Annotated in this window: 54 protein-coding genes, 3 tRNA genes and 3 pseudogenes (1 of these 60 only partly in view); 28 read left to right on the top strand and 32 right to left on the bottom strand. The window is 72.1% G+C overall.

What is annotated here, in order from left to right; all coding sequences use genetic code 11:
* Both AC07AZ_RS04460 and AC07AZ_RS04455 read right to left on the bottom strand, forming a co-directional pair.
* Positions 1-108, bottom strand: the start of a protein-coding gene (locus AC07AZ_RS04460) for an aminopeptidase P family protein (protein WP_478843705.1). The gene continues 1,383 nt to the left of window position 1, outside the view; the window shows 108 of its 1,491 coding nt (coding positions 1-108); it begins with the start codon at positions 106-108; its stop codon lies off the left edge, out of view.
* A gap of 159 nt (positions 109-267) precedes the next feature.
* Positions 268-1,779 carry a PP2C family protein-serine/threonine phosphatase gene (locus AC07AZ_RS04455; RefSeq protein ID WP_478843703.1) on the bottom strand — a complete coding sequence of 504 codons (1,512 nt, stop codon included), beginning with the start codon at positions 1,777-1,779 and terminating at the stop codon, positions 268-270.
* A gap of 479 nt (positions 1,780-2,258) precedes the next feature.
* Here AC07AZ_RS04455 and AC07AZ_RS04450 point away from each other — a divergent pair, with 479 nt between their 5' ends.
* Complete coding sequence (locus AC07AZ_RS04450; protein WP_478843701.1) at positions 2,259-2,954, top strand: bifunctional DNA primase/polymerase; 696 nt, start codon at positions 2,259-2,261, stop codon at positions 2,952-2,954.
* A gap of 56 nt (positions 2,955-3,010) precedes the next feature.
* Positions 3,011-3,571 carry a hypothetical protein gene (locus tag AC07AZ_RS04445; protein ID WP_478843699.1) on the top strand — a complete coding sequence of 187 codons (561 nt, stop codon included), beginning with the start codon at positions 3,011-3,013 and terminating at the stop codon, positions 3,569-3,571.
* A 256-nt stretch (positions 3,572-3,827) separates the two neighbouring features.
* On the opposite strand, the gene AC07AZ_RS04440 is transcribed toward AC07AZ_RS04445, so the two are convergent.
* The 3 genes from AC07AZ_RS04440 to AC07AZ_RS04430 form a co-directional block, all read right to left on the bottom strand.
* On the bottom strand, positions 3,828-4,817 hold the full coding sequence (locus AC07AZ_RS04440) for a DUF5926 family protein (protein WP_478843697.1): 990 nt from the start codon (positions 4,815-4,817) through the stop codon (positions 3,828-3,830).
* Positions 4,818-5,213: 396 nt separating this feature from the next.
* The gene (locus tag AC07AZ_RS04435; RefSeq protein WP_478843695.1) at positions 5,214-5,849 is read right to left on the bottom strand and encodes an ATP-binding protein; all 636 of its coding nucleotides are present in this window, start codon (positions 5,847-5,849) and stop codon (positions 5,214-5,216) included.
* 137 nt (positions 5,850-5,986) lie between these two features.
* Complete coding sequence (locus AC07AZ_RS04430; RefSeq protein WP_478843693.1) at positions 5,987-6,811, bottom strand: glycerophosphodiester phosphodiesterase; 825 nt, start codon at positions 6,809-6,811, stop codon at positions 5,987-5,989.
* A gap of 268 nt (positions 6,812-7,079) precedes the next feature.
* On the opposite strand from AC07AZ_RS04430, the gene AC07AZ_RS04425 reads away from it, so the two are divergent.
* Positions 7,080-8,549: a S1C family serine protease gene (locus tag AC07AZ_RS04425; RefSeq protein WP_478843691.1), complete on the top strand. Its 1,470-nt coding sequence runs from the start codon at positions 7,080-7,082 to the stop codon at positions 8,547-8,549.
* 115 nt (positions 8,550-8,664) lie between these two features.
* A tRNA-Ser gene (locus AC07AZ_RS04420) sits at positions 8,665-8,751 on the top strand.
* A gap of 129 nt (positions 8,752-8,880) precedes the next feature.
* Here AC07AZ_RS04420 and AC07AZ_RS04415 read toward each other — a convergent pair.
* On the bottom strand, positions 8,881-9,030 hold the full coding sequence (locus AC07AZ_RS04415) for a hypothetical protein (RefSeq protein ID WP_478843689.1): 150 nt from the start codon (positions 9,028-9,030) through the stop codon (positions 8,881-8,883).
* 159 nt (positions 9,031-9,189) lie between these two features.
* Between AC07AZ_RS04415 and AC07AZ_RS04410 the strand changes: the two genes are divergently transcribed.
* Positions 9,190-9,483 (top strand): hypothetical protein, encoded by a 294-nt coding sequence (locus AC07AZ_RS04410; RefSeq protein WP_478843687.1) that lies wholly within the window; start codon positions 9,190-9,192, stop codon positions 9,481-9,483.
* Between the two features lie 78 nt (positions 9,484-9,561).
* Here AC07AZ_RS04410 and AC07AZ_RS04405 read toward each other — a convergent pair whose 3' ends face one another.
* The 3 genes from AC07AZ_RS04405 to AC07AZ_RS04395 form a co-directional block, all read right to left on the bottom strand.
* Positions 9,562-10,410, bottom strand: coding sequence for a hypothetical protein (locus AC07AZ_RS04405; RefSeq protein ID WP_478843685.1), 849 nt, complete (start codon positions 10,408-10,410; stop codon positions 9,562-9,564).
* Positions 10,411-10,707: 297 nt separating this feature from the next.
* Positions 10,708-11,139 carry a hypothetical protein gene (locus tag AC07AZ_RS04400; protein ID WP_478843683.1) on the bottom strand — a complete coding sequence of 144 codons (432 nt, stop codon included), beginning with the start codon at positions 11,137-11,139 and terminating at the stop codon, positions 10,708-10,710.
* Between the two features lie 43 nt (positions 11,140-11,182).
* Positions 11,183-12,049 (bottom strand): bifunctional DNA primase/polymerase, encoded by an 867-nt coding sequence (locus AC07AZ_RS04395; protein WP_478843681.1) that lies wholly within the window; start codon positions 12,047-12,049, stop codon positions 11,183-11,185.
* A gap of 340 nt (positions 12,050-12,389) precedes the next feature.
* Here AC07AZ_RS04395 and AC07AZ_RS04390 point away from each other — a divergent pair.
* The 8 genes and pseudogenes from AC07AZ_RS04390 to AC07AZ_RS04355 form a co-directional block, all read left to right on the top strand.
* Positions 12,390-12,677, top strand: a pseudogene (locus tag AC07AZ_RS04390) (hypothetical protein); the annotation flags it as partial.
* Between the two features lie 177 nt (positions 12,678-12,854).
* Positions 12,855-13,799: a bifunctional MaoC family dehydratase N-terminal/OB-fold nucleic acid binding domain-containing protein gene (locus AC07AZ_RS04385; protein WP_478843679.1), complete on the top strand. Its 945-nt coding sequence runs from the start codon at positions 12,855-12,857 to the stop codon at positions 13,797-13,799.
* On the top strand, positions 13,796-14,191 hold the full coding sequence (locus tag AC07AZ_RS04380; RefSeq protein ID WP_478843677.1) for a MaoC/PaaZ C-terminal domain-containing protein: 396 nt from the start codon (positions 13,796-13,798) through the stop codon (positions 14,189-14,191). The genes AC07AZ_RS04385 and AC07AZ_RS04380 overlap by 4 nt, the downstream gene beginning before the upstream one ends.
* Complete coding sequence (locus AC07AZ_RS04375; RefSeq protein ID WP_478843675.1) at positions 14,188-15,354, top strand: lipid-transfer protein; 1,167 nt, start codon at positions 14,188-14,190, stop codon at positions 15,352-15,354. Before AC07AZ_RS04380 ends, AC07AZ_RS04375 begins: the two co-directional genes overlap by 4 nt.
* A 247-nt stretch (positions 15,355-15,601) precedes the next feature.
* Complete coding sequence (locus AC07AZ_RS04370; protein WP_478843673.1) at positions 15,602-16,171, top strand: SigE family RNA polymerase sigma factor; 570 nt, start codon at positions 15,602-15,604, stop codon at positions 16,169-16,171.
* A 131-nt stretch (positions 16,172-16,302) separates the two neighbouring features.
* A complete protein-coding gene (locus tag AC07AZ_RS04365; protein WP_478843671.1) occupies positions 16,303-17,982 on the top strand; it encodes a long-chain fatty acid--CoA ligase in 1,680 nt (559 codons plus the stop codon).
* A 1-nt stretch (position 17,983) separates the two neighbouring features.
* Positions 17,984-18,127: pseudogene (locus tag AC07AZ_RS04360) on the top strand (DUF6228 family protein); the annotation flags it as partial.
* 41 nt (positions 18,128-18,168) lie between these two features.
* A pseudogene (locus AC07AZ_RS04355) lies at positions 18,169-18,345 on the top strand (transposase); the annotation flags it as partial.
* 16 nt (positions 18,346-18,361) lie between these two features.
* Here AC07AZ_RS04355 and AC07AZ_RS04350 read toward each other — a convergent pair.
* The 3 genes from AC07AZ_RS04350 to AC07AZ_RS04340 form a co-directional block, all read right to left on the bottom strand.
* A complete protein-coding gene (locus AC07AZ_RS04350) occupies positions 18,362-18,583 on the bottom strand; it encodes a hypothetical protein (RefSeq protein WP_478843669.1) in 222 nt (73 codons plus the stop codon).
* An 86-nt stretch (positions 18,584-18,669) separates the two neighbouring features.
* Positions 18,670-19,056 carry an SDR family NAD(P)-dependent oxidoreductase gene (locus tag AC07AZ_RS04345; protein ID WP_478843667.1) on the bottom strand — a complete coding sequence of 129 codons (387 nt, stop codon included), beginning with the start codon at positions 19,054-19,056 and terminating at the stop codon, positions 18,670-18,672.
* A 158-nt stretch (positions 19,057-19,214) separates the two neighbouring features.
* Entirely contained in the window at positions 19,215-20,423 is a 1,209-nt protein-coding gene (locus AC07AZ_RS04340) for an MFS transporter (protein WP_478843665.1), read from the bottom strand.
* A 253-nt stretch (positions 20,424-20,676) separates the two neighbouring features.
* Here AC07AZ_RS04340 and AC07AZ_RS04335 point away from each other — a divergent pair, with 253 nt between their 5' ends.
* Positions 20,677-21,258, top strand: coding sequence for a TetR/AcrR family transcriptional regulator (locus AC07AZ_RS04335; RefSeq protein WP_478843663.1), 582 nt, complete (start codon positions 20,677-20,679; stop codon positions 21,256-21,258).
* A 94-nt stretch (positions 21,259-21,352) separates the two neighbouring features.
* Here AC07AZ_RS04335 and AC07AZ_RS04330 read toward each other — a convergent pair whose 3' ends face one another.
* Entirely contained in the window at positions 21,353-25,993 is a 4,641-nt protein-coding gene (locus AC07AZ_RS04330; protein ID WP_478843661.1) for a hybrid sensor histidine kinase/response regulator, read from the bottom strand.
* A gap of 359 nt (positions 25,994-26,352) precedes the next feature.
* Positions 26,353-26,769 (bottom strand): SSI family serine proteinase inhibitor, encoded by a 417-nt coding sequence (locus AC07AZ_RS04325; RefSeq protein ID WP_478843658.1) that lies wholly within the window; start codon positions 26,767-26,769, stop codon positions 26,353-26,355.
* Between the two features lie 323 nt (positions 26,770-27,092).
* Between AC07AZ_RS04325 and AC07AZ_RS04320 the strand changes: the two genes are divergently transcribed.
* Both AC07AZ_RS04320 and AC07AZ_RS04315 read left to right on the top strand, forming a co-directional pair.
* A tRNA-Ser gene (locus AC07AZ_RS04320) sits at positions 27,093-27,183 on the top strand.
* A 190-nt stretch (positions 27,184-27,373) separates the two neighbouring features.
* Positions 27,374-27,446 (top strand) — tRNA-Arg (locus AC07AZ_RS04315).
* Positions 27,447-27,523: 77 nt separating this feature from the next.
* Here the strand turns inward: AC07AZ_RS04315 and AC07AZ_RS04310 are convergent.
* The 11 genes from AC07AZ_RS04310 to AC07AZ_RS04260 all read right to left on the bottom strand — a co-directional run bounded on the left by AC07AZ_RS04310 (position 27,524) and on the right by AC07AZ_RS04260 (position 34,677).
* Positions 27,524-28,759: a site-specific integrase gene (locus tag AC07AZ_RS04310; RefSeq protein WP_478843656.1), complete on the bottom strand. Its 1,236-nt coding sequence runs from the start codon at positions 28,757-28,759 to the stop codon at positions 27,524-27,526.
* Complete coding sequence (locus tag AC07AZ_RS04305; protein ID WP_478843654.1) at positions 28,747-28,956, bottom strand: helix-turn-helix domain-containing protein; 210 nt, start codon at positions 28,954-28,956, stop codon at positions 28,747-28,749. Before AC07AZ_RS04305 ends, AC07AZ_RS04310 begins: the two co-directional genes overlap by 13 nt.
* On the bottom strand, positions 28,953-30,332 hold the full coding sequence (gene repSA / locus AC07AZ_RS04300) for a replication initiator protein RepSA (RefSeq protein ID WP_478843652.1): 1,380 nt from the start codon (positions 30,330-30,332) through the stop codon (positions 28,953-28,955). Before repSA ends, AC07AZ_RS04305 begins: the two co-directional genes overlap by 4 nt.
* Positions 30,325-30,504 (bottom strand): hypothetical protein, encoded by a 180-nt coding sequence (locus AC07AZ_RS04295; protein ID WP_478843650.1) that lies wholly within the window; start codon positions 30,502-30,504, stop codon positions 30,325-30,327. The genes repSA and AC07AZ_RS04295 overlap by 8 nt, the downstream gene beginning before the upstream one ends.
* An 88-nt stretch (positions 30,505-30,592) precedes the next feature.
* The gene (locus tag AC07AZ_RS04290; protein ID WP_478843648.1) at positions 30,593-30,901 is read right to left on the bottom strand and encodes a SpdD-like protein; all 309 of its coding nucleotides are present in this window, start codon (positions 30,899-30,901) and stop codon (positions 30,593-30,595) included.
* Positions 30,902-30,924: 23 nt separating this feature from the next.
* Positions 30,925-31,080, bottom strand: a complete 156-nt coding sequence (locus tag AC07AZ_RS04285; protein ID WP_478843646.1) for a hypothetical protein — start codon at positions 31,078-31,080, stop codon at positions 30,925-30,927.
* Between the two features lie 11 nt (positions 31,081-31,091).
* On the bottom strand, positions 31,092-31,283 hold the full coding sequence (locus tag AC07AZ_RS04280; protein WP_143614700.1) for a mobile element transfer protein: 192 nt from the start codon (positions 31,281-31,283) through the stop codon (positions 31,092-31,094).
* A gap of 21 nt (positions 31,284-31,304) precedes the next feature.
* A complete protein-coding gene (locus tag AC07AZ_RS04275; protein WP_478843643.1) occupies positions 31,305-31,967 on the bottom strand; it encodes a DUF2637 domain-containing protein in 663 nt (220 codons plus the stop codon).
* A gap of 78 nt (positions 31,968-32,045) precedes the next feature.
* Entirely contained in the window at positions 32,046-33,401 is a 1,356-nt protein-coding gene (locus AC07AZ_RS04270; protein WP_478843641.1) for an FtsK/SpoIIIE domain-containing protein, read from the bottom strand.
* 2 nt (positions 33,402-33,403) lie between these two features.
* The gene (locus tag AC07AZ_RS04265; protein ID WP_478843639.1) at positions 33,404-33,757 is read right to left on the bottom strand and encodes an SCO3933 family regulatory protein; all 354 of its coding nucleotides are present in this window, start codon (positions 33,755-33,757) and stop codon (positions 33,404-33,406) included.
* A 140-nt stretch (positions 33,758-33,897) separates the two neighbouring features.
* Entirely contained in the window at positions 33,898-34,677 is a 780-nt protein-coding gene (locus tag AC07AZ_RS04260; RefSeq protein WP_478843637.1) for a GntR family transcriptional regulator, read from the bottom strand.
* 18 nt (positions 34,678-34,695) lie between these two features.
* Between AC07AZ_RS04260 and AC07AZ_RS04255 the strand changes: the two genes are divergently transcribed.
* From AC07AZ_RS04255 to AC07AZ_RS04245, 3 genes are all read left to right on the top strand, one after another.
* Entirely contained in the window at positions 34,696-35,160 is a 465-nt protein-coding gene (locus AC07AZ_RS04255) for an NUDIX hydrolase (protein ID WP_478843635.1), read from the top strand.
* A 1,251-nt stretch (positions 35,161-36,411) separates the two neighbouring features.
* Entirely contained in the window at positions 36,412-37,098 is a 687-nt protein-coding gene (locus AC07AZ_RS04250; protein ID WP_478843633.1) for a TNT domain-containing protein, read from the top strand.
* A gap of 74 nt (positions 37,099-37,172) precedes the next feature.
* The gene (locus tag AC07AZ_RS04245; protein WP_478843631.1) at positions 37,173-37,523 is read left to right on the top strand and encodes a hypothetical protein; all 351 of its coding nucleotides are present in this window, start codon (positions 37,173-37,175) and stop codon (positions 37,521-37,523) included.
* A gap of 160 nt (positions 37,524-37,683) precedes the next feature.
* Here AC07AZ_RS04245 and AC07AZ_RS04240 read toward each other — a convergent pair whose 3' ends face one another.
* The 3 genes from AC07AZ_RS04240 to AC07AZ_RS04230 form a co-directional block, all read right to left on the bottom strand.
* A complete protein-coding gene (locus tag AC07AZ_RS04240; RefSeq protein WP_478843629.1) occupies positions 37,684-39,363 on the bottom strand; it encodes a lysyl oxidase family protein in 1,680 nt (559 codons plus the stop codon).
* 430 nt (positions 39,364-39,793) lie between these two features.
* Positions 39,794-40,444 carry a GtrA domain-containing protein gene (locus AC07AZ_RS04235; RefSeq protein ID WP_478843627.1) on the bottom strand — a complete coding sequence of 217 codons (651 nt, stop codon included), beginning with the start codon at positions 40,442-40,444 and terminating at the stop codon, positions 39,794-39,796.
* 179 nt (positions 40,445-40,623) lie between these two features.
* Positions 40,624-41,118 (bottom strand): MarR family winged helix-turn-helix transcriptional regulator, encoded by a 495-nt coding sequence (locus AC07AZ_RS04230; protein WP_478843625.1) that lies wholly within the window; start codon positions 41,116-41,118, stop codon positions 40,624-40,626.
* Positions 41,119-41,237: 119 nt separating this feature from the next.
* Between AC07AZ_RS04230 and AC07AZ_RS04225 the strand changes: the two genes are divergently transcribed.
* The 7 genes from AC07AZ_RS04225 to AC07AZ_RS04195 all read left to right on the top strand — a co-directional run bounded on the left by AC07AZ_RS04225 (position 41,238) and on the right by AC07AZ_RS04195 (position 49,940).
* Entirely contained in the window at positions 41,238-41,600 is a 363-nt protein-coding gene (locus tag AC07AZ_RS04225; protein ID WP_478843623.1) for an HGxxPAAW family protein, read from the top strand.
* Positions 41,601-41,648: 48 nt separating this feature from the next.
* Positions 41,649-42,524: a DUF2797 domain-containing protein gene (locus tag AC07AZ_RS04220; RefSeq protein ID WP_478843621.1), complete on the top strand. Its 876-nt coding sequence runs from the start codon at positions 41,649-41,651 to the stop codon at positions 42,522-42,524.
* Positions 42,525-42,735: 211 nt separating this feature from the next.
* Complete coding sequence (locus tag AC07AZ_RS04215; RefSeq protein WP_478843619.1) at positions 42,736-43,476, top strand: response regulator transcription factor; 741 nt, start codon at positions 42,736-42,738, stop codon at positions 43,474-43,476.
* Positions 43,473-45,125 (top strand): sensor histidine kinase, encoded by a 1,653-nt coding sequence (locus tag AC07AZ_RS04210; RefSeq protein WP_478843617.1) that lies wholly within the window; start codon positions 43,473-43,475, stop codon positions 45,123-45,125. Before AC07AZ_RS04215 ends, AC07AZ_RS04210 begins: the two co-directional genes overlap by 4 nt.
* A gap of 14 nt (positions 45,126-45,139) precedes the next feature.
* The gene (locus AC07AZ_RS04205) at positions 45,140-46,645 is read left to right on the top strand and encodes a bifunctional glycosyltransferase family 2/GtrA family protein (protein ID WP_478843615.1); all 1,506 of its coding nucleotides are present in this window, start codon (positions 45,140-45,142) and stop codon (positions 46,643-46,645) included.
* Positions 46,642-48,885: an ArnT family glycosyltransferase gene (locus AC07AZ_RS04200; protein WP_478843613.1), complete on the top strand. Its 2,244-nt coding sequence runs from the start codon at positions 46,642-46,644 to the stop codon at positions 48,883-48,885. The genes AC07AZ_RS04205 and AC07AZ_RS04200 overlap by 4 nt, the downstream gene beginning before the upstream one ends.
* Positions 48,886-49,172: 287 nt before the next feature.
* On the top strand, positions 49,173-49,940 hold the full coding sequence (locus tag AC07AZ_RS04195) for a TetR/AcrR family transcriptional regulator (RefSeq protein WP_478843611.1): 768 nt from the start codon (positions 49,173-49,175) through the stop codon (positions 49,938-49,940).
* Here the strand turns inward: AC07AZ_RS04195 and AC07AZ_RS04190 are convergent.
* From AC07AZ_RS04190 to AC07AZ_RS04180, 3 genes are all read right to left on the bottom strand, one after another.
* A complete protein-coding gene (locus AC07AZ_RS04190; RefSeq protein WP_478843609.1) occupies positions 49,921-50,883 on the bottom strand; it encodes a LysR family transcriptional regulator in 963 nt (320 codons plus the stop codon). The genes AC07AZ_RS04195 and AC07AZ_RS04190 overlap by 20 nt on opposite strands.
* Before the next feature lie 64 nt (positions 50,884-50,947).
* Positions 50,948-51,421 carry a PPOX class F420-dependent oxidoreductase gene (locus AC07AZ_RS04185; RefSeq protein ID WP_478843607.1) on the bottom strand — a complete coding sequence of 158 codons (474 nt, stop codon included), beginning with the start codon at positions 51,419-51,421 and terminating at the stop codon, positions 50,948-50,950.
* 59 nt (positions 51,422-51,480) lie between these two features.
* Positions 51,481-51,831, bottom strand: coding sequence for an STAS domain-containing protein (locus AC07AZ_RS04180; protein ID WP_478843605.1), 351 nt, complete (start codon positions 51,829-51,831; stop codon positions 51,481-51,483).
* A 177-nt stretch (positions 51,832-52,008) separates the two neighbouring features.
* Between AC07AZ_RS04180 and AC07AZ_RS04175 the strand changes: the two genes are divergently transcribed.
* Together AC07AZ_RS04175 and AC07AZ_RS04170 are read left to right on the top strand one after the other, a co-directional pair.
* Positions 52,009-52,716: an ANTAR domain-containing protein gene (locus tag AC07AZ_RS04175; protein WP_478843603.1), complete on the top strand. Its 708-nt coding sequence runs from the start codon at positions 52,009-52,011 to the stop codon at positions 52,714-52,716.
* A gap of 42 nt (positions 52,717-52,758) precedes the next feature.
* A complete protein-coding gene (locus AC07AZ_RS04170; RefSeq protein ID WP_478843601.1) occupies positions 52,759-53,472 on the top strand; it encodes a GAF and ANTAR domain-containing protein in 714 nt (237 codons plus the stop codon).
* A gap of 151 nt (positions 53,473-53,623) precedes the next feature.
* On the opposite strand, the gene AC07AZ_RS04165 is transcribed toward AC07AZ_RS04170, so the two are convergent.
* Positions 53,624-54,445 (bottom strand): YceI family protein, encoded by an 822-nt coding sequence (locus tag AC07AZ_RS04165; protein WP_478843599.1) that lies wholly within the window; start codon positions 54,443-54,445, stop codon positions 53,624-53,626.
* Between the last annotated feature and the right edge of the window lie 201 nt (positions 54,446-54,646).

Genomic DNA, 54,646 nt, shown 5'->3' with positions numbered 1-54,646 from the left:
GTACAGGCCGTTCTTGCGCTGCTTGACGGGCTCTTCCTCGGCAGTCTCCTGACCGGCTGCGGTAGCAGCGTCATCAGATACTGCCGGGAGCTGTTCTGCCACGGTCATCCTCCTCGATACGGCACTGGACCCCCTCCATCGTACGGTCGTACGGAAGGGGGCCCAGGGGGTCAGGACCTGTTACCGATGGCTCACCGGCGCTCACTCGGCGCCGCCGCGGTGCTTACCCGCGCCGCCGCGGTGCGCACGCCGTTGCTCACTGGTCGCTCACTCGAAGTGTGCCGCCAGCAGGACCACGTCCTCCGCCGAGTCCGCCGTGTCCAGCCCGTCCGGCAGGACCGTCCGCAGGACGTGGTCGGCGAGCGCGGCCGGGTCCTGCCGCAGGGCCCTCGGGACGCCGGCCGCCGCCGCGTGCAGCCGGGCGAAGGCGCGGTCGGTGGGATCGCCGGTGCGGTGCAGCAGACCGTCGGTGTAGAGCAGGACCGTCTCCCCCGGCTCCGCCTGGATCTCCACGCTCGGCGCCTCCCAGCAGGCGAGCATGCCCAGCGGCGCGGACACGGAGGTCTCCACGAACTCGGTGCGCCGCTCGCCGATCAGCAGGGGCGGACTGTGTCCGGCACCGGCGAGGGTGATCTTGCGCAGGTCCGGCTCGCAGTAGGCGAACAGGGCGGTCGCTGACCGGGCGGGCTCGGTGAGCCGCAGCAGCAGCTCCAGGTCCGACAGCACCGCTACCGGGTCCTCGCCCTCCATCACGGCGTACGCCCGCAGGCTGGCCCGCAGCCGGCCCATCGCGGCGACCGCGCTCGGCCCCGAGCCGGTCACCGAGCCCACGGCCAGGCCGAGCGCCGCGTCGGGCAGCGGCAGCGCGTCGTACCAGTCGCCGCCGCCGCGCGGCCCGGTGCGGTGCCGGGCTGCGAGCCGGACACCGGCCACCCGGGGCAGCCGCGAGGGCAGCAGTTCCTCGGACATCGTCGCCATGGACGCGCGGGTGCGCTCCACCTCCACGAGCCGGGCCAGGTGCGCGGTGGCGTAGCGGGCGTAGAGGCCGACGAGATGGCGCTGGCGTTCGCCCGGTTCGGCGGGCTCGTCGTACAGCCACACGGCGGCGCCGAGCCGGCCGGCGCCGTCGGCGGACAGCGGGAGCGCGTAGCTGGCCGCGTAGCCGAGGCGGGCGGCGACCTGACGGTGCCGGGGATCGAGGGCGTCCCCGGCGAACAGGTCGGGCTCGGCGATCTCGCGGTCCGCGCCGGGCAGCCCGTCGAGGATCCGGCCGTACGACATCGAGCTGCGCGGCACGGTCTCGATGTGCCCGAGGTCCGAGCGGGCGAGACCCAGGCCGATGGTGGTGTCGGGGCCCAGTCCGTCGCCCGGTTCCAGCACCACCAGACCCCGCCGGGCCCCCACCAGGGCGGCCCCGGCGCGCAGCAGTTCCTGCAGGGCGTCGGTGAGTGTGTCCGTGCGGACCAGGCGTTCGGTGAGTTCGTGGAGTGTCGTGAGGTCCGAGACCCAGGCGGCGAGACGGTCCTGCAGCAGGGCGCCCGGCGCGTGCGGCGGTGGCACCGCGGCGGTGCCCGGGGCGGCGGGCGCGGGCGCGACAGTGTGTGCTGGTGCGGGAACCGTTGAATCGATTCCAGCCACTTTCGGAGGGTGAGGGGCGTTCATGGCGTCCGGCTTTCCGACCGGTGCGTTTTGCTCAAAAGCATCGCAAACCCCCATGTCATTCTGCGCCGCTAGCGGTGTCTCCACATGTACACGCACTCGTGAGGGGATGTCCAGCATTGTCCTGCCGGGATTCCTGGTGTCCATGAGCTACCGGGGCACTTCGTGCGGAATGGCAAAGTTGGCTTAAAACTGACTCGGGTTACGGCCTATTGCGGTCGACTGGGCTTGCTCGACGGAGCGTCACAGCGGTCGTGATGGGTACGTACTCGGAGAAGGCCAGGGGTGGTTGACAGTCGCCCGGAACCTGGTGACGGACCCGGGCGTCTTAGCCACCGACGACCGTGCCCCATCCTCCCGCGTCGGAGGCGAAGAGAAATACGCGCGACAGCAAAACGCCAGACTTCGCCACCCCGCGCCACGTCCATGCTTTTGATGGACGCACTATGGAAGCGGACACAGCCAGACGTTCGGCCATAGGGACCCCCTTGTCTCGGACAGGGGTGTGATGCGCCAACAGGTACGCACAGTGAAGTGATCGACACATGGTGTGATGGACCACGGTGTTGCCGGCGTGCAACGGAAAGGAACGAGCGCTCATGCGCGAGATCCTCGGAAGGCGACGCAGGCTCCTGTCCCAGCGCAGCGACGGGCGGCCTGAGTTGATCGGCGCGGCCCTGACCTTCGCGACGGAATGGCAGTGGCCCGTACTCCCCGGCGTGGCGGCGGATCCGCGGGGACGGGTCGGCTGCGCCTGCCCCGACCCGGACTGCTCGGTGCCCGGCGCCCACCCCTTCGACCCAGGCCTCCTCGCGGCCACCACCGACGAACGCATGGTGCGCTGGTGGTGGACCAACCGGCCCACCGCGCCGATCGTCATGGCCACCGGAGCGACCTCCCGCCCGGGCGCCGCCGAGGGCGGGGGAGCGCCCTGCGCGGTCAGCCTGCCCGCCGCCGCGGCCGCCCGGGCCCTCGCCGTGCTCGACCGCAGGGGCATGCGCCTCGGCCCGGTCGTCGCCGCGCCCACCCGCTGGGCGCTGCTGGTGAAGCCGTACTCGATGGAACAGCTGGGCGAACTGCTCTACGCCCAGGACTTCGTCCCCGGTTCCCTCCGCTTCCACGGCGAGGGCGGCTACCTCGCCCTGCCCCCCTCCGGGTCCGGCCAGGGACCGATCAGCTGGGAGCGCGCCCCGCTGCCCGGCTCGGCCGCCCCGTGGGTGCCCGACGTGGAGGCCGTGGTGGACGCGGTCGTCGAGGCCCTCACTCGTACGGGTGTGAGCGCGCCCGAGTTGTAAGGGTGTCGGGCGCGGGCGGAACGCCCCGGCCGTTCCCGGTCGTTATGTTCCCCACCATGAACCTCCGTCTGCTCGCCCTCGCGGGCGTCGTGGCGTGCGCGGTCGCGCTGCCGCTGGCCGTGGCGTCCGCGGGACCGGCGGGCCGGGAGGGTCGCTCGGCCGTACGCACCGCGCTGCCCGCCCCGCCCTCCCCGGCCCCGCTGCGCGCCGACGACAAGGCGTCCGCGGCCGCGCCCACCCGGTCCCCCCTGCTGCTCGGCGTGGGCCTGGCCACCGCGGCCCGCTGCGGCCCCGAACTGGCCTCCCCCGAAGGCATCGAGGCGCAGACCTGCGTCCTGACACAGGGCGGGGAGACCTGGGCGCGCACCTACTACCGCAACGCGACCGGCGGCGCACTGGACTCCGTGCTGAGCCTCATGGGGCCGGCCGGCCGCACCGTGCAGACGCGCTGCGCGGTGGGCGCCGAGGACGAGCCGGGAACCTGCGAGACGCCCCGGGAACGCCTGCGGGGGAGCCCCGACGGGTACACGGCGGTCACGGAGTTCGCCGCACGAGCGGGAGAAGGACCACTGCTGCTGCGGTCGGGCAGCAACTCCGGTACGCCGGAAGGCAATTGACACGCGCCGTCATTCCGTACAGGGAAGAGGCGCATGAAAAGACCCGGTTGCTGGCGACGGGGGATGCACCAGCAACCGGGCTACTCGAACGGTAACAAGAGATCGGCTGTTCGCAAATTCGATCCGAGGGATTCCTCGGCTATTCGGACACCGACTGGCTTGACTTCTACGGGAGTTGCCGCTGCGGCCCCGCGGCGCCGCACCTTCCCGTGCGGCTGACCGACCGGTCAGCCGCACGGGACGCGACACCTGTGCGTCAGCTGAGGGTGACCTGCCGGTTGGTCAGGCCGCCGCGCGCCCGGCGCTCCTCCGCGGTCAGCGGCGCCTCCGAGGCCAGCGCGCCGGCGAGACGCTCGGCGAACTCGGCGGCCGGCTTCTCGATGTCCTCCGCGGTCACCGTGCTCGGCAGGTCCCAGACCGGCACGGTCAGGCCGTGAGCACGGAAGGAACCGACCAGCCGGGTGCCCTCGCCGAGGGACGAGCGGCCCGCCGCGTGCAGCCGCGCGAGAGCGTCCAGAAGCTGCTCCTCCGGGTACGGCATGACCCAGCGCAGGTGGTTCTTGTCCGGGGTCTCGCACCAGTAGGCGGCGTCCACCCCGGTCAGCTTCGCGGTCGGGATGGCCGCGGCGTTGGCCCGCTCCAGGGAGGCGGCCACCTCCGGCGTGGAGTTCTCCGGGTCCGGCACCCAGAACTCGAAGCCCGGGTGCACAACTGGCTCGAAGGCGCCTTCGGGGTCCAGCAGGTCCTGCAGACGCGGGCCGTCGGCCGGGGCGCGGCGGCCCTGCACCGGCGTACCCGGCTCCGCGGTGAGCGCGCGCTGGAGGGTGTCGGCGAGGTCGCGGCTGATGTCGCCGGACGCCGTGTCGTTCTGCAGGCCGAGCAGCACCGAGCCGTCGTCACGGCGCAGGGCCGGCCAGGCCATCGGCAGGACCGTGGCGAGGGTGACCGACGGCACGCCCTCCGGCAGACCGCCCTTCAGCGGCAGCGCGACCGTGGCGGCCGGGACCAGCTCGCGCAGCGCCACCCAGTCGCACTCGCCCGGCAGCCCGTCGAACGGGCGGTGCACCAGCTCCGTCGCGGCCTGGGCGGCGGCCCGGCCGTGACACGCCTTGTAGCGGCGGCCGCTGCCGCACGGGCAGGGCTCGCGCGCGCCGACGACCGGAACCTCTCCACCGGCGCCGACGGCGCGGGCCGCGTCGCTGTGCTGCGGCCGCTTGGCCTTCGTCTGGGGTCGCTTCTTGGCCATCGTGGGTGTCTCCCGGTTACGGCTCGTCTCGTACGGGCGGGAGCCTAGCCGTTCGCGCCGTCAGGGACGGGACCCTGTGGACAACGTCCCGGCGCGACCGCGCTCCGCCCGGTCCGGCCGGGCGGTCCCACCCCGGTCGGCCTCAGCCGACGTCTGCCGACGTCTGGCGACTTCAGCCGCCGTCTGCCGCCTCAGCCGACGACTGACATCTGTCGCCTTAGCGGACGTCTGCCGACGTCTGTCGACCTCAGCCGACGTCTGTCGACCTCAGCCGACGTCTGTCGACCTCAGCCGACGTCTGTCGACCTCAGCCGACGTCTGTCGACCTCAGCCGACGGCTGCCGACGTCTGTCGCCTCAGCCGACGTCTGCCGACCTCAGTGGAACGCGGTCGGCCTCAGTCGAGGTCGTCGAAGGCGTCCGCGAAGTCCCGGCCCGGTAGTGCCACGGCGGGGGCGGTGACGCGCGTAGCGAAGTCGTCGCGCCGGTGCCCTGCCTGCGGATCATGAACGTCCTCGTGGACGATCACCCACACGGTGACCTCGCCGCGGGTGTCGTCCCGGACACCCCAGTCGTTGGCCAGCGCGGTGATGATGTTGAGCCCCCGGCCGCCGCGCGCGGTCACCGAGGGCGTGGACGGAGCGGGGCGCGTGGGTCCACCGCCGTCCGTGACCTCGACCGTCAGCCTGCCGCCGTTCTCCACACGCCACGCGGCGCGCACGTCACCGTCCCCGGCCATGGCGTCACCCAGGGGCCGTCCGTGCTTGCACGCGTTGCTCAGGAGTTCGGAAAGGATCAGTACGGCGTCGTCGATGACCGTCTCCGACACGCCTCCCCTGCGCAGCTGATCGCGCATGCAGTGTCGCGCCTTGCCCACGCCCGCAGGGCCATGGGGAACGGCCATGCTCGACGACGTGGGCACCTCCTGTGCCACCACCAACGCCACCCCCGAGACCTCCTTTGCCCCACGCCACGGTGTGGATGCCCCATCGACCTGTGCCGGAAACCGGCCAATCGACCCCCGACGACGCATTCGCCGCCCTCGAACACGGACCGAACGCGCCGGAGCACTCCCTGTGAGTGCGTGGCTGGAACTCGACGGTGTGGCCGAGATCGGAGGATGCTGCACGGGACCGGCCGGGTCAAGGCTCCGTCACAGGTCGTTACCAGTCAGCGACCGAGTTGACGCAGCACCGCGCGCGGGCGGTTGGTGATGAGGGCGTCGACGCCCAGGCCGACGCACAGCTCCACGTCCGCGGGCTCGTTCACGGTCCACACGTGCACCTGGTGGCCGACCCGCTTCAGGCGCTCGATGTAGGCGGGGTGGTTGCGCACGATCCGCATCGAGGGGCCCGCGATCCGGACACCCGCGGGCAGCCGCCCGTCGCGCAGCCGGGGCGAGACGAACTGCATCAGATAGACCGTCGGCAGGGTCGGTGAGGCCGCCCGCACGCGGTGCAGCGAACGCGCCGAGAAGCTCATCACCCGGACCGTGGACCCGGAGGGCGCCGGGGCGTCCAGCCCGAACCGCTTCAGCAGCGTCAGCAGCCGTTCCTCGACCTGTCCCGCCCAGCGCGTGGGGTGCTTGGTCTCGATCGCCAGCTCCACCGGGCGCCCCGCGTCCGCGACCAGCTCCAGCAGTCGCTCCAGGGTGAGGACGGAGGTGTCCTCCGCGTCCTCCGGGCGGTGCTCCCAGTCGGGCTCCTCGTCGCGGCCGCGCCAGGACTCCCGGGTCTTCCACGAGCCGAAGTCGAGGGTGGCGAGATCGGCGAGCTCCAGGGCCGACACCGCGCCCCGGCCGTTCGATGTACGGTTCACCCGCCGGTCGTGGACGCACACCAGGTGTCCGTCCGCGGTCAGCCGGACATCGCACTCGAGAGCGTCGGCGCCGTCCTCGATGGCCTTTCGGTACGCCGCCAGCGTGTGTTCGGGCGCGTCCTCGGAGGCTCCGCGGTGGGCGACGACTTGGGTTCGGTGCGGTCGTGCGTGGGTCACCGCGTCATGGTGCCACCGTGCCGGGGTATGCGTGGCACACGAGGGCCGCATAAACGCCACAGATTGCGGCCTTTTAGTCCTACAGGTCCTATATAAAGGATGGCCTCGGACGCACAGTATCCGCTTATGGTGCCCTGACGTCTTGTGGGAAAAGCTGGCGGCATACAAAAGCACATGCACAGCTGCATCGCGCCGGACCGTCGACGAGCGTGAACGGGCGTGGCCCAGTGCGAACCCGAACAACAGCCGTGGATCTAGGAGAAAAGCTGTGAACACCGAGAACGAGGGCACTGCGGTACCCCCGGCCCCGTCCGCACCTCCCGTGCCGGTGGACTCCCCCGCAGCCTCCCCGCAGGCCGCCGCGCACGGCAGCGGAGCACCGACGACCCCGCTGCCGCCGGTGCCGCCGGGCGCGCCCACCGCACCGGAGCCGGAACTGGTGCACGCCGGCCAGGCTCCCGCCTACGCCTCGGCGGGTTCCCAGGGCCCGGCCCCGTACGGCGGCCCCGGCCCGGAGGGCAGCTGGCCGCCCCCACCGCCCGCCACACCCTCGTACGCCGACGGCGGCGGAGCAGGTTCCGGCTGGGGCTCCTCCTATCAGCAGCAGCAGCCGAAGCCCCGCCGTGGGCGCGGCGGGCTCGCCGCCGCCGTCCTGGTGGCCGCGCTGGTCGCCGGCGGCCTCGGCGGCGGTCTCGGTTACACCCTGGCCAAGCACAACGACGACACCTCCTCCACCACGGTCTCCGCCTCCAACAGCGGCGGCTCCGTGAAGCGCGACCCGGGCACCGTCGCGGGCGTGGCCGCCAAGGCCCTGCCGAGCACCGTGACCATCACGGCCGAGAGCACCAGCGGCGAGGGCGGCACCGGCACCGGGTTCGTCTTCGACACCGAGGGCCACATCGTCACCAACAACCACGTGGTGGCGGACGCGGTCGACGGTGGCAAGCTCTCGGCCACCTTCCCCGACGGCAGGAAGTACGACGCCGAGGTCGTCGGCCACGCCCAGGGCTACGACGTGGCCGTCATCAAGCTCAAGAACGCCCCGTCGAACCTGAAGCCCCTCACCCTGGGCAACTCCGACAAGGTGGCCGTCGGCGACTCGACGATCGCGATCGGCGCCCCCTTCGGCCTGTCCAACACCGTCACGACCGGCATCATCAGCGCCAAGGACCGCCCGGTCGCGTCGAGCGACGGCAGCGGCAGCAACGCCTCGTACATGAGCGCGCTGCAGACCGACGCGTCGATCAACCCGGGCAACTCCGGCGGCCCCCTGCTGGACGCGCAGGGCAACGTCATCGGCATCAACTCCGCGATCCAGTCCTCCGGCAGCGGCGGCCTCGGCGGCACCGGCCAGTCCGGCTCGATCGGCCTGGGCTTCGCCATCCCGATCAACCAGGCCAGTTACGTGGCCCAGCAGCTGATCAAGACGGGCAAGCCGGTCTACGCGAAGATCGGCGCCTCCGTCTCCCTCGACGAGTCGACGAACGGCGCGAAGATCACCGAGCAGGGCGCGGGCGGCTCGTCGGCCGTCGAGTCGGGCGGCCCCGCGGACAAGGCCGGCCTCAAGCCCGGCGACGTCATCACCAAGCTCGACGACCACGTCATCGACTCCGGCCCCACCCTGATCGGCGAGATCTGGACCCACCAGCCCGGCGACAAGGTCACGATCACCTACGAGCGCGACGGCAAGACCCACACGGTCGACCTCACCCTGAGCTCCCGCCAGGGCGACAGCTGACACGAGCCTCCGCGTCCGCACCGGAGGCACAGGCGCCCCTCACGCGGCCCGTGCTCCCCGGGACTGCCCACGGCCGGTACGCTGTACCCGCTCCGCCCCTGGTGGGCGGTGGCGGGGTGGGTTGCCCGAGCGGCCTAAGGGAACGGTCTTGAAAACCGTCGTGGCAGCGATGTCACCGTGGGTTCAAATCCCACACCCACCGCAGGTGAACGGCTCCTGACCAGGTAAATCGGTCAGGGGCCGTTCGCGTAAGTGTTGTCCGCCGCAGAGCGTGGCTCCCCGCTGTTTCCCGACCGAACGGGCACGGGAGGGGCACGTCGTCCGGTGATCTCTAGACGGCGAGCAGCACGGCCGCCAGTGCGGAGAAGACCCGTGGCTTCCTCCGACCCGGTCCCGAAGCCTGGCGGCCCATCTCCCACGCGCCCACCAGACCGCCACCGAGGCCCAGCGCGCTCCGCAGCAGGAAAACGGTGGTGTGCACAGGGAACCTTCCGGAGACCTTCGAACGGACCGGAAGGCTCCCCCCTGGCAGCCGTCTGGGGTGCTGGTGGGGCGCTCATACGGGGCGCGGGGCTCACACGATCGGCTGGGCAATCCGCGGGGAGTGTGTCAGGATCCCGCTCCGAAGTGGAGGCCGATCATGGTTTTGGAATTCATCGAGGTGGTCGGCTCGCCGGTGCTGCTCGTCGGGGGAGTCGCCACCCTTGGTCGGGGCTGGATTCCGGCGTGGTTCCGGAGTGACGTCCGCCGCCCCGTCGCGTTCGGTTGGGCACAGTTGGCCGTGGCTGCCGGACTTGTCATCAACCTGGTCAGCGTCTCCATGACCAACACGCCACACCACCTCGGCTTGGCGGTGAAGGCTTTCGGCGGTGTCGTGATGCTGTTCGGCTTCTGGCTGTTCGACGTGGCTGACTGGGCACCGCGGCGACGCTGATCCTTCCCTGACTCTCCACCGCGCCGCCGGAGATCGCTGAGCACCTGACGGCACGGCGCGCTTCGGGCGCCAGCGGAATCACGGGTGTTCGCCGAGTTGCAGGAGACCGGCCACGGAGAAGCAGAGGGCGCCGGTCAGGGTGCCCCAGTTGGCGATTCCGGAGTTGATCAGGCTGCCGTCGGTCGGGCGGGTGAAGGCGGCGAGCGCCGAGACCATGAACAGAAGTGAGCCGAGCTGGTTGACGGCGACGATCCACCAGCCGAGGTCGCGCGGGTGGAAGCAGGGCCAGTGCCGGCCGTGGCAGATCTCCACGAAGGCCAGGTGGCCGGAGATCAGGAAGAGGACGCAGCCGATCACGTCGGGCGCCCAGACGAGCCGGTTGACCTGCTGGGCGGTCAGGCCGTGCAGGAAGGAGTCCAGCAGGTTGACGGCGAAGACGAGTGTGCCCGCGAAGAGGACGAACGTGCTCAGCCAGTCCACTCGCGTCGGCTCATAGCTCCACCACCGCCAGTGACGGGTGATCAGCCGCCCCTCGCCTCCCGGAACATGGCGCGGCGCGTTGATCACCTGGAGCAGCGAGACGTACCCGCCGGTGTTGAAGAACAGGCCGCCCGCGAAGTAGACCGAGGCGCACACGGTGGCGTCGCCGGAGGCGAACTGGGCGACGGACGCGCCGGCCGCGAAGAGCGCCCCGCCGAGGACGAAGGCGATGGCTGCGACGGCGTTGAGTCTGCGCAGCCGGGTGAGGGAGAGGTCGTCCGCACGGGTGTGCCGGCCGGCTGCCCCGCCGGGGGGACGGACGGCGAGCACACCGCGGCGCCGCGCGAGCCGGGAGTCCCACACAGCGGTACCGCCACCGGGAACGTGCCAGGTGAGGCGGGTGGTGAACGGTCCTGCGCCCTCGGCGCGCTGCTCGGGCTGACCCACGGGCCGAGCCTAGACCGCGGACCGGATCGGAAGACGGCCGAAACGCCGTCGCCCCAACCCGCCGCCGCGGGCCGCGGGCCGCGGGCCGAGGGAGCGGGACACTGCCCGGTGGCCCGGTGGCCCGGTGGCCCGGTGGCCCGGTGGCCCGGTGGCCCGGTGGCCCGGTGGCCCGGTGGCCCGGTGGCCCGGTGGCCCGGTGGCCCGGTGGGCGGCCCGCTCCCCCGGGCGGGGACGGCGGTGACACCGCCTCCCCCGGGCGGGGACGCCGGTGACACCGCGCCCACCGAGCACCGCGTCCTACAGCTCGTAGTCCGCCGCCAGTTCCTCCCAGGGGACGTCTCGCAGGGCGGTGTCGGCGTCGCAGGCCGTCGGGACGTGGGGGGTGGGCTGGAACCAGACGACGGTGAGGGACGAGCGGTACAGGTCCGGGTCGTGGGCGGGGTCCACCGGTGCGGAGCGGAACGCGCCCACGCAGGCCACGGGCGGCAGCAGTTCGACCGGGCCGAGGGCGCCCGCGTACTGGTCCGGGTTTTCGCGTGCGGGTGGGACGAGGTGGACCCGGGACAGCGGGAAGGCGCGTCGGGCGGTCGCCAGGAGGTCCGTGACGCGCCGGTCGTTGACGGGCCGGCAGGGATAGCCGTCCGGCAGGCCGCCGTAGGTCGAGGAGAGCCGCAGTTCGCGGAGTTCGACCGGGCGGCCGGAGGAGAGGACGACACCGGTCAGGGACATGGTCCGCATTCTGGGGCGCCGCTCCATAACGGTCCCCCGGACGTCACGGCCTGCGCCCTGTCATCCGTGCCGCCGAGGCGATCGTCGCGCGGGCCTCGCGTTCGGTGAGGCCGGTGCCCCGGGCCGCGTCGACGAGGGGTTCGACCAGGTCGGGGCCGATGCCGTTCTCGTAGGCACGGCAAGCCGCCCAGAACAGGCGGGTGTTGCGCTGGCCCTCGTGGGCGGCGAGGACGAACTGGACGAGGCCATGGCCGTGTCCGCCCGGCGACGACGCGGACGCGTGGTGCGCGCGGGGCGGGGGGAGCAGCAGGCGCAGCAGGGCCGGCGGGCAGGGTGCGGGGGCCAGGTGGGCGCAGCCGGGGGCGGTCGTGTAACTGCCGTGGTCGGTGCGGGAACCGGGGCCGACCAGGTAGCCGCCGGCGCCCCGGATGTCGATCCCGGGGGCCAGCCGGCCGGCCGAGTTGGGGACGACGGTGTCCGGCGGGCCGCTCAGCCAGAGGTGCCGGCCGCCGCCGGGGGTCAGGACGATCACCGTCGCGGGGATCGTGAACAGATGCCGCAGGGCGAGTTCGCGCAGGGCGGCGGAGGAGTCCGTGCCCGCCTTGGTGTCCAGGTCGACGCCGATCAGGTGGTACGGGGGCAGACCGCAGGCGATGCCGTAGCCGGTCGCCCAGGGGGCCGCGGCGAACAGCTGGCGGACGCGGGCCGGGTCGGTGGAGGCGTCGTGCACCCCGTGGCCCATGCGCCCGCATTCGCCGTGGCAGGGGGCGGGGTCCGGGGTGTCGCGGTGCGGGGAGCGCAGCGCCGGGAGCTTCGTCCGGGACAGGGGGATGACGGCCAGGCCGCGTTCGGCGGCGGACAGGGCGTGGGCGAGGGCCAGCGTCGTGGCCTGCCGGTCGGTGGTGGCCATACCCCTATGTTCGTACACGTGTTCGAAAATGGGAAGAGTGCGTGAGTGCCGACGCGGTCGAGTGGGCCGGGAAGCCGCCGTAACGCTTCCTCCCGTGCGGGGTCCGGGTCGAGGCCGCCCACGGTGTGCCGCCGTGCCCTGTCCTGTGGCTCGGGTGACGGACGGGGTTCATCGACCTGTCATCACGCTTGAGGGCGAAAAGCGGCTTCCGGGGTGGTTCGCCGGGGATTCGGTGGGCGACTCTGGAGTCGCGACCTCGTGCACAGCGCCGAGGCGGTCGGCCAACCGCCTTGCCATAAGCCGTACTTCACCCGCCCCGGCCATCCGGCCGGTGCGCAACGTGGTCTGGAGGAACCACAGGGCAAGCATCCGAACCGCCCGCGTCATCGCCGCCGTCTCCGCCCTTCCGCTCGCGGTCGCCCTTCGGCGGCGTCACGGCGGCTGACAACGGCGCCTTCGCGGACAACGGATCGAACGCGGGCGTGGCGACCGTCACCGGCAGCGGGGTCGGGCACGGCAACCGGGGCACTCGTCCACCACGCGGCAGCAGGCGGTGGGCTCCGGTGCCTCGAACCAGAGCGACACCACCCAGGCCAACGGCTCCGCGATCACGGCCTTCAAACCAGGGGAACGGCAACACGTCCGCCGTCCCGGCGGTGGCCCCCTGTTCGAACACACCGCCCACCTCCTGGGCCGGGTCGGCCCCACGCGCGCTCACGCCCACCGCCGAGCCGTATTGACACTCCACGTCATCTGACGGACAGTCAGAAACCTTGTGGCGTACCGGCATCCGGAGGGCTGGCCCGTGGAGCACGACGATCGTGACGCCCTTTTCGCGCGGCTGAAGATCTTTGAAGGGCAGCCGGCCGCCGTCGCCGGGCGGGGCCGGGACCCCGTCAACCTGCCGATGATCCGCCACTGGTGCGAGGCGATGGGCGACACGGACCCGGCGTACACCGGCCCGGACGCCGTCGCCCCGCCCACCATGCTCCAGGTGTGGACCATGGCCGGCCTCTCCGGGCACGCGGACCGGTCGGGGCCGTACGACGAACTGCTCGGTCTGCTCGACGCGGCCGGCTGCACCTCGGTCGTCGCCACCGACAGCGAGCAGGAGTACGCGCGACCCCTGCGGCCCGGGGACGAGATCACCTTCGACACGGTGATCGAGTCGGTGTCGCAGCGGAAGACGACCAGGCTCGGCACCGGGTACTTCGTCACCACCCGCACGGACGTCCGCGTCGGCCCCGACCTGGTGGGCACGCACCGCTTCCGCATCCTCAAGTACGCCCCGGCGAACCGGAGTCCGAAGACAGCCGCCCGCCGCCCCCGTCCCGTCGTCAACCGGGACAACGCCGGCTTCTGGGAGGGCGTCCGGCACCACCGGCTGCTCGTCCAGCGCTGCACCGGCTGCGGCACCCCGCGTCATCCCTGGCTGCCCGGCTGCAACACCTGCGGCTGCCCGGACTGGGACACCGTCGAGGCGGGCGGCGAGGGGACCGTCTACTCGTACGTCGTCATGCACCACCCGCCCTTCCCCGCCTTCGCGCCGGCCGCCGACCGGGAATCCGGCGCGGCGGGGCCGTACGCGGTCGGGCTGATCGAGCTGCCGGAAGGGGTGCGGATGATCAGCAACGTGATCGGAGTGCCGTACGACAAAGTGCGGATCGGCATGCCGGTGCGGCTCGAATTCCAGGCGTATGACGAGGAGTTGACGCTCCCCGTCTTCCGCGCCCGCGAGGAGTCGGCGTGAGGCCCGGCGAGCGGCTGCCCCCGCTGGAGATCCCGGTCACCCGCACGCTGATCGTCGCCGGTGCCCTCGCCTCGCGCGACTACCAGGACGTCCACCACGACGCGGAGGCCGCCCGGCGCAAGGGCTCTCCGGACGTCTTCATGAACATCCTCACGACGAACGGCCTCGTCGGCCGCTACGTCACCGACCACCTGGGGCCGGGCGCGACCCTGCGCCGGGTGGCGATCCGGCTGGGCGCGCCCAACTACCCGGGCGACACCATGGTGTTGCGGGGGACGGTCGAGGAGGCCGACGGCCGGACGGCGACGGTACGGGTTGTCGGCGCGAACGGCATCGGCACCCATGTGACCGGCACCGTGACGGTCACCCTCCCGGCGGGGGAGGCCCGGTGAGCGTGCGGGGCGGGGACGGCCTCGGCGGTCGCGCGGCCATCGTCGGTGTCGGGGCCACCGAGTTCTCCAAGGACTCGGGGCGCAGCGAGCTGCGGCTGGCGGCGGAGGCGGTGCGGGCCGCCCTGGACGACGCGGGGCTGAGCCCGGCGGACGTCGACGGGCTGGTCACCTTCACGATGGACACCAGCCCGGAGATCACCGTGGCCCAGGCCTGCGGGATGGGCGAGCTGTCGTTCTTCTCGCGCGTGCACTACGGCGGCGGGGCGGCCTGCGCGACCGTCCAGCAGGCGGCGCTCGCCGTCGCCACCGGCGTGGCCGAGGTGGTGGTCTGCTACCGCGCCTTCAACGAACGCTCGGGCCGCCGGTTCGGCTCCGGGGTGCAGCACCGCGAACCGTCCGCCGAGGGCGCGGCGCTCGGCTGGTCCCTGCCCTTCGGGCTGCTCACGCCGGCCTCCTGGGTGGCGATGGCGGCCCAGCGGTATCTGCACGCGTACGGACTGACCCCGGAGGCGTTCGGGCACGTGGCCGTCGTGGACCGCGGGTACGCGGCGACCAACCCCGCCGCGTACTTCCACGGCCGGCCCATCACCCTCGCCGACCACGCGGCCTCCCGCTGGATCGTGGAGCCGCTGCGCCTGCTGGACTGCTGCCAGGAGACGGACGGCGGCCAGGCCCTCGTGGTCACCTCGCTGGAGCGGGCCCGCGACCTGCCGCGACCGCCCGCCGTCGTCGCGGCCGCCGCGCAGGGCGCGGGGCGCGGACAGGAGCAGATGACCAGCTTCTACCGCGACGACCTCACCGGCCTGCCCGAGACGGGCCTCGTCGCCCGGCAGCTGTGGCGCACCTCCGGGCTCGGCCCGGCCGACATCGACGTGGGCATCCTCTACGACCACTTCACCCCGTTCGTACTGATGCAGCTGGAGGAGTTCGGCTTCTGCGGCAGGGGGGAGGCGGCGGACTTCGTGGCCGGACGGCACCTCCCCCTGAACACGCACGGGGGCCAGCTCGGGGAGGCGTACCTGCACGGGATGAACGGGATCGCCGAAGGCGTACGGCAGATCCGGGGCACGGCGGTGAACCAGGTGGCGGGCGCCGCACGGGTCCTGGTGACGGCGGGCACCGGGGTGCCGACCTCGGGACTGGTGCTGACGTCCGCGGGATGACGGCCGGGGCCTCGGCGGGAGGAAGGGCGGCCGGGACCTCGGCGGGATGACGGCCGGGGGCCCCAGCGGGGTGACGGGCGGCCCGGGCCTTTCCGGGTGACCCCCCAGCGGTGAACCCGCAGTACGCGTCGCCCGCTCGTCCACCTTCAGGAGGTGCAGCCGGCCCCGCCCCTACAACCTGAGGGGGACGCGTCTTCGGCACCTGCGGCCGATCCGCCGCACGGCCCCCCGCTCATAACTTGGATTCATGACCACACCCGTCTGCACCAGCGCTTCGGACGTCGCGACGCGGGCGACGCAGACCCGCCCGCACCCGGCGTACCCCACGTTCTCCTCCTACGTGAGGGCCCGCCGGCCCGTGCTGCTGCGTACCGCCCGGTCGCTCACCGCGAACCCGAGCGACGCCGAGGACCTGTTGCAGACCGCGCTCACCAAGACGTACGTCGCCTGGGAGCGCATCGAGGACCGCCGCGCCCTGGACGGCTACGTGCGCCGGGCGCTGCTCAACACCCGCACCTCGCAGTGGCGCAAGCGCAGGGTCGACGAGTTCGCCTGCGACGAGCTGCCCGAACCCGAGCCGCTGCCGGCCGGGGGCGACCCGGCGGAGCAGCAGGCGCTGCGGGACGCGATGTGGCGGGCGATCATGAAGCTGCCCGACCGGCAGCGGGCGATGGTGGTCCTGCGCTACTACGAGGATCTCAGCGAGGTCCAGACGGCCGAGGTGCTCGGCGTCTCCGTGGGCACGGTGAAGTCGGCGGTGTCGCGGGCGCTCGGGAAACTCCGCGACGACACCGAGCTCGGCCTCGTCCGCCAGTGACGGCCCGACCACCTCGCGGGGAGCGCCGCTCACCGTGTGAACGCAACGTGACGTGATCGATCCCCCGGGCCTAGTGACATACCGCGCGGTATGTGAGCAGAATCAGCGCAACCCTTACTACCGCGTAGGCAATGTCGCCCCGGGAGGACGCCGTGCTGAGCACGATGCAGGACGTACCGCTGCTGATCTCGAGGATCCTGACCCACGGGTCCACGGTCCACGGGACATCACAGGTGACCACCTGGACCGGTGAGGGTGAGCCGCACCGGCGTTCCTTCGCCGAGATCGGCGCGCGGGCGGCCCAGCTGGCACACGCCCTGCGCGAGGACCTCTCCGTCGCCGACGACGAGCGGGTCGCGACCCTCGCCTGGAACAACGCCGAGCACGTCGAGGCGTACTTCGCGATCCCGTCCATGGGCGCGGTCCTGCACACCCTCAACCTGCGGCTGCCGGCCGAGCAGCTCGCCTGGATCGTCAACCACGCCGCCGACCGGGTGATCATCGTCAACGGTTCGCTGATCCCCCTGCTCGTGCCGCTCCTGCCCAAGCTGCCGACGGTCGAGCACCTCGTCGTGTACGGTCCCGGCGACCGCGCCCCCCTCGAAGGCTCGCATCCGCGCGTGCACGAGTACGAGAACCTCCTCGCCGGCAAGCCGGCCACGTACGACTGGCCGGAGCTCGACGAACGCCGGGCCGCCGCCATGTGCTACACCTCCGGCACCACGGGCGACCCCAAGGGCGTGGTGTACAGCCACCGGTCGATCTACCTGCACTCCATGCAGGTCAACATGGCCCAGTCCATGGGTCTCACCGACCAGGACACCTCCCTCGTCGTGGTCCCCCAGTTCCACGTCAACGCCTGGGGCCTGCCGCACGCCACCTTCATGACCGGCGTCAACATGCTGATGCCGGACCGGTTCCTGCAGCCCGCCCCCCTCGCCGACATGATCGAGAGCGAGCGGCCGACACACGCGGCCGCCGTGCCCACCATCTGGCAGGGCCTGCTCGCCGAACTCACCGCGCGCCCCCGGAACGTCTCCTCCCTCACCCAGGTCACCATCGGCGGCTCCGCCTGCCCGCCCTCCCTCATGGAGGCGTTCGACGCGCTGGGCATGCGGGTCTGCCACGCCTGGGGGATGACGGAGACCTCGCCGCTCGGCACGGTCGCCCGCCCGCCGGCCCACGCGGTCGGCACCGAGGAGGAGTTCGCCTACCGCCTCACCCAGGGCCGCTTCCCGGCGGGCGTCGAGGCCCGCCTCACCGGCCCCGGCGGTGAACGCCTCCCCTGGGACGGCGAGTCGGCCGGCGAACTGGAGGTGCGCGGCAACTGGATCGCCGGCGCCTACTACAACGGCCCCGCCGCCGAACCCCTGCGCCCGGCCGACAAGTTCAGCGAGGACGGCTGGCTGAAGACCGGCGACGTGGGCACCATCAGCCCCGACGGCTTCCTCACCCTCACCGACCGCGCCAAGGACGTCATCAAGTCCGGCGGCGAGTGGATCTCGTCGGTCGACCTGGAGAACGCCCTGATGTCCCACCCGGACGTCGCCGAGGCCGCCGTCGTCGCCGTCCCCGACGAGAAGTGGGGCGAGCGCCCGCTGGCCACGGTCGTCCTCCGGGAGGGCGCCACGGCCGACTTCGAGTCCCTGCGCGCCTTCCTCGCCGACGCGGGCCACATCGCCAGGTGGCAGCTCCCGGAGCGCTGGACGATCATCGAGACGGTCCCGAAGACGAGCGTGGGCAAGTTCGACAAGAAGAAGATTCGCGAAGCACATAGGTTGGGGAAGCTGGACGTGACCACCCTCCAGTGACCTGGCAGCCCTCCAGAGCCCCCGGCGCACGCCCGCCGGGGGTGCGGGATATCTGACCGAGTTCCTCGATGGTCTTGCGCGCGACTTCCGCGGTTGGGAGGGCGAGCGGTCCTGGACCAACAACGAGCTGGTCGTGGCGGCGACGTTCGGCTCGGGTGGTCACGTGCATCTGAGCTGGACCCTGCGAGCGGCGGCAACCGCAACGACGTCACCCGGCTCATCCCGCTGCTGCGGGCCGTGCCGCCGGTGCGGGGCAAGCGCGGCCGACCCCGGCGCCGGCCGGACGTGGTGCTGGGCGACCGCGGCTACGACCACGACAAGTACCGACGCTTGGTCCGCAACCTCGGATTTGCCGGTGAGATCGGGTTGTCTTAACCCTTTACCTGTTGAGGTGGTTGATGAGCTGGGGCCCGACGACGTCGGTGGTGGCGTCCCACAGCGCGGCTGCGTTCTTCGAGTCACGGGCGGCAGAGGAGGGCTTGCGAACGGCCGGGTAGCCGCTGATGCTGCCGTAGCTGTCCGGGCCGACGTAGGAGTTGCCGGGGATGTCCTCGGTGAGGGCGAAGAGCGTGGGGAGGGCACCGTTCTCGGCTTCGTTCAAGAGCGGCTGCGCAAGTTGGTTGATCCAACCCGAGATGCCTCCGACGTGAGCGACGAGGTTCGTCTTAGCGATCCCGGGGTGGGCGATCATCGATCGCACTGGGCTGCCGGACTGTTCGAGTCGGCGCTGGAGCTCGAACGAGAACAGCAAGATGTCCAGCTTGGAGTCGCAAAGGCGAACCACGGGCTGTAGCTGCGCTTCTGCCCGGTGAGATCCTTCAAACGCAGCAGACCCATTCGGTGCAGCTGTGAGGAGATGCTGACCACCCGGTCAGTGATCTGGGGAAGGAGCGCGTTCGTCACCACGAACGGACCGAAGTAGTTGGTCGCAACCTGACTTTCGATCCCGTCGTCGGTGACGCGCTGGGGGACCACCATGATGCCGGCGTTGTTGACCAGGCCCGTAATGGGCCCGGACCATGCATCGGCGAACGCGCGGATCGAGGCGAAGTTCGACCCGTCGAGCTGCTGCACGTCGATGTCGCCGCGTACTGCGCCGATGCTTCGAGCGGCATCGCGGCCCTTCTGAGGGCCGCTGCCTTGGTCAGCCGCTTCGACGCGGTGGCGGTCCGCTCCCTGGCCGCGTCACGGCGGCCGCGTCTACGGCGGCACCGTGTCACGGCCGGCCCGCGTCACCTCCGCACGGCCGTCGTCCCCCACCCCAGTACGAGCCCCACCGCGGCCACCGCGCACACTCCGCCCCAGCCCCAGTGGCTGAAGGCGAGCCCGGCGAGGGCCGAGGCCGTCGCGCCGCCCGCGAAGCCGGCGACCACGTAGGCGGTGTTGGCGGTGGCCGGGGTCGAGGTGGTCGTCAGGGCCAGCGTCTGGTTGGCGACGTGGGAGGCGACCAGGGCCGCGTGGATCAGGATCGCCGCCACGAACAGGGCCCACATCACGTGCCCGCCCAGCCAGAACAGCGGCACGGACACGGCCGCGACGAGATACGCGGACCGTACGACCCGGGCGGCGCCGAACCGGTCGACGAACCCGCCCGCGAGCGGCGCGACCACGGCGGCCGCCAGCCCGAAGAGACCGAACAGTCCGGCGGTCGCGGTGGACAGGCCGTACGACTCCCCCGTGAGCAGCAGCGCGAGCGAGGTCCACAGCGCGCTCCAGGCGCCGTACATCCCGGCCTGCCGTACGCACGCGCGCCACAGGTCGGGCGAGTGGCGGACGACGGCGGGCAGGGCCGCGAGTCCGGAGAGCAGGGAGCCGGTGCGGTCGGGGCGCCGCCCGGGCAGGACGTACGCCGTGGCCAGGCCCAGCACGGTCGTCAGCGCGGCCGCGCCGACGAACACCGCACGCCAGCCGAAGGCCTGTCCGGCCAGGCCGCCGAGCACCCGGGCGGCCACGATGCCGGTGAACAGGCCCGCGATGACGGCCGCGACATGGCGGGCCCGGCGATCGGCGGGGGCGCGCTGGGCGACCAGCGGGACGAGCAGTTGCGGGACGACGGTCGCCGCGGAGGCGACCAGGACGGCGGCCGCGAGCGCGGTGGTCCCGGCGGCGGCCGAACCAGCGACCAGCGCGACGGCCGTGACCAGGGACAGGGCGGCGACCAGGCGGCGCCGGTTCACGAGGTCGCCGAGCGGGGCGAACAGGAGCAGGCCGGCGGCGTAGCCGAACTGGGCCACCGAGGCGATCCAGGCCACGGCCGAGGGGGCGGAGCCGAAGTCGTGGGCGATGAGGGGGAGCAGCGGGGCCGCGAGGTAGATGTTCGCGGCCGTCACCGCGGTGCAGAGGGCGATGAGCGGGAGGAGGAGGGCGGAGGCGGGCGGGACGGGGTGGGCGGTGACCGTCTCCCGGGCGGTGGTCCGACCCTGGCTGGTGACTGACGGCATGGCGGCCGGGCTCCTTCGGCGTCGACGAGGCGTGCGGTGGGTGTGCGTGGGGCGTTCCGTGGGCGTTCGGTGGGGTGATCGGTGGGTGTTCTGCGGGTCCCGAGTTCGTTTCCTGGCGCCGCTCCCCGGGTCCGGGCCGGGCTCGTTCCTACCGGCAACCAACCAGTTGGTTGGAACTCCTGGGCAACACCTTGGACCGCGACCCCCTTCCCTGTCAACCAAACGGTTGGTTGCCCCGCGCTACCCTGGCCCCATGGCAGTGAGAGACCCCGAGGCCACCAAGGCGCGGATCTTCGAGGCGGCGGTCGCCGAGTTCGCCCGGTACGGCATCGCGGGCGCCCGCATCGACCGCATCGCCGCCGAGGCCAGAGCCAACAAGCAGCTGATCTACGCCTACTTCGGCAACAAGGCGGAACTCTTCACCCAGGTCCTCGGCAGATGCATGGTCGACCTCGCCGTCGCGATCCCCGTCGACGTGGACGACATCGAGGGCTGGATCGACCGGCTGATGGACTACCACGCCGACCACCCCGAACTGCTGCGCCTGCTGTTCTGGGAGGGCATCGAGTACGGCACCGCCGAGCTGCCCGACGAGGCCGAGCGCCAGGACCACTACGCCCGCAAGGTCGCCGCCGTCGAGGACGGCCAGGCCCGGGGCGTGATCAGCGATGTCATCCCCGCCCGCGACCTGCTGTTCCTGCTGGTCGCCCTCGCCAACTGGTCGACCGTCGTCCCGCAGATGAAGCGCGTCCTGGTCGGCGGCGAGGACCCGGACGGCAAGCGGCTGCGTGCCTCGGTCAAGGAGGCGGCACGCCGACTGGTCGCCAGGCCGTAGCCCTCCGCTGACCGTCCGGGCGGTGAGCCGGGCGGGGGGCGGGACAGGTGGTCCGGCTGTTCCGGCTGTTCCGGCTGTTCCGGTGGTTCCAGGGCTAGTTGGTGCCGATCCGGGCCAGCAGGTCGACGATCCGGCTCTGCACCTCGCTGCTGTTGGAGCGTTCCGCGAGGAACAGCACCGTCTCGCCGGAGGCCAGCCGCGGCAGGTCGGCCTGGTCGACGGCGGCCGTGTAGACGACCAGCGGGGTGCGGTTGAGCTGCCCGTTCGCCCGCAGCCAGTCGATGATCCCGGGCTGGCGCAGGTGGACCTGGAACAGGTCCATGACGACCAGGTTCGGCCGCAGCTGCCCCGCCAGGGTCACCGCGTCGGCGTCGCTCGCCGCCCGCGCCACCTGCATACCGCGCCGCTCCAGCGTCGCGGTCAGCGCCAGCGCGATCTCCGCGTGCTCCTCGATCAGCAGCACCCGCGGCGGATGCTGTTCGGTGTCGCGCGGCGCGAGCGCCTTCAGCAGGACGGCGGGATCGGCGCCGTACGCCGCCTCGCGCGTCGCCTGCCCGAGTCCGGCCGTCACCAGCACCGGCACCTCGGCCGCCACCGCCGCCTGCCGCAGCGACTGCAGCGCGGTACGGGTGATCGGCCCGGTCAGCGGGTCGACGAACAGCGCCGCGGGGAAGGCCGCGATCTGCGCGTCGACCTCCTCGCGCGAGTGCACGATGACGGGCCGGTAGCCGCGGTCGCTGAGCGCCTGCTGCGTGGTGACGTCCGGCACCGGCCACACCAGCAGCCGGCGCGGGTTGTCCAGCGGCTCCGGGGGCAGCTCGTCGTCCATCGGCTGCTGCCGCGGCGGGTCCGCGACCTCGACGGCCCCGCCGGGACCGTCCAGCGGCTCGGGCCCTTCGGCGGCGTTCTCGTCCGGCGCTCCTATGGCGTACGACCGTCCGGTGCCCTCGGTCGCCTGCGCCAGCCGGGACTGGCCGGCCAGTGACGGCTGCGGCTGGGCCGGGACCTGCTGACCCGGCGCGTGCGAACGGACCGCTTGCTCCGGGTTGCCGACGGCCGGCTCGGGCCGCGTGCCCAGTTTGCGGCGACGGCCCGAGCCGCCGTTCGTGTGCGGGGGAGGCGTGGCCGTGGCCGACGCCTGCGGCTGCTGCACCTGGGCCGCCTGCCGGGTGAACGGCACGCCCTGCCCCAGCGTCCGCACGCTGATCGCCCGGCCCTGCGTCGAGTTCGGATCGACCGGCACGGCGGCCGCCGCCGCTGCCGCCGCGGCAGCGGCTTCGGCGGGCAGGGGCTGCGCCGCGCGGGGCGGCTGCGCCGCGGGGACGCTCTCGGGCGGGAGGGCGGCGCCGGGGGACTGTGTGGCCTGCGGATTCTGATTCTGGTGGGGGTGCGGGTGCCTGTGCGACTGCGGGGGTGAGGCGGCGCCGTTCGCCGGTACGGGGGTGCCGGCGCCCGGCGTTCCGTCGGCGGGCCAGGGCTGCGGCTGAGCCTGGGGGGCCGGCGGGCCGGGAGCCGCTTCGGCGGGCAGGGGCAGGGCGCCGACGGGCTGGGCCGGGGTGTCCTGCGGAATGCCCTGGGCGGGCACGGGCTGGGCGGGTGCCGCCGACTGGTCGGAAGGCGCCTGTGCGGGCACGTTGGGCCGGCCGGGCGCCTGCCGCACGGGTACGCCCGGGGCCTGCCCCGGCTGTACGGCCGTCTGGTGAGGGTGCCCGGGGACCTGCCCGAGCTGCGCCGGGGCGAGCCCCTGCTGAGCCGGAGAGAGGCCGGGCTGTTCCTGGGCCGGCCGGCCGGGGGCTGCCTGGCCTGGGATCGGCTGGCCGGGGACGGGCGCGCCCGGAACTCCCTGGCCGGGAACCGGCTGTCCGGGAGCCGCCGGTGCGGCCTGAGCGACAGGTGCGGCTTGTGCGACAGGCGCGGCTTGTGCGGCCTGGGCCGCCATGCCCTGCGCGGGCGCGGGGACACCCGGCTGGGCCAAGCCCGGCTGGGCGAAGCCGGGTTGATCCGGACCCGGCTGCTGAACCGCCCCTGCCGCCGGTACCCCCGCCACCCCGGCCGGTGCCGCACCGGTTTCCGCCGGCTGGGTGCCTGGCCGGCGGCGCCGACCGGTCGGCGAGGTCGTGGGGTGCGGTTGCGGCGGGGTGTGGTCCTCGGACTGGTCGTGCGACACGGCGTCGTGGCGGCCGTCGTCGGCCGGGGCGCCCCCGGGAGCGCCCAGCACCCGCTGCGCATGCTGACCGGGAACCTGCGCGAGTCCGGCCGGGGACCCCTGCGCCGGTACCTGGGCCTGTGCCACAGCCGGGCCGGCCACCTGGGGCTCGGGCTGTCCGCCCGCGCCGTCGGAGGGACGGTCCGTGTCGGCGGGCGGCAGGGCGAACACCGTACGGGGACCGGCCTCCTGCGCGGCGGCCCGCTCCGAGGCGGCCACCAGCGCACGGCGGCGGCGCCCGGTGGGCTGCCCGTTCTCCCCGGCCGGACCGCTCTGATCGGGCCCGGTGGCGGCGGGCAGGGCCGGCGGCAGGGCCTGCTGTTCGCCGCCGTCGTGCAGGGCACGCCGTCCGCCGGGTGCGGGAACGCCCTGCGGCGGCACCGTCCCGCCGAGTCCCGTTCCCACCGCCGCGGTGCCCGAGGCCTGCTCGCCGGCCATGACGACGGCGCCCTCGCTCACCCCGCCGACGGCTCCCTCGGCGGCCGCCGAGGCGGCGTCCTCCGCGGGCCGCCCGCGACGCCGGCCGGTACCGCCCGAACCGTCCCCGGACTCGGCGGACGCCTGCGCGGGAACCGGCACGATCTCCTGGCCGCCGGCGGCCCGCCGACGGCGCCGACCGGTCGGCACCCCGGCCTCCGGATCGGCGCCACCCTCGTCCTCCGGCACCTCGCTGTCCAGGAACGCGTCCACCGAGGACCGCCGGGCCCGCCGCCGCCCGCCGGCGGCCGGTGCCTGCTCGGGCAGCGCGGCCGGGTCGGCCTCGGCGCCCTGGCCGGTCATCGCGTCCCGCGTGCCGGACCCGAGTGCGGGAGCCTGGTTCTCGATCTGGAGCTGCCCCGGAACGGGGAGCTGGGCGGCGACGGCCCCCGCCCCGCCGCCGATCGGCACCTCCAGCACGTACGCGCTGCCGCTCATGCCCGGCACCTCGTGCGTCTGCAGCACGCCGCCGTGGGCGCGCACGATCCCGCGCACGATCGGCTCGTGCACCGGGTCGCCCCCGGCGTACGGACCGCGCACCTCGATGCGCACGACCTCGCCGCGCTGCGCCGCCGCCACCACGACGGTGTTGTCCATGTAACCGCCCGCCGACACCGGCGCGTTGCCGGTCGCGTCGACGCCCGCGACATCGGCGACGAGGTGTGCCAGTGCCGTGGCCAGCAGCCGCTGGTCGACCTCCGCCTCGATGGGCGGGGCGTGCACGGCGAACTGCACGCGTCCCGGCCCGATGAGTTCCACGGCCCCGTCGACGCCGGCCGCGACGACCGAGTCGAGCATGACCTTCGTACGGCTGATGGCGTCGGTCCCGACGTCGAGGCGCTGGTAGCCGAGGACGTTGTCGATGAGCGTGGTGATCCGCGAGTAGCCGGCCGACAGGTGGTGCAGGACCTGGTTGGCCTCGGGCCACAACTGCCCGGCGTCGTCGGCGGCCAGCGCGGCCAGCTCGCGGCGCAGTTCGTCCAGCGGCCCGCGCAGCGAGCCCGCCAGCAGCGTCAGCAGCTGATCGTGCCGGGCGGCCAGGGCCTCGTAGCGGTCCTTCTCGCGCTCCCCGAGCGCCGCGTACCGTTCCTCACCCGCGGCGAGTTGCTCCTCGTGCTGCTCGCGCAGCTCCTCCAGCTCGGCGATGTGCTTCTGGCGCAGGGCGGTGAGTTCCGAGGCGTGGTCCTCCTCGAGCCGCTCCAGCTCCTCCCGGTGCCGCCGGTCCTCGGCCGACTTCTCCTCGGCGAGCGAGTCGTAGGGCCGCCGGTCGGTGAAGGTCATCACGGCGCCGACGAGCTGGTCCCCGTCGCGGACGGGCGCCGTCGTCAGGTCGACGGACACCTTGTCGCCGCTCTTGGAGAACAGCACCTGCCCGCGCACCCGGTGCTTGCGCCCGGAACGCAGGGTGTCGGCGAGTGGCGACTCGTCGTAGGGGAAGGGGGAACCGTCGGCGCGTGAGTGCAGCACGAGGGTGTGCAGCTCGCGTCCGCCGAGGTCGCTGGCCCGGTAGCCGAGGATCTGCGCGGCGGCGGGATTGACGAGCACGATCCGCCCGTCGGTGTCGGTGCCCACGACGCCCTCGGACGCGGCCCGCAGGATCATCTCGGTCTGCCGCTGCGAACGCGCCAGCTCGGCCTCGGTGTCGACGGTCCCGGACAGGTCGCGTACGACGAGCATCAGCAACTCGTCGGAGGTGTAGCCGTAGCTGTCGTAGGCCTGCTGGCCGTTCTCCAGGTTGGCGCTGGTGACCTCGACCGGGAACTCGCTGCCATCGGTCCGGCGGGCGATCATCCGGGTCGGCTTGGTCCGGCCGCGGGGGTCCATGTGGTCGGGCCGCCGCATGGACCCGGGGATGAGCCTGGAGTCGAACTGCGGCAGCAGATCCAGCAGTCCCCGGCCGACGAGCGCGGTCCCCGGGGCCTCGAAGGCCTCCAGCGCGATCGTGTTCGCGTTGACGACGGTCCCGTTGGCGTTGACCAGCACCAGGGCGTCGGGAAGCGCGTCGAGTATGGCTGCGAGGCGAGCAGCGCCTCGGGATGGCCTGCTGCTCACGAGACGCTTCCTCCCTGTTACCGCACCTTGCCGACCGCGGAGGCCATCTTGCCAACCGGTCCGCGACGTGTCACGCGAGGGAGTCTAAGCGCAGTGCTCGCGCTCGCGGCGCCGGATGAGAGGGAGGTCGCACGAGGAAGTGACGTAGAACGTGTGTCCGCGTCGTCCGCTTCCACGCCCGCTTCCGCTCCCGCCTCCACTCCGACCTGCGCGCACTCGCGCGCGCCCGCGCGAGGCGGGCGCGGCGCCGGGGATCCCGCGTCGCCGTACCGGTGAATCCCGCACATCCGGACGGGGCGCGCGACAGCCGTCCGCACGCCTCGCGCGACCACCGTCCGCGCGCCCCCCACGGGTGGCCGTCACGGCCCGAGGTCGGGCAGGAACGGGACGAGCGCGTTCCACCGGGCGATCCGGCAGCCGTCGGCACGGTCGTACGTGGCGTCGACGGGACGTCCGGCCCAGGTCCCCGTGACGTGTGCGGTGGCCGGCCCGCCGTAGCGCAGGGTGCAGACACCGCCGTCCGGCAGCGGCGCGAAGGTGTCCCTCCCCCACCGTGTGTTCCGGTCCAGCGCGGCACACGCGCCGCCGGCGTCGGGATGACTGCCCCCGCCGGGATGGCAGTCCAGCTCGTACGTCCCGTCGGCGGTCCCGCCCGCGTGCCGCACGGTGAGCGTGAGGTGATCGCCGGCCGCCTCGCCGGAGAGCGGCGGGGGGACGGGTCCCGCGGCGGCCACCGCGGACAGCGAGCCGGCGGCGACGAGGGACCCGGCGGCCACGACGAGCAGCCGCGCCGCCCGGGGCAGGCAGCGGGAGGGACGGCGGACGGGAGGCGGGCCGTAAGGAAGAGGAGGACCGGCGGGGAGAGAAGAGGAAGGGGGAGGACCGGAGGGGCTGGGGGCGTGACCGACCTGCGACATGCCTGACTAACGCCACGCCCACCCGGACGTTGCGTGTCACCCCCGGCGACACCGCGCCACCACCGACAACGGCTTTGCCCTGCGGCCCGAGTGCCTAGTACCGTAGGACGCGATTGGTGACACCACGCTCGACTGTGTCATCATCTGCACGCACCGATCGCGCTCGCGCGAGCGGCTGTGCGGGAGGCGTCGCCTAGTCCGGTCTATGGCGCCGCACTGCTAATGCGGTTTGGGTTTTACAGCCCATCGAGGGTTCAAATCCCTCCGCCTCCGCGCAAGATCACCGAAGCCCCGGCCCACAGGACCGGGGCTTCGTCGTTCCCGAGCCGCCCAGACAGCTGTTTCCGCAGCTCACAACGGGTACGGCTAACGGATTTCACATGGCGGCGGCAGTCATGTAATGTTCTTCCTGTCGCCGCGAGCGGGCCGGAAGGGCCGGGAAACGGCGACAAAAACAGAACAAGCACTCGTAGCTTAACGGATAGAGCATCTGACTACGGATCAGAAGGTTGCAGGTTCGAATCCTGCCGAGTGCACACAGGTCAAAGGCCCCGGATCGCTCCGGGGCCTTTGGCGTTTCAGGGGCGTACAGCAGCGAAGTACAGCAACCGCGTCAACCGGTACCGCCCATCGCGTCCGACAGCTGGCCGATCGCGGCGCGCACTTCCTCCTCGCTCGCTTCGGCGTAGACCTCCATCGTCATGGCGATCTGTGAGTGCCGGAGGATGCGCTGGGCCACTTTCGGGTGGACCTTGAGCGCGACCAGGAGCGAGCTGCACGTGTGCCGCGTGTTCCGGAGCGGGATGACCCGGAGATCGGCGCGACGAGCCCGGAGGGCGAACATGCGCGTCATGTTGCCCGGCTCGATCGGCGTGCCGTACTTCGTGGTGAAGATCAGGTCATGGCTGCCCTGCCAGAGCTCCCCGGCGGCTTTCCGGTCGCCGATCTGCTGAGCGCGACGCATCCGGAGTGCCTTGAGGCAAAGTGCCGGCAGAGGGAGGAAGTCGTCGGAGTCCTCGGTCTTGGTCTCGCGGTGCAGGATCTCCCGCCCCGCGCGCTGGATCTGGTGATCGACGTACAGCTCTCCCCGCTCGAAGTCGACGGACTTCCACGTGAGACCCAGGACCTCACCACGACGCAGGCCGAGGCAGAGCACCAGGACCCAGGCGGCGACGAGGTGGTCATCGCGAGCGGCGGCATCGGTGAGGAACTGGCTCGCCTCGGCGACGGACCACGGCTTGATCCGGCGACGCCGAGGCTTCGGCACCTTCACGAGCGAGGCCACGTTTTTACTGATCTCCTCCTCGGTGACCGCATGGGTCAAGGCCGCTCGGAGAGCATCGCGCGCGGCTTGGATCACGCGGCGGGATGGGTACGTCTCGCAGCACTCCCCGATGGCGCAGCACTTCCGGCGAGCGAGCGCCCGCTTAGCGTCCTTGCCCTGGGCGCAGCACTGGCAGACGGTCGCCAGCTTGGTCAGCCACTCTCGGACGTCCCGGACGGTGAGTCGGTCCAGCCGCTTGGGGCCGAGGTGGGGAGCGATGTAGAGCCGGACGCACCCCTCGTACGACACGTACGTCAGAGGCGCCAGATTCGGCTTCACGACCGAGTCGAGCCAGTACGTGAGGAACGCGGCCACCGTCTGGTGTCGGGTAGCGACCGGCCCCCTCTTCGCCTCCGCATGGAGGTTGAGCCACTTCTCGTGGACCTCTTCGCGGGTCTTGCCGTAGGCGTACTTCCGGGCCCGCTTGCCGTCCGGTTTGGTGACCCAGACGTAGGCGGCGTAGCCGTTCTTGTACGGGTAGATCGAGCCTTCGCCGTTGCCGCGCTTGCCGCTCATGCCGACCATCCCTGTTCGGCTTCCTGGGCGCGACGTTCGATGTACTCGTCCACGTAGCGGGGCAGGATGCGGCGGCTACGGCCGTCCTTGATGGAGCGGATCTCCCCGGTGAGGACCAGCATCTTGGTCTTGGAGAGGCCGTAGCCGAGCATCTCGGCGACCTCGCCTGTGGTGTACCACTTCCGTTCGACCACAGTCGTGGTCATGCTGCGGCTCCTTCCAGGGCGAGTTGGTCTTGCAGGGCTTCGCGGGCGGTCTCGCGGTTGTGTTGGAGGTCGCGGGCGATGGTTGCGGCGAGGGCGGATTCGCCGGGGGTGTGGCCGTGTCCGGCGTATTGCCAGTCGGCCAGGACGAGGACGGTGTCCGGCTCGACGTCGTCCAGGCCGAGGGCTTCGCGTTCCTGGGCTGCGCGGAAGTCGGCGCGGGCCTGGCGGAGTTCGCCGAGGGTGGTCGAGTAGCGGCGGGACTTCGAGGAGAAGTGGCCGCGGAAGCCGAGCATGTGAGCCCAGGCCCAGAGGCGGCGGTCGGGGTAGAGGGGGTCGAGTCGCTTGCAGGCTTCGATCAAACGGCGGGTGTGGTCGGGCACGTTGTGGCGGTCGAGTTCGGAGAGTTCGCCGATGCGGCGGTCGAGGGTGCCGGTGTTCTCGGCGGCTTTGGTGGCGTACTTGGCGACGTAGGAGGCGACGGCCTGTTCGGTGATGTCGGAGCCGTCGCCGAACGCCTTCACGGGCCGGACGTCGAGCTGTTTGCCCCAGCGGAAGGTGCGGGCGGGCTGGTCTGAAACGGCCGGCACAGAGACCGAGCTGTAGGAGTGCGTGGCTGCTGCGCGGATCGAGTCGGCGAGGAGATCGACCGTTGCCCAAGACGGCGGTGGGGTGTCCGGACCGTCCGGGCCGTCGATGCGGATCACGGCATGGAAGTGAAGGGCACCGCGCTTCTGGAACTCAGCGACCTTTCCGTACGAGATGCGCGCGTGATCGGCCAGTTCGCGGCGGGTGAGGCCCGCGTGAGCGGCGATCTCACGGCGAAGGCGAGTCGTGAACCTCATCCACAGGTTGCCCGCGTGGTTGTTGAAGAGGACGGCGGCGGCGTAGTCGTACGTGGTCGGGTCGAGGGCGGTGCCGAGCGCGTGGTCGTCGGCGGTGTGGTGGGTGCCGCAGCGGCAGACGCCACGATCCGGCCGGTTGTGGACGGGGCCGAAGGAGGGGGCGGTGAGGGTCGCGAAGACGCGGGGGTGGTCGCGGACGGTGGAGGGGATGTCGCGGCGGTCGTCTCCGGCCAGGCCTGCGCGGATGAGGTGGTAGGTGTCCCCCGCGTAAGTGAAGGCGCAGGAGGGGCAGCGGGAAGCGCGGCGGTTGCCGCAGGCGAGGCGCAGCCGTCCACCGGGCTCGTTCTCAGTGGAGTAGTGGTGCAGGGTCTCGCCGGTCGTCTTGTCCTTGGCGATCGTCCAGCCGGTCAGGTGGATCGGGTCGGCGCAGCCACCGGTGCGGCGGATCTGCTCGTGCCAGCGGTCGAAGTCGTCGGCCGAAGCCACCCTCAGCAGGTCGCCGAGGGTGGTCGGGTCGAGCAGCTGCTCAGGCACGGGCGCCCTCCCGGTTGCGGCGGGTACGGGCGGTGCCGGTGCCGTGGCAGGCCGGGCAGTGGGCGGTGATGGTGCGCAGGTGGCCGTGCTGGTCGCGGCCGCCGAGGGTGATGGCGGCGGAGGCGTGGCCGTCGCAGTTGGGGCAGATGCGGGACGGGGTGTGGTCGGTCATGCTGGGGTTCCTTCCGGTTGCGAGATCGGGAGTGGGGCACGGCTCCCGGGCGGCGCAGACTTGGCGGTTGAGGCCGCCCGGGGCCCGGTCAGCGGCGCTTGGCCTCGCCGTTGATGAGTGAGCGGATGACCAGGGCGCAGATGGCGAGCGAGGCGCCGGTGATGGCGACCGCGAGGAGCATCGAGACCAGGACCGCGCCGACGACCAGGACCACAGCCGTCCCACCACCGACGAGGGCGACGACGGCACCGGGGGTCAGCTGGACGGTGGGCCGAGCCGCAGCAACGGGCGCCGGGGCCACGGGGGTCTGCTGGACGACGGTGGTCGGCTCGACAACGGCGGGCGGGGTGACGAGGCCGGTCGGTGTCGGCATGGTCGGGATCTTGGGGCGGAACATGGTGGATCTCCCTTCAGCGGTGGTTACTTGACGGCGGTGTCGATGACCGGGGCGAAGAGGCTGTCGGCGATGAGGTAGCCGCCCAGGAGGAGCACCAGGACCAGCCAGAGCGGCGGGCGGATGAGCTTGCAGCCGAGGTAGCCGACGGCGGCGAGGGCGAACCAGAGGGGGACGTCCATGGCGGTGTCTCCTATCGGGCGGTGCAGCGGTGGGTGCGGGCGGCGAGCTGGGCGGCGCTCTGGCTGGAGTAGTCGGCGGACCAGCCGCAGCGGTCGTTGGTGCATACGGCGGCGTGCTTGGTGCGGCCGTGGCGGTCGCGGTGGGTGCCGATCTGCACGGGGCCGATCCGCATGACGGAGTGGAAGTGATCGCGGGCAGGCATCGAGGTCGTTTCCTTCCGGGGTCAGGCGAGTTGGGCGGCGATGGCGTCGGCCAGCTGGGGCGGGACGCCGAGGCGGGCGCGCAGGGTGTCGGTGTCGATCGGCGATCCGGTACGGGTCTGGTGGTCGTCGGCGACCTTGCGGGCGTGGTCGACCAACGCGGCCGGGACCGGTGGCGCCGGGTCGGCGGCGGGCAGGGCCGGGGCTTCTTCAGCCGCGGGGATCTCAGCGGGCTCCGGCTCCGGGGTGGAGGCCGCAGGCTCCGGGATCTGTGGTGCGGATTCGGGGGTTGCGGGTGCCGGCGGATCCGGCACCGGGTCTTCGGTCGTAGGCGAGTGGGCGAGGAGGGTGCCGCCGAGGAAGGCGAGGGCGGGCCATCCGGCGATGCCGAACCGCAGCCAGGCCGGGGGGTGGGCCAGGTCGAGGAATCCGGCGGTGGCGACGTTGGCGCCGAGCGAGGCGACCAGGGCGATCAGGAACCAGCACCAGGCCAGCCGGGACGGGCCATCCGAGCGGAGCCGTCGCCAGGCGGCGACCAGGAGCAGGTCAACGGAGATGGGGTAGGCCCAGGCTTTCCAGCCGGACTGTCCGGCAGCGGCGGCGAGGTCGTGCAGGTGGGCGAAGGACAGCGCTCCGGCGATGACGGCTTGCACGAGGACGGCGTCCGGGCGAATCGAGCGGGTCATGGAGTCACCTCCTGTTTTGGGCAAGGGGCGGGTAGGGACCCGGCGCGAAGCGGTCGCGCCGACCGTGGGGCGGAAGGATCAGGCGGTGGCGGGGGCTGTCTTGGACAGCTGCACGCGGGCCGAGGGCAGCGGGGCAACCGCGGGGCGGAAGGCCGCCAGGGCGGGAAGATCCGGGACGCGGTCGGCGTGCTTGTTGCAGATGTTGACGGCTTCGCGCATCGAGGTGTGCGGGGCGCGGATGCGGGCCCAGCCGCCGGAGGCGTCGCCGGTCACGGCGATGCCGGGGGTCTCGGTGGGGATCTGGATGGCGGCGAGGACGGCGTCCGGGGCGATGTCGCCGAAGGCCATGTTGGCCGAGGTTTCGTCGTTGACGCGGTGGGCGGTGCGGCCGGTGAGCTGGGCGCGGAGCATGGTGATGCCCTTGCCGAGTTCGGAGCCGAAGCGTTGTCCGCAGATCTCCAGGTAGATGCCGGCGGCGCGGCCGAGCTGGGCGAGGCGGACCAGGGCGGTGATGATGCGGTCCCGGCGCTTTTCCTCGTCCTTGGTGGCGAACAGGGCGAGTTCGGCGACCTCATCGACCAGGACCACGACGGGGACCGGGCGTATGTCGTCGGGCAGGTCCCAGATGTCGGCGGCGATCTCCGCATCGGGGACGTTGACGCTGATGCGCTGCTGAGCGCGGATGAGCTGGTAGACGTCCTCCATGTGGGTGACGAGTGCTTCGAGGAGGTCGAGGGCGGTGTCGGGGTTGTCGGCGAGGGCGGAGAACCGGCGGGCGAGCGGGAAGAGTTCGACGCCCTGCTTGCAGTCGATGCCGACCAGGGCGACATCCTGCGCGGCGAGTCCAGCAACGAGGTTGCGCTGATAGACGGACTTCCCGGACTCGGTGGCACCGAGGGTGAGCCCGTGAGGGACGGTGCGGTAGTCGCGGTAGTGGACGGCGCCGTCCTCGCGCAGCGCGATCGGCACACGCATGGGAGCGTGGTCGGTCTTGGCGGGCATCTGCACCCGCTTGAGGACGTCGTAGCCAGTCATGCGCAACTCAACGACACCGGACCGCAGTTCACGCGAGGTGACGCCGTACATTCCGAAGGAGTGACGCAGCCGGTCCGAGGCGGCCGAGACGTCGAAGGCGTCCTGTCCCGGGCGGAGCTTGAGCCGCAGGACCAGGCCAGTCCGGGTGGGCCGCAGCCGCAGGATGCGCGGTGCGCGGGACTCAGGTGCCGGACGGTTGGCCATCCGGGCGAGGGCGAGCCGCCAGCGGGAGGGCGGGACAGTCAGACCGCAGGCGTCCATAACCGAGGCGTAGCGGACCAGGACCCGCAGCGTCGCGAGGGTGACCCCGAAGGTCAGCCAGTACCAGGCGGGGCGCCGCCACCGCAGGATCACTGCGGCAGCGACGACCAGCACCAGCGCGACCGTGAAGGCGGTCATGATCAGGCCGCCTTGGACTGCGAGGCAGCGGCGGCGAGCGACGTTACGGCGACCGCGCGGAAGGCGATGCCGTGGCGCTTCTGGCCGTTGAACTCGTTCTCCCAGGCCGAGGCGACCAGGCCGGTCAGCGCGACCGGGGTCCCCATGGTCAGCTCCTCCGAGACACCCGGCTGAGGGACGGTGAGCTTCAGGATCTCGACCTCGTCGGGCGTGGAGAACATGACCTCCACCGTCATCAGCGTGACGCCGTCCTTGTCGAGGGCGATCTCACCGGTACGACGGTCCTTGACCTTCTTCTGCGGAGCCTTGGCAACCATCACGGTCGCGTTCGAGGTGTCGACGGGAATCTGACGCACAGCGGATCACTCCTCTATAGAGGGTTGGACTCCGTCACTCATGTATATGAGTGACATGAAGAAGAGTGCCTGACTCATGTACATGAGTCAACCCGCCGCGAAAAAGAACTCGCGACGGGCTGCGGGGAGTTGAGTGCGCGTCAGTCGGCGGCGGGGATCCGATACTCGAAAACGAACTGGTCAGCGGCCATGAGCGTGTCGCAGACCTCGACCACACGCCCCTCGGTCGTACGCGCCTCGCGGATCAGGTGGATCACCGGAGCACCGGGGCTGAGCGCCAGCTCAGACGACTCAGCCTTGGAGGCCGGACGCCCTTGAAGGGTCTCGACGAACTCCGCGAACTCGTGCCCGTGGTCTTCGAGTCGGGCGTAGATGCCACCCCCGCCGGGGTTCTCGGCGAACAGCTCGGGGATGTCCTTGACGACGTCCCATGGAAGGTACGACGTCGCGGTCTCAACGGGCGTGCCGTTGCGGAAGTAGAGGCGCCGCCGGGCGAGCACCTGAGTGCCGGCGGATACGCCCAGCCGTTGGGCCGCATCCTCGGGAGCCTCCATCGGGCCGATGTAGAGGACGCTCACCTTGGCCGTGGCGCCGGACTGCGCGGACTCGGCAAGGTAGGCGGCCTTGCCGCCCTGTCGAAGGGAGCGCCTGAAGCGATCGGAGGAGCGATGCCGCACCGGCGGCCGATCCTTCACGATCGAGCCCTTGCCGTGCCGTGTCTCGACGAGCCCGCTCGCACGCACTTCGGCCATGGCCTTACGAATCGTCCCGCCGGAGACGCTGTAACGCTCGACGAGTTCCGACTCACTCGGCACCATGTCACCAGGCTTGAGGACGTCTGCCCGGATCTGCTGCACGATCTCTTCGGCGATCTGTACGTACCGAGGTACGGACCTCTCCCCTCCTACCGTTGTTTCCATAGTCCTTCTCTTCCTCCTATGCTCCTGTACATGAGTCAATCACAGCAAGCAACTTTGCCGCCGCTGCACTCCGTATCTGTTGCCGGAGTAGTGGTGCGCGAAGATGGCCGCCTGCTGGCGATCCGCCGGGCCGACAACGGCACTTGGGAGCTGCCTGGCGGTGTTCTCGAACTCGAGGAGACCCCCGAAGTGGGCGTCGCCCGCGAGGTCCTGGAGGAGACGGGCATCCACGTCGAGGTGGACGAACTCACCGGGGTCTACAAGAACATGACCCGGGGCATCGTGGCCCTGGTCTTCCGCTGCAAGCCGTCCGGCGGCATGGAGCGCACGTCGAGTGAGTCGACCGCGGTTGCCTGGCTCACGCCCGAGGAAGTGGCGGAGTGCATGGCCGAGGTCTATGCGATCAGGCTTCTGGACGCCTTGGATGGCAACGGCCCTCACGTGCGCAGCCACGACGGCAAGCGCCTCATCCCAGCGGGATAGAACTTTCCCTACTTCATCAAGGCCCGCGCACGGCGCGGGCGCGCGCCGCCTCTGCGGCGCGGCCTGCCTCTGTCTTCGCCCCGGCTGGCCGCGCCCGGCGGCGCGCTGGCGAGCTGCGGGCGTGAAGGGGGAGACACCCTCTGTGGCTGGGGCGGTCGGCTCCACGACTTTAGCCAGCCACTTTGGCGCGAGCCTCGAAGATCATGGCCCCAACGTCGTGCTTTAACGGGCAGGTCCACAGACTGCCCGACGCGCCGGAAGCTTACGGGGCCATGATCACTCGCGCCAAAGCAGCTCCCGGCCAAAGTCGCTCCGCCGACCTTGCGTTAAATGTGACCCATGTCACTCACGGCGCCCACTCCGGCATATGCCGCGCCGACGGCTCGGAGTTCTTGTAATACAGAAACCAGGCCTGTTCAGGCTTTTTAGTATTTGGAATCTATTATTCGGAGTTGCCTAAGCAACCTGAAATCAGCAGCACCCTGACCTGCGAAGTTGTCAAAATGAGAATATGTCACAGCCGGGTCGCCAGTGAGCGCTGTAACCCATCTCCGGGTGCTGTAACGTCGAGTTCATAGCAGCAAAAGGCCCCGTCCTTTTGAGTCTCGCCAGGCCAGGACGGGGCTGAAGCGAACCCCACCGGAGTACGCACGGAAGGAATGGCATGTCGCGCACCCCTACCGAATCCGAGCCTAGCGGAGGACGTCAAGGAAGTGTCGTCATATGGGCGTCAGTCTTAACCGGGTTAGGAACCTTCCTGGCCGGGATCGGGACGTTGATCGTGGCAATGCGCTAAAGCTGTTGCCGGGCAGCCTCCACCCATAGCGGTTCAACGACGGCGGGTTTCGGCTCCGGCGGATGCGCCAGAAGTACAGCAGCCAGGTACAGCAACCACAGCAACCGGTCCCGCCCGACGGCGCCTCTGTGCGGCCGCAGCACAACCGGTATGACCGCCGCCGACCGATCCACATAGAGCTACGGATCAGAAGGTTGCAGGTTCGAATCCTGCCGAGTGCACAGTTGACCAGAGGCCCCGTGGAGGAATCCACGGGGCCTCTGGTTTTGGCCTGTTCGGCCGACCGGGGATGTCTGCTCCTCCGTCCGGGTGACCGACCGCGATCTCTTCCCCTTCGCGCACATGTCGTGGGTGAACGTATGCCTGTCACACGATGAGGCAGCCGGTCGGTCACCGCGACCGGCTGACCGCCCCCGGGCGGCGTCGGGCCGGCGTCGGAAGAGAAGGGACACCGGATGCGCGTACTGTGCGCCTTCGTGGGGAGCGCCGTCGCGTCGCTCCTCCTGCTGATCGGAATCTCACCGACCGCGGCCTACGCGGACCACCCCCGTGCGGGGCAGGGAGCCCACTGCCCGACCGAGAACCGCGGCCGCGGGAGCAACTCGGCGCCGGCGAAGGAACTCGATCCGTACTTCCTTCACGACTGGCGGCTGGGACCGCAGCCCCTCCCTCACACGGGTGCTCTCGGCGCGATGCTCAGGGGCTACCACCGCGCGGGCGGCACATCCGCCTACTGGTTCCTCGGGTGTTACTGGCAGACCGACCCCAAGACGGGGAAGTCGGGCTGGTGGTACCCCGACAACAACGGTTTCGTGCTGAAGGACGGTAGGCCGGTGGAGCATTCCCAGACGCTCCGCAAGGGTCAGCTGGTCGACCTCTTCGGCAGCGGCTTCGGCAACTTCCTCGCCCCGGCGGGCACGCCGTACGCCAAGCGCGCGATCCCGCCGAGCAACCTCGACACCTACGTCGCGGCCTACACGTCGAGCTACCACGTCTACCGGGTCCTCAAGCCGTTCACCGTCCATGCCGGGCCGATCAGGCCCTGGTTCGGGCAGCCCGGCCTCGGCCTCCAGTACGTGACGGACTCGCCGATCCCCACGCTCGTCAGCTCGCAGAAACTCGAAGAACTGAATGTGACCTGACGAAACCAACCTTGAGGTGGCCGCGGGCCGGTCCGGTCGGCGGCCCCTCCGAGGCAGGCGACGGGACGGATCTGATGGACAGCGCGGAACTCGTGGAAAGGCTTCGCGAGGCGGACGTCCCGGAGGCGTTCTACGACATCCCCGGCGTCCACGAGGTGTCGGTGCGACTGGACGCCCACTACTTTCTGCGCCGTGAGGGCGACGCCTGGACCGTGGGGGTGCGCCAGCGCTCCCAGGACAGTGTCGTCCGGCGTTTCGCCACCGAGGCCGAGGCCTGCGCCCACCTCTACGACACGCTCGTCCGCTCCCTCGCACGCCCTTCGGGGGCGGCGCAGCCGCTGGACGGGCTCCTCGCGAACGCCGAGGAGATCCAGCGGCAGGCGTGGGCCGACTTCCGTCACGACGGGGCGGCCGACGACGGGTGAGTCCTGGGCCGTCCTTCGTCCCGTGCGCGCATCGCCCCTGGGCGGCCGGCGGCCGGGCGTCGGGGGCCGCTGGTCAGCGACCGGCGTCCGGGGTCACCAGCCCCGCAGGCCGCAGGCCCCGTGGAGTGATCCACGGGGCCTCCGGTTCGGGTGGGGCTCGTTACGGGGTGTTGATCAGGTCGTACGGCGGGACCGTCACCTTGCGGGCGCCCGGGGTGCCGGACAGGACGACCTTGCGCAGGGCGACGTTGTTCTTGAGGGTGGTCTCCTTCAGGCGCTTGGCCGGGTTGGCGATCACCTGGATGTAGTAGGTGCCGTTGGGCAGGTCGGTGATGTCGAAGGACTGGCCGGGACGGTACTGGGTGTACGTGTCACCGGAGCCGACGTCGAGGACCTCGCGGACGGAGATCGAGTTCTGCTCGCCGCAGGCGGTCGACAGGTCCGTGTTGTACGGGTGCCAGTTGGCGTTCTTCACCGTGTAGTCGATGGCGTCGGTGTTGGCCAGGCAGAACGCCTCCTTGCCGCTGCGCACCTCCTCGGTCTTGTCCGCGCTCAGCAGCCGGTAGCTCGCGAAGTCCGTGAAGTGCCAGTGCTCGTGGCCGACGCGCGGGTCCCACTCCATGGTGCCGGTGGGGGTGTACCCGACCTGCTTGCCGTGCGCGTCGTAGAAGTACTGGTAGGCGTCCATCAGGTCCGCGCCCGGCTTGCGGAAGCCGTCCACGACCAGGGGTGCGGGGCCCGCGTTCCAGACGTTCGCGCTGAAGGCGAGGTAGTCCTTGCCCGGCGCGTCGCCGTCCTCGCCGTCGGTCACGGCGATGTCCCAGGCGGGCAGGGCGCGCAGGTCCGGCTTGGGCGCGTTCGCCGGGACGCCCGCCCGGCCGGTGGGCCTGTGGGCGTTCGCCCTGAGCGCGGGCGCGATCCGCGAACCGTCGGTGTGGCCGAGCCCGTCACCGAGGTGGTGGGCCGTGCCGAGTCCCTCCAGGGCGTGGGAGAGCGCGGGCGGGGTGGGCGCGTCGGCGCCGCGGGGGCCGTAGGGGTGGGCCGCGCCGGTGCCGTGTCCGCCGTGTCCGCCGTGCTGCGTCGCGTGGGCGGAGGACCCCGGAGCCGCCACCCCCTCGCCGCCGCCGTCGCCGGACTCCCGGACCGTCACCTTCACGGTCGGCCGGTCGTCGGGCATGCCGAACAGGTCGCGGTACTTCTTCGCCACCGAGACGACGGCCGTGTACTCGCCCACCGGCAGGTCGACGGGTTTGTCGTAGTCGACGGTGCTGGAGTTGGCCGCCCAGCCCTTCTCGACGCCCCACACCGAGCCCAGCGTGAACGGGTTGGTGGAGCAGCTCTCCGGATAGTGCGAGGTCGCCGGGGCGTCCGGACGCAGGCGCCCGGAGGCGTTGTCCGGGCAGAACGTCCCCTTCCGCTTCGCCACCTCCACGCCGGCCGCGTCCTTGACCGACACCTGGAGGAAGCCGGGCAGGCCGGAGAAGTCCTTCACCACGCCCGCGGGCAGCGTCCTGGTCGTCGTGCGGTTGCCGGCGCGGAGGATCTGCCGGGCGACGACAGGGTCCTTGTACGACTTCCTGGTCACCTTGATCTCGAGCGGCGCCTTGTCCACGGTGACGTACGTGCCCAGGTCCAGATAGACCCCGGACTCCCCCCGCCACCGTTCGAGGGTCACGGCCTTCGACGCGGCGACCAGCTTGAGCTTCGGTTTTCCGGCCGTGTCCGCCGGGGCGGCGCCCGCCCCGGGAGCGGCCCCGGCGGCGGTGACGACGACGGCGAGCACGACTCCGGTGGCGAGCGTCGAGTGCTTCAGGCGGTTGCGGTGTAACTGACTGGTCATCGGTTCCTCGTCTGCGAGTGCCTCGGTCGAAGGCATCGGACTGGACAGCTCACGGCCGGCCCTCGCTGTCGGCGCACCCCCCGCGCCTCGGGGACCGGCCCTGTGAGCACCCTGTGAGAGCGGTGAACAGGGTGTGTGGGTTGCCTGTTGGGAAGAAGACGGGCGTTGATCGTGATCCTTCCCGGTGACCGGCACGGCTGCGCCGGTCACCGGTGGGACCTCCGACGCTCTGCCGGGACCCCGCCCGACCAGGGAGATCCACATGTTCCGCGGGGCCCCGGTCCGCCTTGGCGTCGTCTGCGCCGCGCTGCTCCTTCCCGCGACGGCCGCCTGCCGGACGACCGCCTGCCCGACGGCCGCGTCCCCGGCGGCGGCCGCGGCGAACCGGCGCGGCCGGACCCCGGGCAGGGGTCGTAGGCCGCCCGGCGGACTAGGCGGTGCCGGCCAGGGCGGGCCTGCCGGCCGCCTTCCACACGGCGTGCTCACGCCCACCGCCGGCAGCGGCGGCGGCACCCGCGCGGACGCCGACATGCGCACCGGCACCCGCGCGGACGCCGACATGCGCACCGCCACCTGCGCGGACGCCGACACTCGCACCGGCGTCCGCGGCCGTAAGGCCTGTCCTTCCGAGGGCGTGGCCCGGGCGGGTGGAGAAGACGTACAGGCGCAGGAGCAGGAAGCGGCCGATGCCGGCCAGGCCGGCCGCGCCGAGGTAGACGGTCTGCTCCCGGACCAGGCCGGGGGACGGCCGTACCGCGTGCAGCAGGAACATCGCGGCGCAGGTCGCGAGGTAGGCCGCCGTCGCGGAACCGGCGGACTGGAGGTGGCGGCGCAGGCCCGCACGCCGTCCGGTGCCGAAGGTGACGCGTGCGTGCAGCTCCGTGCACAGGAGGGTGGACGCGACGGTGACGACGGCGTTCGCCAGGGCCCAGGTCAGCCGGTCGGCCAGCAGGGGGACGGCGGCGCTGGAGAGGACACCCACCCCGCCACCGCACCCCACGAACCGGACGAAGGAGGCGAGGGGGCCGGGGGCGGACGGCGTCCGGTGTGCCGTGTCCGAGCCGGTGACCTTCGTCTTCATGGCGTTTCCCTCCGGGCGGGAGCCCGCGCCCCCCGAGACCTCTGATCGCGCGGACCGTGCCGGCCGTGCTGGATCAACTGCGGTCAACGATCCCGTTGTTCGGCCGCCGGGGCGATGGAGCCTCCTACCGGACCGGGGGTGGGGCCAGCTCTACCGTGGGGCCCCGCACCAGGGCGACGTCACGGCCGGGGGCGCTCCGCGTCCTGGTCCCGGAGCTCCTCGATGTACGCGTGCGCCAGGCCGGTCGTGCGGGTGAACCAGTCGGTGAGCACGGCGATCTCGGCGGGGGAGTAGTCGGCGAAGTGCGCGTTGAGGCGGTCGTAGTAGGGGCCGTAGAGGGCGTGCACGCGGGCCACGGCGGCCGGTTGGGCCGCCACCCGCACGCGGCGCCGGTCGGCCGGGTCGGGGACGCGGGTGACGAAGCCGCCGCGTTCGAGGCGGTTGAGGATGCCGGTGACGGCGCCCGTCGTGACGTGGGCGTGTTCCGCGAGGTCGCCCGCGGTCAGCAGGTTCTCGCCGGCCTTCAGGACGCAGCCGAAGCACAGCAGGTCGGTGACGTTGAGGCCCAGCCGCTGGGCCATCTCCTGCTGGCCCAGCAGGTGGGCCGCGACGAGCGAGTCCATGGCGGACAGCGCCTCGGCCGGGGTGGCGGCGGGGCGGGGCGTGGGGGACATACCTGTTGCCTGATTCCCTTAGCTCGTGAGATGTTTATGCCGTTAATCTCTTACGTCATGAGAGACATCCATTTTCTCACGGCCGCGGCGGAGGCCCGCCGCCACCAGGAGGCAGGCACATGAGCACACACCTGTACGACGAGGGGCACACGGTCGCGGGCTGGACCGGCGTCGGCGTCGCCACCTCCGGCGCGGCCGTCGTGGGACTGGGGATCTGCGCGGTGTCGCCCCCGATCCTGGTGGCCGGACTGGTGATCGAGGCGGCGAGCGTGCTGATCACCTGGGCCCTGCACCTCACCGGCTGGGGCAAGCCGCCGGGCGTCCGGCCCAGGGAGCAGTGGGGCATGCGGGTACGGGACCTCGCGGCGCGCGACGGGCATCCCGGATGTGTCGGATGCCGGCTGGCGGGCCGGGGACGGGAGCGCGGGCGGATCACGGCGGAGGCACCGGCGCCGGTGCGGGTCCCCGGTCCCGTGGGCTGAGCCCGGACGGGAGGTCGCTGTCAGTGCCGGCGCCTACGCTCGGGGGTGATGGCACAGGCATGGAGGTGCGCGGGGCTGCGGTGGGCGGCGGAGGGTCCCGTGCTGACCTGGGACGGCGGGCGGCGCAGTGCGCTGACCTGGGGGAAGCGGGTGGCCTTCGGGGTCGCGGAGGCGGGTGCGCGGTCGTGCCGGGGGGCGCGGGGGCACGCCTGTCCGGTGCGGGCGGTGGTGCCGGGGCGCAGTACCGGGGCCCGGTGCGAGGAGTGCGCGCGGCTGGACCGGGCGCACTCGGTGGCCGCGGACACCATCGCGGACGACCCCCGGCCGTACCGCGTGTATCTCGCCTGGTTCGGTCCCGGCCTGGTCAAGGTGGGGATCACCGCGCTCGAACGGGGGCCGGCGCGGCTGCTGGAGCAGGGGGCGGTCTGCTTCAGCTGGCTGGGCGCCGGGCCGCTGATGGCCGCGCGCCGCACCGAGGAACTGCTGCGCGCCGCGCTCCGCGTGCCGGACCGCGTCCCGTACGCCGACAAGCGCGCGGCGCGTTCCCAGTTGCCGCTCACCGAGTCCGAACGGGTCGCTGAGGTCACGGAGTTGCACGCGCGGGCCGTGGCACTGGCCGGCTGGCCGGAGTCCCTGGCCCGCCTGCCCTGCCAACCCGTCGACCACGTCGGGGTGTTCGGGCTCGCGGGCGGACCCGCCGCGGCCGGCAGCGTGACCGAACTCGTCCCGGGCGGCGTGGTCGGCGGCCGCCTGGTGGCAGCCGCGGGCCCCGACCTGCACCTCGTGAGCGGAGACAGGGTGATCGTGCTCGACACCAGGCTCATGACCGGCTGGGACCTGCTCCCCGTCGGGACCGACGAACTCACCGTCCCGGTGAAGGAGTTCGGGGAAGCGGTTGCCGTCGTCCAGGACGGGCTGTTCTGACGGCGGCGGCAGCGGCAGCGGCAGTAGCGGCGGCGGCAGCGGTGGCGGTGGCGGCCGGACGGGCCGCCCGCCCCCGGCGTGAGGGACAGCGGCAGGGGGGCGGCCGGCAAGGCATCCCCCAGGTGTTCCCTGAGAGCCGCCTGTGCGTTTCTCAGGAAAATCACAGATTGGTGAAAGCGTGTTCTCAGAGGACCCCGACAAGGTGTCCACCATGACCACGACCTCGCCCCAGGGGCGCACCGAACTGCTGAGGCCGGACGGGAGCCCCGTCCGCGTGCTGGTGGTGGACGACGAGCTGTCGATCACCGAGCTGCTGTCCATGGCCCTGCGCTACGAGGGATGGCAGATCCGGAGCGCGGGTGACGGGACGGGCGCGATCCAGACCGCGCGCGACTTCCGGCCCGACGCCGTCGTCCTGGACATGATGCTGCCCGACATGGACGGGCTCACCGTCCTCGGCAGGCTGCGCCGCGAACTGCCCGACGTGCCCGTCCTCTTCCTCACCGCGAAGGACGCCGTCGAGGACCGCATCGCGGGCCTGACCGCCGGTGGCGACGACTACGTCACCAAGCCCTTCAGCCTGGAAGAGGTCGTCGCCCGGCTGCGCGGGCTCATCCGCCGCTCCGGCGCGGCCGACCGGCGCTCCGACTCCGTGCTCGTCGTCGGTGACCTCACCCTCGACGAGGACAGCCACGAGGTGTCGCGCAGCGGCGACAACATCCACCTCACCGCGACCGAGTTCGAGCTGCTGCGCTTCCTCATGCGCAATCCGCGCCGGGTGCTCAGCAAGGCCCAGATCCTCGACCGGGTGTGGTCCTACGACTTCGGCGGCCAGGCCAACGTGGTCGAGCTGTACATCTCGTACCTGCGCCGCAAGATAGACGCCGGCCGTGAGCCGATGATCCACACCCGCCGGGGCGCCGGCTACCTGATCAAGCCCGCCGTCTCATGAGCGGGCGACGACGGCCGCGACCGCAGAAGCGAGCAGGCAAGCCGCGCACCCTGCGGACCCGGCTCGTCGTCGCCTCGGTGCTGCTGATCGCCGTGGTCTGCGCGGTGATCGGCACGGTGACCACGCTGGCGCTGCGGGACCACCTGTACCAGCAGCTGGACGGCAAGGTGAAGGACACCGCCCTGCGGGCCACCGGCGGCCCCATGGGTGAGCCGGGCAACGGCAAGGGGCAGCTGCCCGGCGGTGCCCAGACCGGCACGGCCCCCGTGAACAACGCCACCACGCCGACCGCGAAGGTCGACAGGCTCCTCACCGGGGGGCCGACGCAGCCCAAGACGGTCGCCGCGTACGTGAACGTGAAGAACGGCACCATCTCCAGCTCGGGCTACGCCAAGCAGCGCAACCGCTACGACAACGAGATGAGCGCCGGCAGCCTGACCGCCGCCCAGAAGACCGCCCTCGCCTCGGTCTCCAGGGACGGCAGGGCGCACACCGTGGAGCTCCCCGGCCTCGGCGACTACCGCGTCCAGTACATGGAGAACCGGGACCACAGCGACGCGTACTACGTGGCCCTGCCGACCGCGGACGTGGACGGGACCATCGACACCCTGATCCTCGTCGAACTCAGTGTCACCGCCGCCGGTCTGGTCGCCGCGGGCATCGCCGGGTACGTCCTGGTCGGCGTGGCCACCCGCCCGCTGCGCAGGGTCGCCTTCACCGCCACCCGCGTCTCCGAACTGCCCCTGCACACGGGCGAGGTGCACCTCAGCGAACGCGTCCCCGAGTCCGAGACCGACCCGCACACCGAGGTCGGCCAGGTCGGCGCCGCGCTCAACCGCATGCTCGACCACGTCCACGGCGCGCTGCACGCCCGCCAGCAGAGCGAGATGCGGGTACGGCAGTTCGTCGCGGACGCCAGCCACGAACTGCGGACACCGCTGGCCTCCATCCGCGGGTACGCCGAGCTCACCCGGCGCGGCAGGGAGCAGGTCGGCCCGGACACCCGGCACGCCCTGGGACGGATCGAGTCCGAGGCGGGCCGGATGACGTTCCTGGTGGAGGACCTGCTGCTGCTGGCCCGCCTGGACGCCGGGCGGCCCCTCCAGTTCGAGCAGACCGACCTCGTACCGCTCGTCGTGGACACCATCAGCGACGCGCGTGCCGCGGGCCGGGACCACAACTGGCGCCTCGACCTGCCCGACGAACCCGCGCTGGTGTCCGCGGACGCCGCCCGTCTGCAACAGGTGCTCGTCAACCTGCTGGCGAACGCGAGAACGCACACACCGCCCGGTACCACCGTCACCGCCCGCGTGCAGCGGCGCGGGCCGTGGCTGTGCGTGGACGTCGAGGACGACGGCCAGGGCATCCCGCCCGACCTGCTCCCGCGGGTCTTCGAACGCTTCGCGCGCGGCGACTCCGCGCGCTCCCGGGCCACCGGTTCCACCGGTCTGGGGCTGGCGATCGTGCAGGCCGTCGCGTCCGCGCACCAGGGCGCGGTGACCGTCGACAGCGTCCCCGGGCGCACCGTGTTCACCGTGCACCTGCCCGCGCTCGGCCCGCAGCCGCCCCGTCCGGCGCCGGAAACCAACTGGCAGTCGCACTCACAGGCACAGCACAGCGCCGCCATATGGGTACAACAGCGGGCCTGACGAGAGTCGTCGGTATGCGAACCGACTCTTCTCCCGGCACTCTGCCGGCGCGGGAGCACCTCCCGGCCACAGACGCCGGTACGCCTGTCCTGGACGTAGTGATCCCCGTCTACAACGAGGAGAAGGACCTCCAGCCGTGTGTGCTGAGACTGCACGAGCATCTCAAGCGCACGTTCCCGTACGCGTTCCGCATCACGATCGCGGACAACGCCTCGACCGACACCACCCCGCGGGTGTCGGCACGGCTGGAGGCGGACATCCCGGAGGTCAGGGCGTTCCGGCTGGAGGAGAAGGGCCGCGGCCGGGCGCTGCGGACGGTCTGGTCCGCCTCGGACGCCCCGATCCTCGCGTACATGGACGTGGACCTCTCCACCGACCTCAACGCGCTGCTGCCGCTGGTCGCGCCGCTCATCTCGGGCCACTCGGACCTCGCGATCGGCTCCCGGCTGGCCCGCTCCGCCCGCGTCGTACGCGGCGCGAAGCGTGAGTTCATCAGCCGCTCCTACAACCTGATCCTGCGCGGCTCGCTCCAGGCCGGCTTCTCCGACGCGCAGTGCGGCTTCAAGGCGATCCGCCGTGACGTGGCGCAGGCGCTGCTGCCGCTGGTCGAGGACACCGGCTGGTTCTTCGACACGGAGATGCTGGTGCTCGCCGAGCGCGCCGGGCTGCGCATCCACGAGGTGCCCGTCGACTGGGTCGACGACCCGGACTCGACGGTGCACATCGTGAAGACGGCGACCGACGACCTCAGGGGGGTGCTGCGCGTGGGCAAGGCCCTGGCCACCGGTTCGCTGCCGCTGGACCGGCTCACCCGCCCGTTCGGCGACGACCCCCGCGACCGCGAGATCCAGGACGTGCCGAAGGGACTGGCCCGCCAGCTCGTCGGATTCTGCGTGGTCGGCGGCCTCTCCACCCTCTTCTACCTGCTGCTGTACAGCGTCTTCCGGCAGTTCGGCGGCTCGCAGCTCGCCAACGCGCTCGCCCTGCTGGTCTCGGCGGTCGCCAACACGGCCGCCAACCGCCGGCTGACCTTCGGGGTGCGCGGCAGCGGCGGCGCCGTCCGGCACCAGGCGCAGGGCCTGGTCGTCTTCGGTATCGGCCTCGCCCTCACCAGTGGCTCGCTCGCCGCGCTGAACGCGGCCTCCGGCGACCCCGAGCACTCCACCGAGCTGGCGGTGCTGATCGCGGCCAACCTCGCGGCGACGGTGCTGCGCTTCCTGCTCTTCCGGGCGTGGGTGTTCCCCGACCGCGACGAGTCGACGGTGGTGGCCTCCCACCACCCGGCCGAGCCCGCCCGTCCGACAGCGCCGACCACGCCGTACCGCCCGCTGCCGCAACAGCCGACGGCACACCCGTACGCCGTGAGCCGCCCCGCGGGCCCGCGGGCTCCGTACGACCCGTACGACACCACCCCGTTCCGCGCCGGTGAAGCCGCGGACCGCACCTGGAGGGACGCCACCATGCGGCTTCAGCCCGTGCGACCCACCGACACCGACACCGATCCGAGGGAATCCCGATGACCACCCACGACCGGACGAGCCAGCAGGGGGGACCCGGTCCCTCCGCGTGGGGGCCGCCGACAGGCGACACGGCGGTACAGGACCACAGCGGTACGGCCTTCCAGGAACCGGCGGCCCCGCCGCCCGTCCCGGACTCCGGTGAACCCCAGCAGCCCTTCGTACGCAGAGCGTGGCGGGGCAGGCCCGAGGACCCCCGCTGGGTACGCCCCGCGTTCCTCGGCCTGCTGCTGGCCACCGCGGCGCTCTACCTGTACGGCCTGAGCGCCTCCGGCTGGGCCAATTCCTTCTACTCCGCGGCCGTCCAGGCGGGCAGCCGGAGCTGGAAGGCCTTCTTCTTCGGCTCGCTGGACGCGTCCAACGCCATCACCGTCGACAAGCCCCCGGCCTCGCTGTGGCCGATGGAGCTGGCGGTCAGGATCTTCGGCCTCAACTCGTGGGCGATCCTCGTCCCCGAGGTGCTGATGGGCGTCGGCACGGTCGCCGTGGTGTACGCCTCGGTGCGCCGCCGCTTCAGCCCCGGGGCCGGTCTCATCGCGGGAGCCGTGCTCGCGCTCACCCCCGTCGCGGCGCTGATGTTCCGGTTCAACAACCCGGACGCGATGCTGGCGCTGCTGATGTCGGTCGCCTGCTACCTGGTGGTCCGGGCGCTGGAGGACGGCCGTACGAAGTGGCTGGTGTGGGCCGGAGTCGCGATCGGTTTCGCGTTCCTCGCCAAGACGCTCCAGGCGTTCCTCATCCTGCCGTCGCTGGCCCTGGTCTACGGCGTCTGCGCCCCGGTGAATCTGCGGAAGCGGCTTGGGCAGCTGGCCCTGGCGACGGTCGCGATCGTGGTGTCCGGCGGCTGGTGGGTCGCGATCGTCGAGCTGTGGCCCGCGTCCTCACGCCCGTACATCGGCGGCTCGCAGAACAATTCCTTCCTGGAGCTGACCTTCGGCTACAACGGCCTCGGCCGGCTCAGCGGCGACGAGACCGGCAGCGTCGGCGGCGGTGGCGGGGGCGGCGGCACCGGGCAGTGGGGCGAGACCGGCTGGAACCGGATGTTCAACTCCGAGATCGGCGGCCAGATCTCGTGGCTGCTGCCCGCCGCGCTGATCCTGCTCGTCGCGGGCCTGGTGGCCACCCGCCGGCTGAAGCGGACCTCGGTGACCCGCGGTTCGTTCCTCGTCTGGGGCGGCTCGCTGCTGATGACCGCGGTCGTCTTCAGCTACATGGCCGGCATCTTCCACCAGTACTACACGGTGGCCCTCGCCCCCTACATCGCCGCCGTGGTCGGCATGGGCGCGGCGCTCCTGTGGGAGAGGCGCGGCGAGACCTGGGCGTCGATCACCCTCGCGGCCTCGGCCGTGGCGGCCGCCGCCTGGGGATACGTCCTGCTCAACCGCACCCCCGACTACCTGCCGTGGCTGAAGTGGCTGGTGCTGATCGGCGGCCTGGCCGGCGCCCTCGGCCTGGTCTTCGCCGCCAGGGTGAGCCGCCAACTGGCGCTCGCGGCAGCGGGCTTGGGCATCGTGGCCGCGCTGGCCGGTCCGACGGCGTACACGCTGAGCACGGTGGACTCCGCGCACACCGGTTCCATCGTGACGGCCGGCCCGGCCGGCGCGAGCATGATGGGCGGCCGGGGCGGCGGTCCCGGCGGTGGCGGCGGCTTCGGCGGGGGCATGCCGGGCCGGAACCAGCAGGGCAACGGCACCCCGCAGGGGCAGAACCAGCAGGGCAACGGCTTCCCCGGTGGGGGCATGCCCGGCCAGAACCAGCAGAACGGCAATGGCACCACACAGGGCCAGGGCCAGGGCCAGAACCAGCAGGGCGGCATGCCCGGCGGCCAGACCGGGGACGGCGGCGGCATGTTTGGGGGCGGCGGTGCCGGCGGCCTGCTCAACGGCGCCACCGTCAGTTCCGCGGCCAAGAAGCTGCTGACGACCGGCTCCGGCGGCTACACCTGGGCCGCCGCCGCCATCGGCGCCCAGAACGCGGCGAGCTACCAGCTGTCCACTGGTGAACCGGTGATGGCGATCGGCGGCTTCAACGGCACCGACCCGTCCCCCACGCTGGCCCAGTTCAAGAAGTACGTGGCGGACGGAAAGATCCACTACTACATCTCCAGCGGCTCCGGCGGCGGCATGGGCGGCAGCAGCGACGGCACCTCCGCGCAGATCACCTCCTGGGTCGAGAGCACCTTCAAGAAGGTCACGGTCGGTACGGCCACCTTCTACGACCTCACCCGGCAGGCGAGCGGCTGACGGTCGGACGACGGGAAGGGCGGTGGCGCGAGCCGCCGCCCTTCTCCGCGTCCCGCCCTCCTTCCTCTCGCCGCCGCCGCCCTTCTCCGCGTCCCCACCGCCCTCCTCCGCGTCCCCGCCCGGCGGGCCGGTGTCCGCGGCGTTGGCGCACAGGGCTGAGCGGGCAGACTCCGAGGTGGTGGTCGCCCGCCCGGTGGGCGGCCGGGGCCCGCCGTGACCGGTCGCGGACCGGGACGTCCGGCGTCCGCCCGAGCCGGCCGGCGTCGGAACGTCGAGGAAGGTGCGCCATGGTGAAGGCAGCCCAGCGGGCGGCGCGGGCCAGTGTCTGGCTGGAGGGCAGGGCGCGCCGTGGCGGGCGGAGCGGGGGACAGCCGTCGGGGCTTGACCGGGACCGGATCACGGACGCCACGGTCCGGCTGCTGGACGCGGACGGCCTGGACAGGTTCTCCATGCGCCGCCTCGCCGCCGAGCTGAACGTCACGGCGATGTCCGTCTACTGGTACGTCGACACCAAGGACGATCTCCTCGAACTCGCCCTGGACGCCGCCTTCGGAGAGCTGCGCCTGCCCGGCCCGGACGCCGGCGACGAGGACTGGCGCGAGCAGTTGCGGTCGCTGGCCACCGGATACCGCGCGCTGCTGGTGCGCCACCCCTGGCTGTCGCCGCTCGCCGGGCGCTACCTCAACATCGGCCCCAACTCGCTGGAGTTCTCCCGCGGGGTCCAGCGGGTCATCCGCCGCACCGGCCTGCCCGCGCACGGCGTCACGGGCGCGATCTCCGCCGTCTTCCGGTTCGTGTACGGCTACGGCACGATCGAGGGCCACTTCTTCGCCCGCGTCGCGGACGCCGGGGTGAGCGCGGACGACTACTTCCGGCAGGCCATGAGCGCGGTGACCGGCTCCCCCGACACCGCGGACGCCGTCCAGGAGTCCCGGGACATCGTCGCGGCCCGCGGCGGCGACACGGTGGCGGAGATGCTGGACCGCGACTTCACCTTCGCCCTGGACCTGCTGGTGGCCGGTATCGAGGCGATGGTCAGGCGGTCCGGGACCTGAGCGGCAGCGGGTCGGGTGCCGTCGCCCAGGTCGGGAGCCAGACCGTCCCGGGCAGCGGGGCCAGGCCCGCGAGGTGTCTGACGACCGCGTGGAGTCCCGGGTGGGGGTTCGTCCCGCGGAACATGAGGGAGAGCGGGTAGGCGAGCGCCGGGTTCACGATCGGGATGCGGCGCAGGTCGTGGCCGGCCGGCCAGAGGTACCGGTCGCGCGCGCCGACGAGGGTGGCCAGGTCGGCGGAGTCCGCGAGGGCGTCGAGGAGCACCTCGTCACCGAAGTTCGGGCCCGCGGTGTCGACGCCGAGGTCGAACGCGGTGCTGAGCTGGTCGTAGAAGTCCGCCCATTCGCTGCCCGGTGCGATACCGGGCACCCGGATGCGGAGCCCGCGCAGTTGGTGCGGGGTCAGCGCGCGGGCGGAGGCGAGGGGGTGCCCGGGGCCGACGAGGAGTTCCAGCGGGGAGTGGAAGGCGTGGATCATGCGCACGTCGGGCGGCAGTGCGGCGGGATCGGTGACGCTGCGGAACGAGGCGTCGATCTCGCCCGCCCGGACGGCGGCGGCCACCACCCGGGGGTCGTCGACCCTGAGGGTGACCACGTCGAGGTCGGTTCCGGGATGCGCCCGCCAGTAGTCGTGCAGCACGACGGCCTGCGCGCTGCGCAGGCCGAGCACGTCGATCCGCAGGGCCCGCGCACCCGGCCCGACCGCGGTGACGGCACGATCGACACCCGCGACGATGCTCCGTGCGTGCGGGAGGAACGACCGGCCGTCAGGGGTGAGTTCGACCCCCCGGGCGGTACGGGTGAACAGGCGGGCGTCCAGCTCGCGCTCCAGGGCGGCGATCCGCTTGGAGACCGCCTGCTGTGTCACGCCCAGCTCGTCGGCCGCGTGCCGCAGCTGTCCGAGTTCGGCCGCCCGGACGAACGACCGCACCGCCTCCGTGTCCATCGCTCCAGCTTAGGCACGCCCCGCCGGGCGCCGTGGCCCGCCGGAAGACGGTGCCCCCGGGCTTCTACGGCTGGTCCTCCACCAGCCGCGCCGGGAAACCGCCGGTCGCGACCGGCCCCCACCGCTCCGGGGTGATCCGGATGATCGACTTGCCCTGCTTGGCCATGGCCGCGCGGTACTCGTCCCAGTCCGGGTGCTCGCCGGCGATGTTGCGGTAGTACTCCACGAGGGGTTCCACCGACTCCGGGGTGTCGACGACCTCGGCTGTGCCGTCGACCTGGACCCACGGTCCGTTCCAGTCGTCGCTCAGCACGAGCACGCTGACCCGGGGGTCCCGCTTGGCGTTGCGCGTCTTGGCCCGCTCGGGATACGTCGAGACGACGATCCGCCCCGAGTCGTCGACCCCGCAGGTCAGCGGAGAGCTCTGCGGGCTTCCGTCGGCCCGCCGGGTCAGCAGGACGGCGTGGTGCCGGGGCCGTACGAAGTCCAGCAACTCGTCCAGCGATACGGACGTGTTCGTCGCGATGTTCGGTGCCATGGGACCAGCCTAGTGCTGGGAGGGGAAGGACCCGCCGGCTCGCACCGCCAGGGCAGGCACTACCTCCACGGACCCAGTGCCTCGGCGAGGTTGTCGTACACCGGGACGTCGCGGCGCAGGCCGGTCAGTTCGAGGACGCGGCCGGCCACGCTGCCGGGGGCCGCCACCACCCGGACGAGCACCCGGAGCCGCAACAGGCGCCGTACGTCGTCGATGAGACGAACGCCCTGGGAGTCCATGAACTCGTTCCCGGAGAGATCCAGGACCAGTACCCGCAGTCGCCCGGCGCGGGCCTGTGCGGCGGATATGACGTGTCCGAACAGTGCTTCGGCGTTGCCGAGATCGATCTCCGCGGGCAGACGGAGCACGGTGCGGTCGGGAAGATTGAGCGGTTTCGGGATCAAGGTCACGGCTCTCACCTGGCAGACGTCCGTCCGGATTCCGGTAGGCCGCTTCCTGACCTGTCGGGTCATTCCACCATGAGCGCGCGGGACTGCGGAAGCGAGCGGCTAAAGTGCTGTCTGTCCTGTGCTCGCAGTCGGGAATGTGCTGCGGAGCTCTCCTGCGCATGGCCGTTTTGGCCGTGCATGCCGAAGAGGTTCGTGGTGGTTTCGCCTGAATTTCCTGATTTGCCCCGTTTTCCGGTCGGTTTCGAGCTGGCCGAAGCGCTGACGGCAGCGGCCCGCCAACTGCACGAGACAGCCACCCCGCACAGCACCCTGCGCACCGCGGTCCGGCTGGGCGTGCACATCCTGCCCGGAGCCGAACACGCCGGCATCTCGGAGATCGAGCGCCCCCGCCGCCGTCGCACGATCGCCTGGACCGACGAGGTCGTGCGCTCGGCGGAGGCCGAACCCATGAGCCGGGACCACGGGCTGTGGACCACGCCCGTGCTGCGGGTGGAGGACAGCGAGGCCGACGCCGCCGACTCCGCCCTGGCCGACGCCGGCCTGCGCTCCGCCCTGGCGCTGCGTCTGCGCGCCGACCGCCGGCGCCTCACCGTGCTCACCGTGTACGCCCGCAAGCCGAACGCCTTCGACGACACCGCCACCCGGATCGGCCGGCTGTTCACCGCGCACGTCAGCCTCGCCCTGGAGTCGTCGACCACCCGCGAGCAGCTGACCGAGGCCATGCGCACCCGCGACCTCATCGGCCAGGCCACCGGCATGCTGATGGAACGCCTCGACATCGACGCGGCCGAGGCGTTCGACAGCCTGGTGCGGGCCTCGCAGCGGGAGAACGTCAAACTGCGCGACATCGCCCGCCGCATCATCGACACGAACAACGCCCCCTGAGCGGACGGGCGTGTCCGGGCCGGTCCGGGATATCCGTACGTCATGAGTGCTGAGACGCGCGAGACCCTGGACGAGGCCATGGTGCGCAACAGCGGGCTCGACACGCTGCTGCGCGACCTGACCGACCGGGCCGTGCAGGACGTGCCGGGAGCCGTCGCGTGCAGTATCACGGTGCGCCGTGCCGACCGGCTGCTGACCCTGGCGGGCAGCGGCGGGCTGCCGAGCGGCCTCGACCAGCGGCAGTACGAGAACGGTTCGGGGCCCTGCGTGGACGCGGCCGGGAGCCGGACCGAGCAGTACTCCCCCGACCTGGCGGAGGAGTCCCGCTGGGCGCCCTACCCGGCGTACGCGGTGTCCACCGGTGTCCGCTGCGTGCTGGCGGTGCCGCTCGACGTGGAGGGAGAGGCGGGCGCCGCCATCAACTTCTACGGCGTCCGGGCCGGAGCGCTGGGGCCGGGGCGGGACGCGGCCCGTACGTTCGCCGCCCGGGCCACCGACACGATCAACGCGGCGCTGCGCATCGAGCGCCGCCGGGAGTCCGCCGCCGACGTGCGCACCGCGCTGCTCTCGCGCAGCGTCATCGACCAGGCGATCGGCATCCTCATGGCGCAGGAGCGGATCGACGCGACTCTCGCCCTGGAGCGCCTGCGCCGCGTCTCGATGGACCGGAACGTCAAACTCCGCGACCTCTGCGACGACCTGGTGAACCGGATGACCCGGGCGAACCGCGACGGACGGCCCCCGGCGCGCTCCTGAGGCGCGAGCGCCGGGCCGGGTGGGGAGTACGACGGCGTACGGCCCGCGAGCCGGGCGCGAGGTACGGGGCCCCGGACTCCCGCGTCGGCCTGCCGGACTCCCCGTCGGCTTGCCGGACTCCCCGTCGGCCCGCCGGACCCCCCGCCGGCCGCTACGCCTGCGGCAGGGACTCGCCCCGCACCGCCTGGACGTCCAGCTCGACCCGCAGCGTCGTACCGATGGCCGCGATGCCCGCCTGGAGCACCTGGTTGTAGTTCATCGCGAAGTCCTCACGGCGCAGTTCGGCCGTCGCGCGGAACGCCGCCCGGGTCCCGCCCCACGGGTCGGAGCCGGTGCCGAGGTAGGCGAGGTCCAGGTCGACCGGCCGGACGACCCCGCGCATGCCCAGTTCGCCGCGGACCGTCCAGCGGCCGGCGCCGGCCGCCGTGACGCCGGTCGAGCGGTAGGTGATCTCGGGGTGGGTGTCGACGTCCAGAAAGTCCGCGGACCTCAGATGGGCGTCGCGCGTGGCGTTGCCGGTGTCGATGGACGCCGCTCGGATCACCGCCTCCACACGGGACTTGGTCACGTCGTCGGGGGCGATCTCGATCGACGCGGCGAAGTCGGTGAACCGTCCGTGCACGCTGGAGATGCCCAGGTGCTGGGCCACCGCGCCCACGCTGGAGTGCGCCGGGTCGACGGTCCACGGTCCCGGCGGCGGCAGTTCGGCGCCGCCCTGCCGGGCCAGGGTCACCGTGCCGACCTCGGCCCGTCCGCTCGCGGTGACGATCGCGCTGGAGGCGGCCGGCGCGTACCCGACGGCCGTGACGATGACGGTGTACGCCCCCGGCGCGAGCGCGGTCGCGTCCCGTACGGCGCCGTCGCCGTCGGCCTCGGCGCGCACCACCTGCGAGCCGGTCGCGTCGGTCACCGTGACGACCGCGTGCGACACGGCCCATCCGTCCCGCGTGCGGATCTTCGCGGTCAGTCCCATCCCGTTCTCTCCCTGCGAGGCAATACGAAGCGGTCGTGAAAAGGCACGGCCCGGGGGGGGGGGGGGGGGGGGGGGGGGGGGGGGGGGGGGGGGGGGGGGGGGGGGGGGGGGGGGGGGTGGGGGGGGGGGGGGGGGGGGGGGGGGGGTGGGTGTGGGGTGTGGGTTGGGGACCGGGGGGGGGGGGAGAGAAAAAATAGAGAG

Source organism: Streptomyces sp. NPDC043878 (assembly GCF_056435735.1).
This window is presented reverse-complemented; position numbering and strand designations above follow the sequence as displayed.

What these genes read in the sequence shown, in the direction of transcription:
- AC07AZ_RS04455 (WP_478843703.1), bottom strand. Translation starts at nt 1,779, where the DNA reads ATGCTGGACATCCCCTCACGAGTGCGTGTACATGTGGAGACACCGCTA.
- AC07AZ_RS04450 (WP_478843701.1), top strand. Translation starts at nt 2,259, where the DNA reads ATGCGCGAGATCCTCGGAAGGCGACGCAGGCTCCTGTCCCAGCGCAGC.
- AC07AZ_RS04445 (WP_478843699.1), top strand. Translation starts at nt 3,011, where the DNA reads ATGAACCTCCGTCTGCTCGCCCTCGCGGGCGTCGTGGCGTGCGCGGTC.
- AC07AZ_RS04440 (WP_478843697.1), bottom strand. Translation starts at nt 4,817, where the DNA reads ATGGCCAAGAAGCGACCCCAGACGAAGGCCAAGCGGCCGCAGCACAGC.
- AC07AZ_RS04435 (WP_478843695.1), bottom strand. Translation starts at nt 5,849, where the DNA reads ATGCGTCGTCGGGGGTCGATTGGCCGGTTTCCGGCACAGGTCGATGGG.
- AC07AZ_RS04410 (WP_478843687.1), top strand. Translation starts at nt 9,190, where the DNA reads ATGGTTTTGGAATTCATCGAGGTGGTCGGCTCGCCGGTGCTGCTCGTC.
- AC07AZ_RS04400 (WP_478843683.1), bottom strand. Translation starts at nt 11,139, where the DNA reads ATGTCCCTGACCGGTGTCGTCCTCTCCTCCGGCCGCCCGGTCGAACTC.
- AC07AZ_RS04395 (WP_478843681.1), bottom strand. Translation starts at nt 12,049, where the DNA reads ATGGCCACCACCGACCGGCAGGCCACGACGCTGGCCCTCGCCCACGCC.
- AC07AZ_RS04370 (WP_478843673.1), top strand. Translation starts at nt 15,602, where the DNA reads ATGACCACACCCGTCTGCACCAGCGCTTCGGACGTCGCGACGCGGGCG.
- AC07AZ_RS04365 (WP_478843671.1), top strand. Translation starts at nt 16,303, where the DNA reads ATGTCGCCCCGGGAGGACGCCGTGCTGAGCACGATGCAGGACGTACCG.
- AC07AZ_RS04340 (WP_478843665.1), bottom strand. Translation starts at nt 20,423, where the DNA reads ATGCCGTCAGTCACCAGCCAGGGTCGGACCACCGCCCGGGAGACGGTC.
- AC07AZ_RS04335 (WP_478843663.1), top strand. Translation starts at nt 20,677, where the DNA reads ATGGCAGTGAGAGACCCCGAGGCCACCAAGGCGCGGATCTTCGAGGCG.
- AC07AZ_RS04310 (WP_478843656.1), bottom strand. Translation starts at nt 28,759, where the DNA reads ATGGTCGGCATGAGCGGCAAGCGCGGCAACGGCGAAGGCTCGATCTAC.
- AC07AZ_RS04305 (WP_478843654.1), bottom strand. Translation starts at nt 28,956, where the DNA reads ATGACCACGACTGTGGTCGAACGGAAGTGGTACACCACAGGCGAGGTC.
- AC07AZ_RS04295 (WP_478843650.1), bottom strand. Translation starts at nt 30,504, where the DNA reads ATGACCGACCACACCCCGTCCCGCATCTGCCCCAACTGCGACGGCCAC.
- AC07AZ_RS04290 (WP_478843648.1), bottom strand. Translation starts at nt 30,901, where the DNA reads ATGTTCCGCCCCAAGATCCCGACCATGCCGACACCGACCGGCCTCGTC.
- AC07AZ_RS04285 (WP_478843646.1), bottom strand. Translation starts at nt 31,080, where the DNA reads ATGGACGTCCCCCTCTGGTTCGCCCTCGCCGCCGTCGGCTACCTCGGC.
- AC07AZ_RS04280 (WP_143614700.1), bottom strand. Translation starts at nt 31,283, where the DNA reads ATGCCTGCCCGCGATCACTTCCACTCCGTCATGCGGATCGGCCCCGTG.
- AC07AZ_RS04275 (WP_478843643.1), bottom strand. Translation starts at nt 31,967, where the DNA reads ATGACCCGCTCGATTCGCCCGGACGCCGTCCTCGTGCAAGCCGTCATC.
- AC07AZ_RS04270 (WP_478843641.1), bottom strand. Translation starts at nt 33,401, where the DNA reads ATGACCGCCTTCACGGTCGCGCTGGTGCTGGTCGTCGCTGCCGCAGTG.
- AC07AZ_RS04260 (WP_478843637.1), bottom strand. Translation starts at nt 34,677, where the DNA reads ATGGAAACAACGGTAGGAGGGGAGAGGTCCGTACCTCGGTACGTACAG.
- AC07AZ_RS04255 (WP_478843635.1), top strand. Translation starts at nt 34,696, where the DNA reads ATGCTCCTGTACATGAGTCAATCACAGCAAGCAACTTTGCCGCCGCTG.
- AC07AZ_RS04250 (WP_478843633.1), top strand. Translation starts at nt 36,412, where the DNA reads ATGCGCGTACTGTGCGCCTTCGTGGGGAGCGCCGTCGCGTCGCTCCTC.
- AC07AZ_RS04245 (WP_478843631.1), top strand. Translation starts at nt 37,173, where the DNA reads ATGGACAGCGCGGAACTCGTGGAAAGGCTTCGCGAGGCGGACGTCCCG.
- AC07AZ_RS04240 (WP_478843629.1), bottom strand. Translation starts at nt 39,363, where the DNA reads ATGACCAGTCAGTTACACCGCAACCGCCTGAAGCACTCGACGCTCGCC.
- AC07AZ_RS04235 (WP_478843627.1), bottom strand. Translation starts at nt 40,444, where the DNA reads ATGAAGACGAAGGTCACCGGCTCGGACACGGCACACCGGACGCCGTCC.
- AC07AZ_RS04230 (WP_478843625.1), bottom strand. Translation starts at nt 41,118, where the DNA reads ATGTCCCCCACGCCCCGCCCCGCCGCCACCCCGGCCGAGGCGCTGTCC.
- AC07AZ_RS04225 (WP_478843623.1), top strand. Translation starts at nt 41,238, where the DNA reads ATGAGCACACACCTGTACGACGAGGGGCACACGGTCGCGGGCTGGACC.
- AC07AZ_RS04220 (WP_478843621.1), top strand. Translation starts at nt 41,649, where the DNA reads ATGGCACAGGCATGGAGGTGCGCGGGGCTGCGGTGGGCGGCGGAGGGT.
- AC07AZ_RS04215 (WP_478843619.1), top strand. Translation starts at nt 42,736, where the DNA reads ATGACCACGACCTCGCCCCAGGGGCGCACCGAACTGCTGAGGCCGGAC.
- AC07AZ_RS04210 (WP_478843617.1), top strand. Translation starts at nt 43,473, where the DNA reads ATGAGCGGGCGACGACGGCCGCGACCGCAGAAGCGAGCAGGCAAGCCG.
- AC07AZ_RS04205 (WP_478843615.1), top strand. Translation starts at nt 45,140, where the DNA reads ATGCGAACCGACTCTTCTCCCGGCACTCTGCCGGCGCGGGAGCACCTC.
- AC07AZ_RS04200 (WP_478843613.1), top strand. Translation starts at nt 46,642, where the DNA reads ATGACCACCCACGACCGGACGAGCCAGCAGGGGGGACCCGGTCCCTCC.
- AC07AZ_RS04195 (WP_478843611.1), top strand. Translation starts at nt 49,173, where the DNA reads ATGGTGAAGGCAGCCCAGCGGGCGGCGCGGGCCAGTGTCTGGCTGGAG.
- AC07AZ_RS04190 (WP_478843609.1), bottom strand. Translation starts at nt 50,883, where the DNA reads ATGGACACGGAGGCGGTGCGGTCGTTCGTCCGGGCGGCCGAACTCGGA.
- AC07AZ_RS04185 (WP_478843607.1), bottom strand. Translation starts at nt 51,421, where the DNA reads ATGGCACCGAACATCGCGACGAACACGTCCGTATCGCTGGACGAGTTG.
- AC07AZ_RS04175 (WP_478843603.1), top strand. Translation starts at nt 52,009, where the DNA reads ATGCCGAAGAGGTTCGTGGTGGTTTCGCCTGAATTTCCTGATTTGCCC.
- AC07AZ_RS04170 (WP_478843601.1), top strand. Translation starts at nt 52,759, where the DNA reads ATGAGTGCTGAGACGCGCGAGACCCTGGACGAGGCCATGGTGCGCAAC.
- AC07AZ_RS04165 (WP_478843599.1), bottom strand. Translation starts at nt 54,445, where the DNA reads ATGGGACTGACCGCGAAGATCCGCACGCGGGACGGATGGGCCGTGTCG.